The organism is Streptomyces capillispiralis, assembly GCF_007829875.1.
Lineage (GTDB): Bacteria > Actinomycetota > Actinomycetes > Streptomycetales > Streptomycetaceae > Streptomyces > Streptomyces capillispiralis.
On sequence record NZ_VIWV01000001.1, the window covers coordinates 5,506,952 to 5,562,384 of the forward strand.

The following is a 55,433-nucleotide window of genomic DNA, read 5'->3' on the forward strand; positions in this document are numbered from 1 at the left end:
CGCCTGGCCCTGCGGGACTACCGCGAGCTGGCCGAACGGCTGCTACGCGTCTGACCCGTCCGCCGCCGCCCGGCGCTCCCGCCACCGCCGTACCACGTCCTCGACGTCGTAGGGCTTCATTCCCAGCGGGGGGCCGGGCGGCGGCTTGAACATCATGTCGCGGATCTTCGCGTTGACCTCGGTGAGGATCTTCCGCACGATCCGCTCCGAGGGGGCCGCGTACGCGGCCTCCAGCGCGTCCTCCGCCTCCTTGCGCAGGGCCAGCGTCGGCGGCAGCACCGAGAAGCCCTCGCGGGCCATCTTCCGCTTGACCCACCACAGTTCGTCGTACGCGGTCTCCACCTCGCGCGGCAGCGGTTTGCCCGCTCCCGGCAGCCGTTCGAACTCGCCGCGCGCGTCGGCGTCGCGGATCTGCTTGTCGACCCAGCTTTCGAAGTCGACCCCCGGTGGCTTTCGCTCGGTCATGAGGCCATTGTGCCGGACGCCACGGAGCCGGGCGTTTTATCATTCGGCGGCGGCGAGCAGATCCGGCCGCCGCACACGGCCGTTCCCGGCCGCCGCCGGTCCCGGGCCCGTCCGGCCCGCCAGGACGTCTCAGGAGGAGCGCACGTGCTCGAACTCACCATGGCCGCGGTGTCCGCGGCGGAAGCGGGCGCCACGGCCGGCATGCTCATGGCCGACGCGCCCGACGAGCCGGGCACCGTGCTCCGGGTGGGCCGGGACAAGACGGTGTGCCGGCTCTCCACGCCGGACGACTGGCTGTTCGTCTCCCGCGTCCACCTGGAGTTCCAGTGCGCGCAGGACGGGACCTGGCAGCTGACCTGGCTGCGCGGTTCCCTGCCCGAGCCGTCCTGCGAAGTCCGGCTGACCCTCGGGGAGTACGCCCACCCGGTCGCCTACGGCGGCACCGTCGCGCTGCCCCGCGGCGGCAGCGGTGAGGTCGTCGTCCAGGACCCCACCGCCCCGCGCAGCGTCAACGTGGGCTTCTACCACGAGGTGTGAGGCGTCCCGCCCCCGGTCACGCCAGCACGCGGGCCAGCGCGAAACCGTCGTACGCCTTGGCGCCGACCGTCTGGATCGCCGTGCCGCTCAGCCGGGGGTGGCTGCCGATCATGTCGAGGGCGGCGCGGGTGCCCACCACGTCCGGGTCGGTGTTGGCCGGGTCGGCGACCCGGCCGCCCCGGACGACGTTGTCGAGGACGATCAGGCTGCCCGTGCTGGTCAGCCGGAGCGCCCACTCCATGTAGTGCGGGTTGTTCACCTTGTCGGCGTCGATGAAGACCAGGTCGAACGGGGGCGGGTTCTCGTCGGCCAGCTGCGGCAGCGAGCCCAGTGCCGCGCCCACCCGCACCTCGACCTGCTGGTCGAGTCCCGCGCGGGCGATGTTGCGGACCGCGACCTCGGCGTGCCGGGGGTCGTACTCCAGGGAGATCAGCCGCCCGTCGGCCGGGAGGGCGCGGCCCAGCCAGATGGTGCTGTAGCCGCCGAGGGTGCCGATCTCCAGGATGTGCCGGGCCCCCTGCACCTGTGCGAGGAGTTGCAGCAGCTTGCCCTGCAGCGGTGAGACGGCGATGGCCGGGAGTCCGGCGGCGTCGCTGTCGCGCAGGGCGGCCGCCAGGGCGTCGTCCGGGGCGTCGGGCAGGAGGCGGTCGGTGAAGTAGGCGTCCACCTCGTGCCAGAGCTGCGGCTCGCTCATGCACCTGTACCTTCCGTACGGCTAGTTAGGCTCTCTAACCAGTTCCGCCAGCGAAGATACGCCGTGCGTTCGCTTTCCGTCAGGCCTTTTCCCGGTGTGTCCCGGCCTCCAGCGACGGTGCCGAACCCGGCAGCGGGCGGCCCGCCGACTCGGCCATGCGCCACACCGCGAACCCGCCGATCACGGCCGCCGCCATCATGTAGTAGGCGGGCATCATCATGTCGCCGGTCGCGCCGATCAGGGCCGTCACCACCAGCGGGGTGGTCCCGCCGAACAGGGACACCGAGACGTTGAAGCCGATCGACAGCGAGCCGTAGCGCACCCGGGTCGGGAACAGCGCGGGAAGCGCCGACGGCATGGCCGCGGTGAAGCAGACCAGCAGCAGGCCGAGCGCGCCCATGCCGGCGGCGACCGCGAGCAGCCCGCCGTCACGGATCAGCAGCAGCGCCGGCACGGACAGCACCAGGAACCCGGCGCAGCCGGCCGCGATCACCGGACGGCGGCCGACCCGGTCGGTCAGCGCACCGGCGAACGGCTGGACGATCATCATCAGGACCATCACGCCGAGCACGACGACCAGGCCGTGCGTGGCGTCGTAGCCCAGCTCGCTGGTCAGGTAGCTCGGCATGTACGACAGCAGCATGTAGTCGGTGACGTTGAAGACGAGGACCAGGCCCACGCACAGCAGCAGCGCGCGCCACTGGCCGGTCACCATCTCCCGCAGCGGCACCTTCGGGCGGCTGCTCTCCGCCTTCTCGAGCTCGGCGGCGAACGCCGGGGTCTCCTCCAGGCGCATCCGCAGGTAGAGGCCGATGATGCCCATCGGCCCGGCGATCAGGAACGGGATCCGCCAGCCCCACGACAACAGGTCGTCCGAGGACAGCAGGGCGGTCATCAGCGTGACCAGGCCCGCGCCGCCGATGTACCCGGCGAGCGTGCCGAACTCCAGCCAGCTGCCGAGGAAGCCGCGCCGCCGGTCGGGGGCGTACTCGGCGATGAAGGTGGAGGCGCCGGCGTACTCGCCGCCGGTGGAGAAGCCCTGCACCAGCCGGGCCGCGAGCAGCAGGACCGGGGCACCGACGCCGATCGCGGCGTACGAGGGGATCAGGCCGATGGCGAAGGTGCCCGCCGCCATCATGATCATCGTGAGGGCGAGGACCTTCTGCCGTCCCACCCGGTCGCCGAGCGGGCCGAAGACCATGCCGCCGAGCGGGCGGACCAGGAAGGCCGCGGCGAACGCGCCGAACGTGGACAGCAGCTGGGCGGTGGGGTTGCCCGAGGGGAAGAAGACCTTGCCCAGGGTGACCGCGATGTAGCTGTAGACACCGAAGTCGAACCATTCCATCGCGTTGCCCAGGGCGGCCGCCTTCACGGCACGCCGGACGAGCGCGGGGTCGGTGACGGTGGGGGAGACGGTGGACGGGTCGGGCGCCTGCGCGGAGCCGGTCCTCCGGGGGGAGGGGGAGCCGGCCGGATGAGGGGCGACGTGGGGAGTGGCGACTGGGGCAGTCGACAAAACTTCGCTCGCCTACCTTTCGACGGGGACAGGGACACGGGACCGCGCGGCGGCGCTGTCGGCGGACCGACGAAGCGACGATAGGCGCCGTTGGCCCCTCTACGGGCGGTACGCACTCAGCTGCACACGGCACATGAACGCGGTGTGTGCAGGCACGCAGCCCCGCCCCGCGGCCCGGTGGCCGTCCCCCCGCTGTGATGCTTCTCGCGTCCGTCGCGGGCAACCCCGACCCCCTCGGACTATCGTCATCCGGACAAAAGCGAGAGGGCCGTCAGGTGAAGCCGCGGTTGCCTGCGTCCCTCTCCGGGGGAGGTGCGAGCTCATAGGGTTCGCAGAGTGCACCCCCGCGTGCGCGGCGCGCGCGGGACACGACGGGGCGGGAGGCCGACGAGGCGTGGCGAATGCGGAGCACAGCGGACGACCGGCGGAGCCCTTCGGAGCGACGGCCGTCGGCGGCACCCGGGCGCGGCTGCGCGCGGCGCGCCTCGGACTGTGGATACTCGCCGCCGTCCTCGCCGTGCGCCAGCTCGCCGTCGTCCTCACCACCCCGCGCGGGGAGCGGCTGACCGACCTGGAGACCTGGGTGGGCCCCGAGGGCGTGCTGCACGTCAGCGGCTCCCTCTACGACTCCACCCGCTTCACCGGCACCCCCTTCGGCGGGCTCGTCCTCAAACCGCTCACCCGGTCGGCCGAACAGGCCCTCGGGTGGGGCTGGACCTTCGGCACCCTCTTACTCGTCGTCGCCCTCGGCGTGATCGCCGCCCGCGCCCTGCCGCAACCGGTCGGCCGGCGCACCGCGCTGCTCGCCGCGCCCGTCGCCATCAGTTTGCTCATGCTGTCCCTGCCGGTGCGCAACACCCTCTGGCTCGGCCAGACCAGCATCATCCCGGTCCTGCTCGTCCTGCTGGGCTGCTTCGTCGCCCACGGCCAGCGCACCAGCGGCACCCTGATCGGCGTCGCCGCCGCCCTCCAGCCGACCCTGCTGCTCTTCGCGCCGCTGCTGTGGTTCACCGGCCGCCGCCGGGCCGCCACCGCCACCGGCGTCACCTTCGCCGCGGCCACCGCGCTCGCCAGGGCCGCCATGCCCCGGGACTCCCACACCTACTGGGTGCACCACATGGCGGGCGTCGGCCTCGGCGGCCCCGCCGACGACCTCGCCAACCAGTCCCTGCACGGCGCCCTGCTCCGGCTCGGCCTCGAAGGCCCCCTGGAGATCGGCCTCTTCCTGCTGCTCGGCGCGGCGGTCGTCACCCTCGGCGTCCGGCGCGCCGTCCGCTACGCCCGCGACGGCCAGCTGCTGCTCGCGGTCGCCGTCACCGGCTGCACCGCCATAGCGGTGTCCCCGACCGCCTGGCAGCACCAGCTGCTGTGGGTGCTGCCGGCCGTCGTCGGCCGGGTCGGCAAACGCGCCTCCGACCGGCTGCTGTGGCCCGTCGCCGTCGTCCTGGCCATGACCCTGCCCGCCAAGATGATGCTGCCGAACATGGCGGCGCTGTACCCGCTGCGCGACAACGTCGTCCTCCTCGCCGCGCTGGCCGCCGCCACCGCCGTCCCCTTCCTGTCCCGCACCTCGCCGTACTTCAGCTCACCCGTCCCCGCCCAGTACGCCCCGCCGGTCCCCACCCGCTTCGCGTTCGTCCCGCTGCTGCCCTTCCTGCGCCGGGTGCTCACCCGCCCCAACCTGCTCCTGGAACTGCTGCTGATCCGCGTCACCTACGCCGCGTACGCCAAGGTCCGCCTCGCCGCGACCGGCGGCAGCAACTCGGCGGGCCGGGCCCGCGCCGAGGAACACGGCCACCAGATCCTCGACCTCGAACGCGTGTTCCACCTGGACATCGAGCACGCCGTCAATCACGCCGTGGTGAAGATCGGCTGGCTGCGCGAGTTCTTCGACTTCTACTACACGTCGTTCCACTTCATCGTCCCGCTGACCGTCCTCGGCCTGCTCTACTGGCGGCGCCCCGTCGACTACCGCTGGGCCCGCGCCGGCCTCGGCTTCGCCACCCTGCTCGCCCTGGTCGGCTTCTGGCTCTACCCGCTCGCCCCGCCCCGCCTGATGCCGGACCTCGGCATCATCGACACGGTCCACGGGGTGCAGGACTTCACCCAGCCGGACTACGGCACCCTGACCGCCCTCACCAACCAGTACGCGGCGATGCCGTCGCTGCACTTCGGCTGGTCCCTGTGGTGCGGCCTGGTCATCGCGGTCATCGCGCCGAAGACGTGGATGAAGGCGGTGGGCCTGCTCCACCCCCTCTTCACGGCCTCGGCGATCGTCGCCACCGGCAACCACTGGGTGCTGGACGCGGCCGGCGGCGCGCTCGTCGTCGGCGCCGGCTTCGCCCTGACGTACCTGCTCCAGGGCCCGCGCGCCCGTACGGCCGCGCCCGCCGCCGCACTCGGCAGCGAGCCGTCGGTGCCGGAGAAGGACCGCACTCCGAGCTGATCCGGTACCCGTCCGGCGCCGCGTGTGGAAGCCGGGACGGTGCAGCGGCGGACACCAGGGGTGGGGTAAACGCGTGAACACTTCACCGCCGACTGTTGCTCCACTGCTCAGTTGAGCGGCTTGTGGGCACTTCAGCCCCGACTGTTCACCGTTCTCAAAACACAACCTCTCTTCCTGTGCCGGTCGCCGAGACGCGGCCGCGCAACCGTCAACGCCGGTGAGCCGCGCCGCACTCGAACCACACGGTCTTCCCGCCACCGGGCTCGGGCTCCACACCCCAGGTGTCGCTCACCGCGTCGAGCAGTGCGAGCCCTCTTCCGTGCTCGGAGTCGAGCGCCAATCCGACCGGCACGCGCGGCAGTTCGTCGCAGCCGTCGGTCACCTCCACCCGCATCCCGCCCGGCAACCGCAGCAGCAGCACGACACAGCGCCGGTCCGGGACGTGGCGCACGACGTTGGCGAGCAATTCGGTCACGCCCAGTTCCACGGCGTCGGCCAACTCGGCCATCTCCCACTCGCGCAGGAGCGACCGCGCGATGCGCCGGACATGCCGTGCCGAGTGCTCACCGACGGTCAGGCGCAGCGTGTACTGGGCACCACGTGGGGCGAGAAGAGCCGGAGCAATGTTTTCGTTCACGGCACAAGGCTGACCTCCACTGACTACGCTCGGCTACAGCACGAATACAACCGGTTCCCCCGTGGACCGAGTTGCGCGAAAGGGGCTGCGCGTGACCCACATCAACGTCCTCGACCCGGGCGCGTCTCCGCTGGACTACTACGGCTTCGAGCTGCGCCGTCACCGGGAGGCCGCCGGCCTCACCCAGCGGCAACTCGGGGACATCGTCAACTACACGGGCTCCCTGGTCGGCCAGATCGAGACGGCGAGGAAACTGCCGACGGCCGAGTTCAGCGAGCGGGTGGACGCGGCGCTGGGGACGGGCGGACTGCTGTCCCGCCTCGTCACCCTGGTGATGCGCAGCCAACTCCCGTCCTGGTTCCAGCAGGTGGCCGAGCTGGAGTCACGAGCGGTGGAGATCTGTACGTTCCAGACGCACATGGTCCACGGTCTCCTCCAGACCCCGGCCTATGCGCGTGCGGTGCTCGGCGCCCTGGACGACACCGACCTCGACGACCGGACGGCGGTACGGCTGGCTCGGCAGCGGATCTTCGAGAAGGCGGAACCGCCGACCTCCTGGTCGATCCTCAGCGAAGCCGCGCTGTACCAGCGGATCGGCGGGGCCGAGGTCATGAAGGGGCAACTGGCCCACTTGTTGTCCTTCGCGGGCAACCCACGGGTCAACGTGCAGGTGCTGCCCTTTTCGGCCGGGGCTCATGCCGGGCTGACAGGCTCATTCAACCTCTACCGCTTCGCCGGCGACCCGGACATTGTCTACATGGAGGGCTATGGGAGCGGGCATCCGACCGCGAATCCGGAAACCGTCAGGAACTGTTCGCTCCGTTACGATCACCTCCAGGCAGCCGCCCTGCCTCTACGGGACTCGGCGGAGCTGATCCGACGTGTGATGGAGGAGCGCTATGGAGAGCACCGCGATTCCGGCCGGGATCCAGTGGCGTAAGTCCAGTTACAGCAGTGACCAGGGCGGCGACTGTGTGGAGGTGGCCGTGACCCCTCTGTGCATAGCCGTCCGCGACTCCAAGATCCCGACGGAGTCGATCGTCACGGCCCGCCCCGCCACCTTCGCCGCGTTCCTGAACTGGGCGGCGACCGCACGCCCCGAACTGCCCTGATGCACCACTTCTCCCGCTCCTGGACCGCCCTGCTCGCAGCCGTCGCGCACCTCTCCGACGAGGACTTCACGCGACCGTCCGGCTGCAAGGGCTGGCTCGTACGGGACCTGGTGTGCCACCTGGTGATCGATGCTCAGGACGTCCTGATCACCCTCGTCACCCCCGCCGACACCGAACCCACGGCGGACGCGACCACGTACTGGAACCTGGTCGAACCGCCGACCGGTGACGACCCGTTGGACGCGTTGATCCCACGGCTGGCCGCCGCGTACGGCGATCCGGGACTGCTCAGGTTCCACCTCGACGACGTCGGTTCCGCGGCGGGCCGGGCCGCCGGACTCGCCGACCCCGCCGCCCGCGTCAGCACTCAGGACAAAGTCCTGACCGTCGGCGACTACCTCTCCGCGTACGTCCTCGAATGGACCCTGCACCACCTGGACCTGATCGCCCACCTGCCGTCGGCTCCCGAGCCGCCCCCCGCCCCGCCCGCCGAAACCCTCGCGGCGGCCCGCGCGGCGCTGGAGAGGATCGCCGGAACCCCGTTCCCCGCCGCGCTCTCCGACACGGACGTCCTGCTGATCGGCACGGGTCGCCGCGCTCCGACCGACTCGGAGAGGTCCACGCTGGCCGGACTCGCCGACAGGCTTCCGTTCGTCCTCGGCTGAGGAGGGACCGGAGCGCCGGACAGCGCGCATGGCGAAGGCGGCGGCCCCGGGGATCAGGGGGCCGCCGCCTTCGGTACGGGTGGGCTGTCAGTACCAGCCGTTGGACTGCCAGAAGCTCCAGGCGTCGCAGGCGCTGCCGTAGCGGTCCTTCATGTAGTCCAGACCCCACTCGATCTGGGTGGCGGGGTTGGTCCTCCAGTCGGAGCCGGCCGAGGCCATCTTGGAGGCCGGCAGGGCCTGGACCAGGCCGTACGCGCCGCTGGAGGCGTTGGTGGCGGTGGGGTTCCAGCTGCTCTCGTGCTGGACGATCTTCGAGAAGCACTGGTACTCGGCCGAGTTGCCGATCATCTTCTTCGCGGTCGCCTGGGCCGAGGCGGTGCCCGTGGTCGCGGCCTGCGCGGGCGCGGCGGCGATCAGCGTGCCGCAGGTGGCGGCGGCCAGAGCGGCGCCGGCGAGGGCCTTCTTCGGGGTGGCGACGGTGCGGAGGACGGAAGCGGCGGACACAGGCGGCCTTTCGGTCGGAAGCAGGGAGGTCACGTATGCGTGCCGGACGCCACGGGAGTGCGGCGGGTGACATGCGACGGCGCCGCGGCCCGTGGGGGGCACGTCGGCGCCTGGCGACTGCTCCACAGAAACAAATCCCGGGATTGTCCGCAAAGGTCCCTTTTACTAAGCCGGGTCGCAGGGCCGGCCCCGTGCACGTGCAGCGGGCGGGGTACGGGGGGCGGGGGGCGCCCTGCGCCGAACCGCGCGGCTACGGCCCCGGTTCGTATGTGACGCGGGTCATGTGGGGTGCTTCACCCACTCGGTCACGGGGAGCGCGCGGGGCCTCACCGAGGGGTGTCCGCGAAGGTGACCGGCGCCTCGAAAGCCGCCCTCCGGGTGGCCCGGCGCAGGGCCTTGAGGAGCGGGGTGCCGAGGACGGCCGTCAGGACCACGGTGACCAGCGCGCGGCCCAGGTCCCAGCCGAGGGAGGTCGCCAGGCAGTAGGCGAGGAAGCGGGCCAGGTTGGTGGGGAGCGGGGCGTCGGGGGAGAAGGAGATGTTCGAGGCGAGGGCGGACATGAAGGGCCAGCCCGCCATGTTCATCACCGTGCCGTAGGCGAAGGCGGCCAGGAAGCCGTACGCCGCGAGCAGGCAGAGTTCCGCGCGGCCCCGCAGGCGGTCGGCGCCCGGCAGCAGCCCCGCGCCCATCGTGAACCAGCCCATCGCCAGCATCTGGAACGGAAGCCACGGCCCGACACCGCCCGTGAGCAGGGCGGACGCGAACATCGTCACCGAGCCGAGGACGAAGCCGAAGCCCGGCCCGAGGACCCGGCCGCTGAGGACCATGAGGAAGAACATGGGCTCCAGTCCGGCCGTGCCCGCGCCGATGGGGCGCAGTGCCGCGCCCGTGGCGGCGAGGACACCGAGCATCGCCACCGCCTTGGGGCCCAGACCGGACTCGGAGATCGTCGCCGCCACGACCGCGACCAGGAGGACGAGCAGTCCGGCGAAGAGCCACGGCGCGTCCTGGGCGTGGGCGTTCAGCGTGGAGGCGGGCGGGGCGAGGAAGGGCCAGCCGAAACCGGCCACGCCCACCGCGCTGACCAGGGCCAGGGCCAGCAGGGAGCGCGGGCCCAGGCGGATGGCGCGGGCCTGGCGTTCCGTGGGGCGCGCGGGGGTCATCGCAGTGCCTCGCGGACCTGGGAGACCGTGAGCCAGTGCTGCGGGGCGAGGATCTTCGCCACCTGCGGGGCGAAGGACGGGGACGCCACGACCACCTCGGCCGCCGGACCGTCCGCGATCACCTCGCCCTCGGCGAGCAGGACCACCCGGTGGGCGAGTTCCGCCGCCAGTTCCACGTCGTGCGTGGCCATGATGATCGCGTGTCCCTCGGCGGCCAGCCCGCGCAGGATCGTCACCAGGCGGGCCTTCGCCGCGTAGTCCAGGCCGCGGGTGGGCTCGTCCAGGAGCAGCAGGGGCGGGCGGGCGGTGAGGACGACGGCCAGGGCGAGGGTGAGGCGCTGGCCCTCGGAGAGGTCGCGGGGGTGGGTGTCGTCGGCGACCCGGGGGAGGAGGTCGGAGAGCAGGGCGCGGCAGGTGCCGGGGGGTGCGCCCGCGTCGTCGTCGGCGGCCGCGCACTCCGCCGCGACCGTGTCGGCGTAGAGGAGGTCGCGGGGTTCCTGCGGGACGAGGCCGACGCGGCGGACCAGGTCGCGGGGGCGGGTGCGGTGCGGGACGGCGTCGCCGGTGCGGACCGAGCCCGAGAACGGTTCGACGAGGCCCACGAGGGCGCTGAGCAGGGTGGACTTTCCGGCGCCGTTGCGGCCCATGAGGGCAATGGTCTCGCCCGCGGTGACGGTCAGGTCGACGTGGCGCAGGGCCTGGACGCGGTCGCGGCGGACGGCGAGGGAGCGGACGTCGGCCACGGGGACGGCGGCGGCGGTGTCCGGGCCGGTGCGCCGGAACAGGCGCCGGCCGCGGGCGGGCGCGGGCGGCGGGGGCGCGGTGTCGTCCCGCCGGGGGGCGCGGCCGGTCAGGCGGTCGCGCAGGGGGGCCGCCCGGCGGCGGGCGTCGCGCACCGTCAGGGGCAGGGGCGACCAGCCCGCCAGGCGGCCCAGGTCCACCACCGGGGGGACGACGGGCGACACCGCCATCACCTCCGCCGGGGCGCCGAGGAGGGGGCGTTCACCGGGGCCGGGCAGCAGCACCACCTGGTCGGCGTACTGGATGACGCGTTCCAGTCGGTGTTCGGCCATGAGGACCGTGGTGCCGAGGTCGTGGACGAGGCGCTGGAGGACGGCGAGGACCTCCTCGGCCGCAGCGGGGTCGAGGGCGGACGTCGGTTCGTCGAGGACCAGGACGTGGGGGTGCGGGGTGAGGACCGAGCCGATGGCGACGCGCTGCTGCTGGCCGCCGGAGAGGGTGGACAGGGGGCGGTCGCGCAGACCGGAGAGGCCGAGGAGGTCGAGGGTCTCCTCGACCCGGCGGCGCATCACGGCCGGGGGCAGGCCCAGCGACTCCATGCCGTAGGCGAGTTCGTCCTCCACCGTGTCCGTCACGAAGTGGGAGAGCGGGTCCTGGCCCACCGTCCCGACCACGTCGGCGAGTTCACGCGGCTTGTGGGTGCGGGTGTCCCGTCCGGCGACCGTGACCCGGCCGCGCAGGGTACCGCCGGTGAAGTGCGGGACCAGGCCGCTCACCGCGCCGAGCACCGTGGACTTGCCGACGCCGGACGGGCCGGCCAGGAGCACCAGTGCGCCCTCGGGGACCTCGAAGTCGACATCCCGGACGGTGGGTCCGGGCGTTCCGTCGTAGGTCACCGACACGTTCTCGAAGCGGATCACGACGGCTCCTTGCGGGTGTTCGCGGCATCGGGGGCGGAGGTCTCGGAGGCGGGGGGCTCGGGCGCGGGGGTGAGGAAGGCGGGGAGCAGGCCGAGCAGGACGGCCGCCGCCGGCCACAGCGGGAGGGCCGGTGCGACGAGCGGGACCACCCCCGGATGCAGGGCCGCCGGGTCGCGGGACGCGGCGAGGGCCAGCAGGGCGGCGACCGCCGCTCCGGAGGCGGACACCAGCCAGGCCCGGACGTCCCAGCGGTCGGGGCGGTACCGGGTGCGCAGGGTGCGACGGCCGCCCAGCCACAGACCCGCGAGGGCGGCGGCCACGCCGGCCAGGAGGACGGGGAGCCCGTAGGTGCCGCCCTCGGCGGTGAGCAGCCCGTACGTTCCGGCGCAGACGCCGAGCAGACCGCCGAGGGTGAGGGCGGCGGTGGTACGGCGGACGGCGGGCGGGACCTCGGCGGTACGGCCGTAACCGCGCGCGTCCATCGCGGCGGCGAGGGCGACCGAGCGCTCCAACGCGCCCTCCAGCACCGGGAGTCCCACGTGCAGCAGACCGCGTACGCCCTTGTCGGGGCGGCCGCGCAGACGGCGGGCGGAACGCAGGCGCCGCACGTCGGCGATCAGGTTCGGCGCGAAGGTCAGCGCCACGACGACGGCCACGCCCAGTTCGTACAGGGCGCCGGGAAGGGACTTGAGGAGGCGGGAGGGGCTGGCGAGGGCGTTCGCCGCGCCGACGCAGATGAGGAGCGTGGCGAGTTTCAGACCGTCGTAGAGGGCGAAGACGAGGGCCTCGGCGGTGACGTCGCCGCCGAGGCGGATGCCCTGGGCCCAGTGGGGGAGGGGGACTTCGGGGAGGGCGAGGAGGACGTGGGTGCCGGGGATGGGCGAGCCGAGGACGACGGCGAAGGCCAGGCGGATGAGGAGGACGGCGAGGGCGAGCTTGACGAAGGCGCCGTAGGAGCGGGACCAGGGAGTGTGGGGGCGGCGGGTCGCCACGACGTAGGCGGAGACGGTGATGAGGAGGGCGAGGAGGAGGGGGTTGGTGGTGCGGGTGGCCGCGGTGCCGAGGGCGAGGGACCAGAGCCACCAGGCGCCCGGGTGGAGGGAGGCGGCGCGGGGCCGCCGGGGGCCGCCGCGCCCACCCGTGCCGCCCTGGAGGGACGCCCGCTCGCCGTTGCGTGCGTCAGGCACGGCGGCGGGTTTGCCAGAAGGCCGCTGCGCCGAGGAGGGCCACCACCGCGATTCCGGCCGCGAGGCCCAGGGAGGGACCCGAGCCGGATTCCTCCCGCTCGTCGGCGGGGGACGGGGCCGGCTCCGTCGGTATCCGCTCGATCTGCTCGCCGCAGCCCTTCCCCGGGTAGCCCGTGATGGCGCACAGCAGGGCGTTGGTGTCGTAGCGGAGGGGCGCGGCGACCGAGGCCAGGGCCTCGGACGTGGTCGCGTCCGGGGGGACCTGCGCGCAGGCCGTGCGGCGGGACGGCGGGGTCTCGCCGGGCGGGGCGTCCGCCGGGGTGCCGAAGTCGATGACCAGGGCCACGCGCTTGCTGCCCTCCCGCGCCGGGGTCCTGGCGCAGACGGTGGCGAAGTCGGCGGTGCCGCGGGGCTTCGCCGCGTCGGCGGAGTCCTCGCTGACGGCGAAGCGGAAGCCCTGGACGTCGCCGTCGGCGGGGCGGACCAGCGAGGGGCCCTGGGTGGCGTACGTCCAGGTTGCGCCGTCCCGTTCCCAGAACGACCAGTAGCGGTAGCCGGCGGCCTGCGCCTGGCCGGCGCCCGCCGACAGGAGCAGGAGCCCGGCCAGGAACAGCGGGGCCGCCCGGCGGATCACGGCTGCTGCCGCTTCGTACGTCCGCTGATCAGGAACCCGATGCCGATACCGGCGACCAGGCAGACGCCGACGAACCACCAGACACCGAAGCCGGAGCCGGATTCGTCCTTCTTCTCGTCCTTCGTCTCGTCCGGCTTCGGCTCCGCGGACTGCTCGGCGGCGGCCGGGCCCATCGCGCCGAGCTGCTTCACGAGGTCCGTGCCGCCGAAGGCGCGCGGGTCGGCGCCGGTCGCGTGGGCGGCGAAGATCAGCTGGGCGTAGGCGGCCGGGCCGCTCTGCGCGGCCCAGTCGGCGGCGTTCTTCTCCAGCCAGGCGACGGACTTCTCCGCCTGCCCGGTGGCGCCCTGTGCGGCGAGCGCGACGACCGCGTCGGCGGTGTTGCCGTAGTCGGGCTGGTCCTCGGCGCCGGGGAGGGCGGAGACGAGGTGGGCGTCCTCGGCGAGGGCGTCGGCGAGGTAGGCGGCACCGTTGGCGGCGGCCTGCTCGGGGCCGTCGGCCTTCTCGCAGGCGGCGTCCTCGGCCCCGCCCTTGCCGGGTTCGACGGCCAGGCCCGCGCCGAGCGCGCCGAGCACGCCCGCCGCCGTCGCGTCCGCGTTGGCGGCCAGTTCGCCCTTCTTACCGGGCTGGAAGGCGAAGGCGCCCGCGCCGTCCCCCTCGCAGGGCAGCGCCAGCTTCAGCAGGGCGTCGTAGGGGGACCTGCCGTCCTTCTTCACCTCGGCCGGCTTCTCCCCGGCGGCGGCGAGCGCGCCGATGACGAGGGAGGTGGAGTTGGTGTCGCCGGCGCCGCCCGCCGTGTAGCCCCAGCTGCCGTCCTCGTTCTGCACGGACTTCAGCCAGTCGACGGCCTTCTCGGTCACGTCGTCGTGGCCGCCGAGCGCGGCGAGGGCCTGGACGGCGGCGGCCGTCTGGTTGGTGTCGGCCATCGTTTTGGCGCCGCACGGCGTGGAGGTGTCGGCGCGGTACGGGGCGAAGGAGCCGTCGGCGCACTGCTGCCCGGCCAGCCAGTCGACGGTGGCCCGCGGCGGCTCGACGCCCACCGTGTGCTGCGCGAGCAGGGCGAGCGACTGGCGCCAGACGCCGTCGTACTGCGGGTCGCCGTCGCCGTACAGGGCGGAGGGCAGCGCCGGGGACGGCGCGGGGGACGGGGAGGTGTCGGCGGCGGCCGGAGTGGCGGCGCCGATCACGACGGCGGCGGCCAGGACCGCGGCGCTGCGGAGGACGTTCATGATCGGCGGGTGCCTTCCCTGCGACAGGGCCGGGCAGCGCGGGACACCCCGGCGGCTCGGCTCCGTATGCCTCGACGGTGCCGTGCACCGGCGGAGCGCCGGGCACGTGAGCCGGTCACGACCGTGCGGGGCAGTCCGGCTCACCGTCGGGCGGACGGTTCACGGTTGCGGGTCAGCGCCGGAATTGCACCGGCTTCCCCCCGTACGGGTGTGATGACGACCCCGACACTCTACCCGCCCGTAGGAAAGGGGTCAGGGGGGCCTCGGACCCGGACTTCACGGTCATGACGGTGCCGCTGCCGTCCCAGGGTGGGCGATCCGGGCGTGCCGCTCGCCCGCCACGGTGCCGCCGTCGCCGCGAACCACCCGGGTGAAGAGGGGCAACCGTTCGCGCGGGGTGGGTTCGGTGTCGCCGCGGACAGTCCGGCAGTCCGTGCGGGAGGGGTCGTACCGGAAGGCCGTCGAGGGTTTCGTCAGCGGGGGCGGGGTGCCTCGGGGGCCGTCAGGTCCATCAGACGGCACACCGTCTCGATGTCGGTCCTGACCTGGGCGATGGAGGCGCGGCCCGAAAGCCAGGTGATCAGGGCCGAGTGCCAGGTGTGCTCGATGACGCGGACCGCGGAGAGCTGGTCCGGCGTGGGATCGGTGAGCCCCATGGCGTCCAGGATGATCATCGTGGTCTGGCGGGAGACCTGGTCGACCTCCGGACTCACGCTGCGGTCCGCGAACGTCAGCGCCCGCACCATCGCGTCGGCCAGCTGCGGCTCGCGCTGGAGCGCGCGGAAGGCCCGCAGCAGGGTCTCCGCCACCCGCTCGGCCGCGGTCTCACCGGCCGGCGGCTTCTTCCGCAGCGTCCCGTGCATGTGCTCCAGCTGGTCCTGCATCGTGGCGACCAGCAGATGGATCTTGGACGGGAAGTAGCGGTACAGCGTGCCGAGCGCCACCTGGGAGGACTCCGCCACCTCGCGCATCTGCACCGCGTCGAAGCCGCCCCGGCAGGCCAGCTGGGCGCACGCGTGGAGGATGCGGCGCCGGCGCGCCTCCTGCCGCTCGGTGAGCGGGGAGGCCTGGGAGGCCGGAGAGGCCTGCGAGGTGCGCGTGGTGCCGGCGCCGGCCGCCTTGGTCGCCTGACCCCTGTGGGCTTCCGCGGGCATGGGTCCCGTCCGTGACAATCGGTGAGGGTGGATGATCAGACAGCATGGCACGCCGTCCGTCGTGGCGTGAATCACCTGATCCACTGCTCACACCGCGGCTACCTGCCGGTAGATTCGGATCCTCCGAACGATCAACTCTGAAACTTGTTCTAGATTGGCGTCCCGTCGTAATCTCGCGGGACAGCGCAGGCAGAAGGGGGCCCAGAGTGACCGCTGAGGCCAGTCAGGCCGGGCCCTCGGAGGGTCCCGCATCCGACGGCTTGCGACCGCTCCGCATCGCACTCCTCACCTATAAGGGAAACCCGTTCTGCGGCGGACAGGGCGTCTACGTACGCCACCTCTCCCGCGAGCTCGCCCGCCTAGGGCACCGCGTCGAGGTCATCGGCGCCCAGCCCTACCCCGTCCTCGACGAGGGCCACGACGGGCTGCGCCTCACCGAACTGCCCAGCCTCGACCTCTACCGCCAGCCGGACCCCTTCCGCACCCCGAAGCGCGACGAGTACCGCGACTGGGTCGACGCGCTGGAGGTCGGCACGATGTGGACGGGCGGCTTCCCGGAACCGCTGACGTTCTCCCTGCGCGCCCGCCGCCATCTGCGCGCCCGCCGCGGCGACTTCGACGTCGTCCACGACAACCAGACCCTCGGCTACGGCCTCCTCGGCGACCTCGGCGCCCCCCTGGTGACCACCATCCACCACCCCATCACCGTCGACCGGCGGCTGGAGCTGGAGGCCGCCGGGACCTGGCAGCGGCGGTACTCGGTGCGCCGCTGGTACGCCTTCACCCGCATGCAGAAGCGGGTGGCGCGCCGCCTGCCGTCCGTGCTCACCGTCTCCGGCAGCTCCCGCCAGGAGATCGTCGACGACCTCGGCGTACGGCAGGACCGCATCCACGTCGTCCCCATCGGCGCCGACACCGACCTGTTCTCCCCCGACCCGTCGGTGCCGGTCGTACCGGGCCGGATCGTGACCACGTCCAGCGCGGACGTGCCGCTGAAGGGCCTGGTCTTCCTCGTCGAGGCACTGGCGAAGGTACGGGCCGAACACCCCGGGGCGCACCTCGTCGTCGTCGGCAAGCGGCCCTCCGAGGGACCCGTCGCGCAGGCCGTCGAGCGGTACGGACTCGGGGACGCCGTCGAGTTCGTCAAGGGCATCTCCGATGCCGAACTCGTCGACCTCGTACGGTCGGCCCAGGTCGCGTGCGTACCGTCGCTGTACGAGGGCTTCTCCCTCCCCGCCGCCGAGGCCATGGCCACCGGCACCCCGCTGGTCGCCACGACCGGCGGGGCCATCCCCGAGGTGGCCGGCCGCGACGGGGAGACCTGTCTGGCCGTACCGCCCGGCGACGCGGGGGCGCTGGCCGCCGGACTGAGCCGGCTGCTGGGCGACCCGGAACTGCGCGCACGGCTCGGCGCGGCCGGACGCGAGCGGGTGCTGCGGCACTTCACCTGGGCTCGCGCGGCACAGGGCACGGTGGCCCGCTACCGCGAGGCGATCGCCCGCGCGGGCACCGCGGACACCCGCCCCGCGGCACCGGCCGCCACCCTCGCCACGCCCCCGGGCCGCACCGCGGCCCCCGCCGACCGGGACACCGCCCCCGCGGGCGCCGTGTCCCTCCCCGCAGCCGAATCCTCCGACCGCGAAAGCAGGGCCACGTGCTGACCGTCGACTTCTCCCGGTTCCCGCTCGCCCCGGGCGACCGCGTGCTGGACCTCGGCTGCGGGGCCGGCCGGCACGCCTTCGAGTGCTACCGGCGCGGCGCGCGGGTCGTGGCACTCGACCGGAACGGCGAGGAGATCCGCGAGGTCGCCAAGTGGTTCGCCGCGATGAAGGAGGCCGGGGAGGCACCGGCCGGGGCGACGGCCACCGCAATGGAGGGCGACGCGCTCGCCCTGCCCTTCCCCGACGAGTCCTTCGACGTCGTCATCATCTCCGAGGTGATGGAGCACATCCCCGACGACAAGGGCGTCCTCGCCGAGATGGTGCGCGTGCTCAGGCCCGGCGGCCGGATCGCGATCACCGTGCCGCGCTACGGCCCGGAGAAGGTGTGCTGGACGCTGTCCGACGCCTACCACGAGGTCGAGGGCGGCCACATCCGCATCTACCGGGCGGACGAACTGCTGACGAGGATCCGCGAGGCCGGTCTGCGCCCCTACGGCAGCCACCACGCGCACGCCCTGCACTCCCCGTACTGGTGGCTCAAGTGCGCGTTCGGCGTCGACAACGACAAGGCCCTGCCGGTGCGCGCGTACCACAAGCTGCTGGTCTGGGACATCATGAAGAAGCCGCTGGCCACCCGGGTCGCGGAGCGGGCGCTGAACCCGCTGATCGGCAAGAGCTTCGTGGCGTACGCGACCAAGCCCCATCTGCCCCGCGCCGGGACGGAGGCGGACGCCGCGTGACGACCCCCCGGACCCCTCGGACGGAACACCTCGTCCTGCCCGGGGTGCTCACCGCCGGGCAGGCCGCCGAGACCGTCGCCGGTGTCCTCGCCGCGCAGCGGGAGGACGGGGCGATCCCGTGGTTCCGGGGGCACCACCTCGACCCGTGGGACCACGTCGAGGCCGCGATGGCGCTGGACACGGCCGGTGAGCACGAGGCCGCCGAGCGGGCCTACCTCTGGCTGGCCCGGCACCAGTTGGACGACGGCTCCTGGTACGCGGCCTACGCCGACGGCGACCCGCTCGACGTCACCGACCGGGGCCGGGAGACCAACTTCGTCGCCTACGTCGCGGTCGGGGTGTGGCACCACTACCTCTCCACCGGCGACGACACCTTCCTGGACCGCATGTGGCCGTGCGTCTACGCGGCGGTGGAGTTCGTACTGCGGTTGCAGCAGCCCGGCGGACAGATCGGCTGGCGGCGCGACGACGACGGCACGCCCACCGCGGACGCGCTGCTCACCGGCTCCTCGTCCGTCCACCACGCGCTGCGCTGCGCGCTCGCCGTCGCCGAGCAGCGCGAAGAGCCCCAACCCGACTGGGAGTTGGCGGCGGGAGCGCTGCGGCACGCGATACGGCACCACCCCGAGCGGTTCCTCGACAAGGACCGCTACTCGATGGACTGGTACTACCCGGTGCTCGGTGGCGCGCTGACCGGCGCCGAGGCCAAGGCGCGCATCGAGGAGGGCTGGGACCGCTTCGTCGTGCCCGGACTCGGGGTGCGCTGCGTGGTGCCCAACCCGTGGGTCACCGGCGGCGAGTCGGCCGAACTCGCCCTGGCCCTGTGGGTGATGGGCGAGTCCGATCGCGCGCTGGAGGTGCTCCAGTCGATCCAGCACCTGCGCGATCCGCGGACCGGCCTGTACTGGACGGGCTACGTCTTCGACGACGACGCCATCTGGCCCCGGGAGCTGACCACCTGGACGGCCGGCTCCCTGCTGCTGGCGGTCGCCGCCCTCGGCGGCCACGAGGCCACCTGCGCGGTCTTCGGCGGCGAACGCCTGCCCAGGGGCCTGGACCCGGACTGCTGCGCGCCCGCCTGAGCCGACGCGACCCGGGCCGGTCCGAGTCGGCCCGGGCCGGCCCCGGTCAGGCCGGCTCAGTGCCGGCGCAGGCGGCCCGCGATGGCATGGCCGACGAACAGGTAGACGACCGCCGCGAGTCCGTAGCCGGCGACCACCCGGGCCCACGCCTCGTCGAAGGTGAACAGGTCACGCGACCAACCGGCCAGCCAGTTGGCGGCGTCATGGACGAACTGCACCAGGTCATTGGCCCGGTTGGCGTCCAACAGGTACATCAGAATCCACAGTCCGAGGATGACGGCCATGATGTCCGCGATCACCGCGACGACCGTCCCCGCGGAATTGGAACCAGTGCGATATCGAGGGGACATGCCTTCCGGATGGCCCCGAAAGCCCGTTTGAAACCCGGCCCGTACGACAACGGCCCCCCGCCCGGAAGGGCGAGGGGCCGCGACGAGGAGGGGCCGGGGGCTCAGCCGCGCTGGATGCCCGAGGTGTCCTGGAGGACACCGCGACGGCCGTCCTGCGTCTGGGCGACGAGCGCCGGGCCGCGCTGCTCGACCGCCAGGTACCAGGTACCCGGGGCCAGTTCGGCGATCGGCGTGGGCGAGCCGTCCTCCGGGAACAGCGGCCGGGGCACCGGCACCGCGAACCAGAACGGCGAGAAGTCACCGGCGGGCGCCGGGGCGGGCTGCCCCTGCTGCGGCTGGCCCGGGTAGGGCTGCACCGGCTGACCGGGCTGACCGGGCTGGCCCGGCTGCGGCTGGCCGCCGAAGGACGCCTGCTGCGCGCCCGGGTAGCCGTAACCGCCGGGCGGCTGCGCGCCGTAGGGCTGCGGGGCGGCGGGACGGGCGGCCGGGAGGAGGGCGCCCTTGAGGGCGGGCACCAGGGGGGTGGCGACAGCGGCGGCGGCCATGACGAGCGTGGCGACGAGGGCCAGGATCAGACCGGTACCGGCGTCCGGGCCGTCCGAGGAACCGCCGCCGATGTTGTCGACGCCGCCGGCGACGTCGAAGATGTTGCCCAGCGCGCTCCAGGCGGCGAACACGGTGAACGCGATGCCGAACTGGCCGAGGTCGAGCCCCGCGACCTTCGGCGGCTGCGGCAGGCCCCGGGCGACGACGACGAGCGCGGCGCCGATGATGCCCGCCAGCACGACCCCGAGCACGACCGGACCGCTGCCCCACAGGCTGGGCAGGTCGTAACTGTCGGGTGCGCCGTCGACGGAGTAGAGGTCGAGGAACGACGCGATGAACAGCAATACCGCTGCTCCGATCACCACGCCGTCGCCTCGAGTGAGGGAGCGGATATTCACTTCAGGTCCTTCGTAGGTCGTCTCGTCGTCGGAAGAGGCGTCGCTGTCACCGTGTCGCCCGAAGGCCCGGGTTGAAGCGCGGGGGTGGCCCCTCATCGTACGGACGACACTATCGTCCGTACGATCGGGCTGTCCGCCTGGATCAGCGCGCCGATCACTGCCCGCGCAGGAAACTCACGATTCCCTCGGAAATTCCTTGCGCCGCTTTCTGCCGCCAGGCACCGCTGGTCAGCAGTGCCGCGTCCTTGCTATCGCGCATGTTGCCGCACTCGATGAACACCTTGGGAACCGTTGACAGATTGAGACCGCCCAGGTCCTCACGTGTGACGAGACCGGTACCGTCGCCGACGTAGTTGGACGGTGCGCTGCCGGTGACGCGCACGAAATGGCCCGCGACGCGCTCGCCGAGTTCGCGGGAGGGCTCGACGATGGCCCGGGTGTCGGCGGCGCCGGCCCGCACGCTGCCCGGCAGGATGACGTGGAAGCCGCGGTTGCCGGCGCCCGAGCCGTCCGCGTGGATCGACACCACGGCGTCGGCCCCCGCCTTGTTGCCGATCCGGGCCCGCTCGTCCACGCACGGCCCGAACGGCCGGTCGGCATCCTGCGTCAACGTCACGGTGGCGCCCTGCTCTTCGAGGAGCGTGCGCATCCGGTGGGCGACGTCGAGGGTGAACGCCGCCTCGGCGTACCCGTCGTTGGTGGCGGTGCCGGTGGTGTCGCACTCCTTGCGGTTCGTCCCGATGTCCACCTGGCGGTTGATCTCGGCGGTGTGCCGGACATTGCCCGGGTTGTGCCCCGGGTCGATGACGACGACCTTGCCCTTGAGCGGCCCGGACGCGGCCGGCCGCGAGGCCGAGGGGGAGGCGCTCGACGGGGAGGCGCCCGGCTTCCCGCCGTCGGGGCCGGCGGTCGGGGAGGCGCCGGGGGAGGACGGCGCCCGCGACGTGGCGGACACGGATGCCGACGGGGACGCCGACGGGCCTCCCGCCGTCCCCTTGGCGTCCTCGGAGCCGCCGACGGCGGCGTACACCGCCCATCCGAGCAGCGCTCCCGGCACGAGCGCCGCGAGCGCCACGGTCAGGGGTCCACGCCGGGACCGTCGGGGCTGGGGCGGTTCGAAGCCGGGTCCTGTGTACGACACGTCGGCCACCCTAGCGGGGGCTCAGACGCCCGCGCCCGTCCGGCGCAGTACGCGCAGCGAGCCGGTGGCGGACACCTCGGTGAACGCGCCGGACGCGAGGGCCCGGAGGTGGACGCGGTGGGGGGCCTGGCCGGTGAACTCGTCCACCGGGTCGGGGAAGACGTCGTGGATGACGAGCAGGCCGCCGTCGGCGACGTGCGGGGCCCAGCCCTCGTAGTCGGCCGTGGCGTGCTCGTCGGTGTGGCCGCCGTCGATGAAGACGAGCGACAGCGGCGCGTTCCACAGGGCGGCGATCTGCGGGGAGCGGCCGACCAGCGCCACCACGTGGTCCTCCAGGCCCGCCCGGTGCAGGGTGCGGCGGAAGGTGGGCAGGGTGTCCATCAGGCCCAGCTCGGGGTCGACGGTCTCCGGGTCGTGGTAGTCCCAGCCGGGCTGCTGCTCCTCGCTGCCGCGGTGGTGGTCCACGGTGAGCGCGGTGACGCCGGCCGTGCGGGCCGCGTCCGCCAGCAGGATCGTGGAGCGGCCGCAGTAGGTGCCGACCTCCAGCAGCGGCAGCCCCAGCCGGGCGGCCTCGGCGGCCGCCGCGTACAGGGCCAGGCCCTCGTCCGCGGGCATGAAGCCCTTCGCCGCCTCGAACGCGGCCAGGATCCCGGGCTCGGGCGTCGTCGGCATGGGGCTTGCCCCTTCCGGGGTCGTCCGTGTGTGCACGGGCCCATGCTGCCGTACCCCCGCCGGCCCGGGCCGGCGGGGGTGCCGCCGGGTGACGGGGGTCAGGCGGAGACCGTCTCGCCCGGCAGGGACAGGTCCAGCTCGACCGGGCGCTCGTCCCCCGCGTGGGTCGCCGGGGCGGCGAGCGGGGCGTGTCCGGCGGCGCGGGCGGCGATGACGTACGGGCCCGGCGCGGGGACGGTGAGCGCGTAGCCGCCGTCGTCGGCGGAGACGGTGGCGCCCGCCCGGCGGCCGCTGCGGTCGATCAGGGTCACCCGGGCGCGGGCGACCGGGGCGCCGGCCGCGTCCAGGACCCGGCCGCGGAAGCCGCGCAGGGCCGCCTCGGCACGCTCCAGGTTCGCGTCCTCCTCGCTGCTCGCCCGCAGCCGCGTCGTCTCCGACGGGCGTCCGCCGGGCAGGAACAGGGCCAGGACCAGGCCCACGGCCACCGCCGCCGTCGCGATCAGGAAGGAGATACGGAAGCCGTGCAGGGTGGGGATCTCCACGCCGCCCACCGTGTCCGCGGTGTTGGCCAGCACCATGCCGATGACGGCGCTCGACACCGAGGTGCCGACGGAGCGCATCAGGGTGTTCAGGCCGTTCGCCGCGCCCGTCTCGGAGGCCGGGACCGCGCCGATGATCAGGGCGGGCAGGGAGGAGTAGGCGAGGCCGATGCCCGCGCCGAGGACCACCGAGGTGACGACCGTCTGCCAGGCGGCGTCCATCAGGCCGAGGCCGCCGCCGTAGCCGGCGGCGATGATCAGCAGGCCGAGGATCAGGGTGCTCTTGGGGCCGTACCGGGCGGAGAGGCGGGCGTACAGGGGGGCCGTGAACATCATCGTCAGGCCCAGCGGGGCCACGCACAGGCCCGCGACGACCATCGACTGGCCGAGCCCGTGACCGGTGGCGGCGGGCAGCTGGAGCAGCTGCGGCAGGACCAGGGAGACGACGAAGAAGGAGACACCGACCATGATCGACGCGAGGTTGGTGAGCAGGACCTCGCGGCGGGCGGTGGTGCGCAGGTCGACCAGCGGCGCGGAGACGCGCAGCTCCATCAGGCCCCACAGCAGCAGGACCAGGGCGGCCGCGCCGAACAGGGTCAGGGTGGTCGCGGAGGTCCAGCCCCAGTCGCTGCCCTTGGATACGGGGAGCAGGAACAGCACCAGCCCGGCGGACAGGCCCAGCGCGCCCGGCAGGTCGAAGCCGCCGCCGGCGCGGGCGGGGGACTCCGGCACGACGAGCAGGGTGAGCGCGATCGCCAGGACGCCGAGGCCGGCGGCGCCGAAGTAGAGGGCGTGCCAGTCGGAGTGCTGGGCGACCAGCGCGGCGGCGGGCAGCGCGAGACCGCCGCCGACGCCTATGGAGGAGCTCATCAGGGCCATCGCGGAGCCGAGCCGCTCGGGGGGCAGCATGTCGCGCATCAGGCCGATGCCCAGCGGGATCGCGCCCATGGCGAAGCCCTGGAGCGTACGGCCGGTGATCATCAGCAGCAGATCACTGGTGAAGGCGCTGATCAGCGCGCCGACCACCATCACCGCGAGGCTGGTGACCAGCATGCGGCGCTTGCCGTACAGGTCGCCGAGGCGGCCCATGATGGGGGTGGCCACCGCGCCGGACAGCAGGGTCGAGGTCAGGACCCAGGTGGCGTCGGCGGGGGCCGTGTCCAGCAGCCGGGGCAGGTCCTTGATGACCGGGACCAGCAGGGTCTGCATCACCGCGACAACGATGCCCGCGAAGGCGAGCACCGGGACCACGGCCCCGCCCGCTCTGCCGGAAGGACGGTCGGTCGTCGTACGCGTCATGAAGGGTGCCTCCAGGGGCCGGCCGGTTCAGCAGGGATACGTGCAGACCGAACCCCGTACACCCAGGCAACTATTCCGATGCTTCGAGTCACTAACGAATTCTTGACCGTCCCTTGGAGATCTCCGGTCCCTCCGCGCGTGCGGCGTCGGCGGTCCGCCCGCCCCCGGCCGGGCCGGTGGGGCGGGCGGACCCTCGCCTTCTGTGTCGGAGGGGTCACATGCGGGTGCTGCCGCTGTGGTCGCGGTGCTGGTCGCGCTTGTTCCTGCGCGGGATGAGCCCGGCCAGCCCCAGCAGGCCGAGCAGGCCCCACAGCCCGCCGTTGCCGCCGTCGTCGTCGTCCTCCTCCTGCGCCTGGACGACCGTGACGGCGGTCGGCTGGGCCGTGATCTGTTCGGCATTCTGGGCGAGGGCCGCGCCGGCGGGGGCGACGGCGAGAAGGATGCCGATGGCGACGGTGCCTACGAGTTTGCGCATGGCTGTCTCCCTGGTCTCACGCGGTATCAGCAGTCGCTTTCACACCGTCCGTAGTGCCCCGTTGCTCCCGTGTCAGACTTGAATGCGCAAAAAGCCCGGAGTTTCTTGATTGCCGCTTCAACGGCTCCAGGGTTCGTCGCTTCAACGGTTCCGGGTTCGCCGCTTCAACGGTTCCGGGTTCGCCGCTCGACGGTGACCTCCGGCCGCTCCCCCGGTCCGGCACCGGGGAAATGGCGGTGCGGGACGCGCGGACCGGCTGGGAACATGGCACGCATGCTCGAAGCCACCGGCACCACCCGCATGTCCGGCCGTTCCGCGCCTCCCGTGTGGCTGGTGGTGGCACTCGCCTGCGCCGGTCAGTTCCTCGTCGTGCTCGACATCTCCGTGGTGAACGTCGCACTGCCGTCCATGCGCACCGGCCTGGGACTCGACGAGCAGGGCCTGCAGTGGGTGGTGAACGCGTACGCCATCGCCTTCGCCGGCTTCATGCTGCTCGGCGGACGCGCGGGCGACCTCTACGGGCGCAAGCGCATGTTCCTCGTCGGCCTCGGCCTGTTCACCCTGGCCTCGCTGGCCGGCGGGCTCGCCCAGGAGGGCTGGCAGCTGCTGCTGGCGCGGGCGGTGCAGGGACTCGGGGCGGCCGTGCTGGCCCCCTCCACGCTCACCATCGTCACCTCCGCCGTGCCGGAGGGCGCGGCCCGCGCCCGCGCCATCGCGACCTGGACGGCGGTCGGCGCGGGCGGCGGCGCGGCCGGCGGGTTCGTCGGCGGGGTGCTGGTGGACCTGCTGTCCTGGCGGTGGGTGCTGCTGATCAACGTGCCCGTGGGGGCGCTCGTGCTGGCCGGAGCCGCCCGGTGGCTGGTGGAGAGCCGGGCCGGGGACGGGCGGCGGCTCGACCTGCCGGGCGCGGTGCTGGTCACCGCCGGCCTGGCGACCCTGGCGTACGGCATCTCGCAGACCGAGGCCGAGGGCTGGACGGCCGCCGCCACCCTGGTGCCGCTGAGCGCCGGACTCCTCCTCATCGCCCTGTTCCTCCTCGTCGAGGCACGGACCAGGTCCCCGCTGATGCCGCTCGGACTGCTGCGGCTGCGCTCGGTGGCGTCGGCGAACGTGGCGATGTTCCTCAGCGGCTCCGCCATGTTCTGCATGTGGTTCTTCATGACCCTGTACGCGCAGAACGTGCTCGGCTACACCCCGCTGGAGGCGGGTCTGGCCCTGGTGCCCAGTTCGCTCGCCGTGATCCTCGGCTCCAAGGCAGCGCCCCGGCTGATGCGGACGGCCGGTCCGCGTACCGTCGCCGTGCTCGGCACGCTGATCGCGACGGCCGGCTTCGGCTGGCAGTCGACGATGACCGCCGACGGCGCGTACCTGACCGCGATCATGTTCCCCGGCATCCTGATGATGCTGGGCGCGGGCCTCGCCGGGACCCCGCTCGCCGCACTGGCCACGTCCGGCGCCGCACCGCAGGAGGCCGGTCTGGTCTCCGGGCTCGTCAACACCTCCCGCACGATGGGCGGTTCGCTGGGACTCGCGGTCATGTCGACCATCGCGGCGGCCCACACGGCGGGCGCCGCCCGCACCCCCCGCACGCTGACCGAGGGGTACGCGGTGGTCTTCGGCACGGGCGCGGCGGTACTGGCCGCGGGCGCGGTGCTGATGTGGGTGTGGCTGCCGCGGGAGACGGCCGACGCGCACTGAAGGGGCCCACCGAGCGGGGCCGTTCAGCGTGCCCGTCCGGTGGTCGGGGCGTCGGACAGCGGCCGCGCGGGCGGTGGACGGCCGGGGGCGTCGGCCGGTGCGGGCCGGTGTCGGCCGGGGTCGACCTGTGCCGGCCTGCGCCGACCGGGGCCGGTGGTGCGGCGGTGGCCGCCTGACGGGACGGCCCGGCTGACAACCGCCAGGTGCGCGGGCTATACCGGACGTGCCGCACGCACCCGCACCCGCATTCGCACCCGCACCCGCCCCCGGTGATCAGGAGCCCCATGCCCATCGACGCAGCCGAGGCGCTCGCCGCCCCGCCCCGGACCGGCGAAATCTCCTGGACCGCCCGGGACGTCCTGCTCTACCACCTCGGCATCGGCGCGGGCCGGCCCGCCACCGACCCCGGCGAACTGCGCTACACCCTGGAGTCCCGGCTGCACGTCCTGCCGAGCTTCGCCACCGTCGCGGGCGGCGGGCCGCCCGGAGTGATCGACGCGCTGTCCATGCCCGGCGTCGACGTCGACCTGGCCCGCGTCCTGCACGGCGGGCAGTCGCTCACCGCGCACCGCCCGCTGCCCGTCGAGGGCACCGCCACCACCACCGCCCGCATCACCGCCGTGTACGACAAGGGCGAGGCGGCCGTCCTCGTCCTGCGCAGGGAGGCCGCCGACACCGACGGTCCGCTGTGGACCGACGAGGCGCTGGTCCACGTACGCGGCGCCGGCGGCTGGGGCGGCGAACGGGGCCCGTCCGCGCGGCGCGAGACGCCCGCCGGGACGCCGGACCGGACCGTGGAGCGGACCGTCCGGGAGGAGCAGGCCCTGCTCTACCGCCTCACCGGCGACCGCAACCCCCTGCACGCCGACCCCGAGTTCGCCGCGCGCGCCGGTTTCGCACGGCCCGTCCTGCACGGGCTGTGCACCTACGGCATCGCGCTCAAGGCGGTCGTCGACACCCTGCTCGACGGGGACGTCACCCGCGTCCGCTCCCACGCCACCCGGTTCGTGGGGGTCGTGTACCCGGGCGAGACCCTGCGGATCCGGATGTGGCGCGGGGACGGCGAGGTGCGGGTCGTGGTGGGCGCCGTGGAGCGCGGGGACGTGACCGTGCTGGCCGGCACCACCGTGCGGCACGGCTGACCCGCGCGCGGCGCACGCGGGGCGCCTCGGACGACGAAAGGCCCCGCCCGTCGTGCGACGGGCGGGGCCGGGTGCCGAGCGGTGCCTGACGGTGCGTCAGGCGGCCGACTCCGCGTGTTCGTTCTCCTGGGCCGGCCTGCGGTGGCGGCCACGCGGGGACGTTTCGGCGTCCTGCGTGGAGACCGGCCCGCGGTGCCTGCCGTGTCCGGCGGCGTCCTGCCCGCTCTCGGCGGACTGCGGCACGTGCGTGCTGACGTCGTTCATCAGAAGGAATTCACCCCGTAAACATGATCTTTCCTACAGCCGGGCGAGTCTAACCGGCCCACCACGGGCCGGATCCAGACGGCCACGCCAACCGCCACTAGTTCGTTACAAGCCGTCCCAGAGGCGCCTGTTGCAGGGGCACGGGACGAGGGGCGGCAGGGGAGTCGGCGGCGTCGGGCTTGCCGGTACCGGCGGGCGGCGGCTGCTCCCCGTGGCCCACCGGACCGGCCTGGGCGGGGAGTTCGCCGCCGGCCGGGGACCGCGGGTCCGGGAGGTCCGCCGCCGGCCGGACGTCCAGCCCCGCCCGGCGGCGCTCCTGCCCCGGCGCCCGCAGCCCGGCCACCCCGCACGGCACCGCCCGGGTGGCGTACGGCAGCCGCAGCACCCCGTCCGCCGTCCACAGCCCGGACCCCGTCAACCAGCCCTCCGGGGCCGGGAAGTGGTGCACCCGGCGGTGCGCCGGCCGCCACACCCCGACCCAGCTGCCCAGCGCCCCGTCGATGCGCAGCGCCACCGCGCAGCCCTCCGGGGTCAGCATCTGGCCCGGCTGGATCGCGAACGGCGTGACCGCGCAGTCCGCCAGCCGCAGGCACTCCGGGAAACGCACCGGCAGCGTGCTGCCCAGCACCCCCCAGCCCAGCCGGTCCCGCCCGGGCGAGGGCGCGTCCGAGCGGATCAGCAGCAGCCCGCTGTCCGGGTCGGCGAGCAGGACCCGGTCGTCGCTCTCCGCGGCGATCTGGAGCAGCGGGGACATCTCGCCGCCGCGCTCCAGGTCCACCACGACCGCCTTGGTGCGCCCGCCGGTCTCCCGGTCCAGGGCCAGTATCCGCCCCGCGCGGTCCAGCCACACCCCGCCCGAACAGCGGCCCGGCACCTCCGCGAGATGCTCGGGCCCGAACCCGCCGCCCGCCACCAGCCACACCGCCGTCGAGCGCCGGCCCACGGCCAGGGCGTACGCCCGCTCCCCGCCCGGGGCGGGCGGCAGCAGCCGCAGCCGGGTGTCCTCGTCCGGGCACTCGACCGTGCCCAGCGGCAGCTCACCGGTGCCGGGGCCGGTCGGGTACAGCAGGGAGAAGGCGTGCCGTCCGTTCACCAGCCGGTGGATGAGGACCCGCCCGTCGCTCAGGGGCTGCACCTCCGTGCCGGGCTCCTCGGGCTGGTTGCCGGGCAGCGGCACCGCGTACGGTTCGGGGCCGTCCAGGGTCCAGCGCTCCGGGAAGAGGGAGTCGCCGGCGAGGGCGAGACGGGCGGCGTAGCAACCGTCCGCGGTGATGGTGCAGCCCGCCCGTCCCGCTCCGTCCTGGTGTTCCGCCGCAGGTTCGATGGCACAGACCGTCATCGTTCGGTCACCTCCGGTGACGAACGGTAGTTTTCGCGCGCTCGGGCGGCGGACCGGTGGGCCCGCACTTCACACGTAAGGGTGCTCCAGGAACGATTCGCCTGAGGAGCGGGAGGGGTCTGTGCTCCAGGAGGCCGGTACTCCCGCACGAAACAGCCAGGTAGCCTTGCAGGCGTGCCCCGTCTGTCTGAAGTCATCGCCGCGCTGGAGAACCTGTGGCCCGCCGAGCGGGCCGAGTCCTGGGACGCGGTCGGCACGGTCGTGGGCGAGCCCGACCAGGAGGTCACGCGGGTCCTGTTCGCCGTCGACCCGGTCCAGGAGATCGTGGACGAGGCGGTGAGGCTCGGCGCCGACCTGCTCGTCACCCACCACCCGCTCTACCTGCGCGGCACGACCACGATCGCGGCCTCCACCTTCAAGGGCCGCGTGGTGCACACCCTCATCAAGAACGACATCGCGCTGCACGTCGCCCACACCAACGCCGACACCGCCGACCCGGGCGTCTCCGACGCCCTCGCCGGCGCCCTCGGCCTCCGGGTCGTACGGCCCCTCGTCCCGGACCCCGCCGATGCCGAGGGCCGCCGGGGGCTGGGCCGCGTGTGCGAGCTCGACCACCCGCTGACCGTCCGCGACCTCGCCGCCCGCGCCGCCGAGCGCCTCCCCGCCACCGCGCAGGGCATCCGCGTCGCCGGCGACCCCGACGCGCTCGTGCGCACGGTCGCCGTCAGCGGCGGCTCCGGCGACAGCCTCTTCGACCACGTGCGGGCCGCGGGCGTCGACGCCTTCCTCACCGCGGACCTGCGCCACCACCCCGTGTCGGAGGCCCGCGCCCACAGTCCCCTCGCGCTGCTCGACGCGGCGCACTGGGCCACCGAGTGGCCCTGGTGCGAGCTGGCCGCAGCCCAGCTCGACGAGATCTCCGACCGCCACGGATGGGGACTTCGGGTCCACGTCTCGGCCACGGTCACCGACCCCTGGACCGCCCACGCGGCATCCACCGTCACCACTTCATCTGGAGCCCCCAACTGAACGCCGCGCCCGCCGACCAGATCCGCCTCCTCGACGTCCAGGACCTCGACGTCCGTCTCCAGCAGCTCGCGCACCGGCGCAGGTCGCTGCCCGAGCACGCCGAGATCGAGTCGCTGAACCGGGACCTCACCCAGCTGCGCGACCTGCTCGTCGCCGCGCAGACCGAGGAGAGCGACTGCGCCCGCGAGCAGACCAAGGCCGAGCAGGACGTGGACCAGGTGCGCCAGCGCGCCGCCCGCGACCAGAAGCGCCTCGACTCCGGTGCCGTCTCCTCGCCCAAGGACCTGGAGAACCTCCAGCGCGAGCTCACCTCCCTCGCCAAGCGGCAGGGCGACCTCGAGGACGTCGTCCTGGAGGTCATGGAGCGCCGTGAGTCCGCGCAGGAGCGGGTCGCCGAACTGACCGAGCGGGTCGGCTCCGTGCAGGGGAAGATCGACGACGCCACCGCCCGCCGGGACGCGGCCGTCGAGGAGATCGACGGCGAGGTGTCCTCGGTGACGAAGGAGCGCGAGGTCGTGGCCGCCTCCGTCCCCGAGGCGCTGCTCGGCCTGTACGACAAGCTGCGCGCGCAGCAGGGCGGCATCGGCGCGGCGAAGCTGTACGCCCGCACCTGCCAGGGCTGCCGCCAGGAGCTGGCCATCACCGAGCTGAACGAGATCCGCTCCGCCGCCCCCGACACGGTGGTGCGCTGCGAGAACTGCCGCCGCATCCTGGTGCGTACGTCCGAGTCGGGGCTGTAGGGGTTCCTGCGATGCGGGAGTTCATCGTCGAGGCGGACGGCGGGTCGCGGGGCAACCCGGGGCCCGCGGGCTACGGGGCCGTGGTGAGCGACGCGGCGACGGGGGAGACCCTGGCGGAGGCGGCCGAGTACCTCGGCGTCGCCACCAACAACGTCGCCGAGTACCGGGGCCTGCTGGCCGGCCTGCGCGCCGCGCACGCGCTGGACCCGGAGGCCGCGGTCCACGTCCGGATGGACTCCAAGCTGGTCGTCGAGCAGATGACGGGCCGCTGGAAGATCAAGCACCCGGCGATGAAGCCGCTGGCCGCGGAGGCGGCCCGCGTCTTCCCCGCGACGCGGGTGACGTACGAGTGGATCCCGCGCGAGCGGAACAAGCACGCCGACCGCCTGGCCAACGAGGCGATGGACGCGGGCAAGCGGGGCGAGGCGTGGTCCGCCTCGACGTCCCGGGCCGAGCTGGACACCCCGAAGCCGACCGAGCCTCCGGGCCCGCCCGGCGACGCGACCGCGGGCGCGGCCCGCGCCCGCGCGGCACTGGCGTCCGCGTCCGCCTCCGGGGGTGACCCCGAGTCCCCGCCCGCTGCGGCTGCCGCCGATGCCGCCGATGCCGCCAATGCCGCCAATGCCGCCGGGGCTTCCGGTGTTGGCAGCGCGGATGTGCGCGCGGCGCGTGCGGTGGGGGCCGCCGACGCGGGGCGTTCGGGTGCTGTCGCCGGGGCCTCCGGTACTGCTGCCGGGGCTTCCCGTGCCGACGCCGCGGAGGCCGACGCCGATGTGCGGGCCGCGCGGGCGGTGGCCGGGGGCGGGGTGGGGCGTGAGGCCGCCGACACCCCGGCCGCGGGGGCCGTGGCCGCGCCCCGTGCCGGGTGGGGGCCCGCCGATCTGGGCCCGCCGGCCACCTTCGTGCTGCTGCGGCACGGTGAGACCCCGCTGACCCCGCAGAAGCGTTTCTCGGGCAGTGGAGGCAGTGACCCCTCCCTCTCCGACATCGGCCGGGAGCAGGCCGCCAGGGTCGCCGCCGCCCTCGCCCGGCGCGGCACCGTGCAGGCGATCGTCGCCTCACCGCTCGCCCGCACCCGCGAGACCGCCGGCATCGTCGCCGCCCGTCTCGGGCTCGAGGTGGGCGTGGAGGACGGGCTCCGCGAGACCGACTTCGGCGCCTGGGAGGGCCTCACCTTCGGCGAGGTCCGCGACCGCCACCCCGACGACCTGAACGCCTGGCTGGCCTCCCCGGACGCCGAACCCACCGGCGGCGGCGAGAGCTTCGAGGCCACCGCGGCCCGGGTCGCCGCGACCCGGGACAAGCTGATCGCCGCGTACGCCGGCCGCACGGTCCTGCTGGTCACCCATGTGACCCCGATCAAGACCTTCGTCCGGCTCGCCCTGGGCGCCCCGTCCGAGGCGCTGTTCCGCATGGAACTCTCGGCGGCCTCGCTGTCCGCGGTGGCGTACTACGCCGACGGCAACGCCAGCGTCCGCCTGTTCAACGACACCTCGCACCTGCGCTGAGCCCCGCCGCCGCACGCGCCAGCCGCTCGACCCGGTCCCAGTCCCGGGCGGCCACCGCGTCCGCCGGGAGCATCCAACTGCCGCCCACACAGCCCACGTTGGGCAGGGCGAGATAGTCCGGAGCGGAGTCGGGACCGATGCCCCCGGTCGGGCAGAAACGGGCCTGCGGGAGCGGGCCGGCCAGCGACTTCAGATAGGCGGTCCCGCCCGCCGCCTGCGCCGGGAAGAACTTCATCTCCCGCACCCCGCGCTCAAGGAGTGCCACCACTTCAGAAGCGGTGGACACCCCCGGCAGGAACGGCACCCCGGATCCGCGCATGGCGTCCAGCAGGACGTCCGTCCACCCCGGGCTGACCAGGAACCGCGCCCCGGCGTCCACCGCCTCGCCCACCTGCCCGGGGGTGATCACCGTCCCGGCCCCGACCACGGCCCCGGCCACCTCACCGGCGACCGCGCGGATCGCGTCCAGCGCGGCGGGCGTGCGCAGGGTCACCTCGATCGCGGGCAGCCCCCCGGCCACCAGCGCACGCGCCAGCGGTACCGCGTCGGCGGCGTCCTCGACGACGACGACGGGCACGACCGGAGCGAGGTCGAGGACCGAGAAGGCGGAGGAGGGGGACGAGGGCAGGGGAGAACTCATGGCGTCATCCTGCCCGCACCGGTGCGCGCTCCGCAAAGGCCGTTGCGCACGTTGCAACGAAGGGCGCTGAAGGGCGCTGAAGGGCGCTGCGGGGCGATGAAGGGCAGTGGCGGGCAGCGACGGGTCAGTGCACCTCGTCCACCAGCACGTCCAGCGCCCACGCCGTCCCGGCCCGCGAGGGCGCCGCCGCCTCCACCACGTACCCGAGGTCCCGCAGCGCCTCCACCAGCTCCGCCGGGTCCTTCGGCGCGGGCCCGGCCGTCAGCAGACTCCGTACGATCCGGCCCTTGGTCGCCTTGTTGAAGTGGCTGACCACCTTCCGGGTGGGCGCGTGCAGCACCCGTACGGTCGCCGTCCGTCCGGCCGGCTCGCCCTTCGGCTTCCAGGCCGCCGCGTACGCCGCCGACCGCAGGTCCAGGACCAGCCCGCCGCCCGCCACCTCGGGCAGCACCTCGGCCATCGGCGCCCGCCAGTGACCGCCCAGCGCCCCCAGCCCCGGCAGCCGCACCCCCATCGAGCAGCGGTAGGAGGGAATCCGGTCGGTCACCCGGACCGCGCCCCACAACCCGGAGAAGACCAGCAGGGACGTCGCGGCCCGCCGCTTCGCCGCCGCGTCGAGGGAGGCCAGGTCCAGGGCGTCGTACAGGACCCCGGTGTAGATCTCCCCGGCGGGCCGCGCCCCGGCCGTCCGCAGCCCGGCGTTCTTGGCGACCTCGCCCCGCAGCCCCTCGCTCAGCCCGAGCACCTCGCGCGCCTTGTCCTCGTCACCGGTGCACAGGTCCACCAGCTCGGTCAGGACGGCCTCCCGCGCCGCGGCCAGCCCCGGCAGCGACAGCGACTCGGGCTTCAGCGGGGCACCGCGGCCGGAAGCGGCCTTTCCCTCGGACGGCGGCAGCAGGACAAGCACACGTACTCCTTCGGTCGAACCCGCCAGTCAGCGTACGGCGTGCGCCAGGCCGTCCAGCTCGGCGGCGTAGAGCAGGGCCGGATCGAAGCCCATGCCCGTGAAGTGGCCCGCGAGCTCCAGGGACAGCACGCCGTGCAGACGGGTCCAGAAGGACAGCGCGCGGTGCAGGGCGGCCGGGTCCGCGGGGTGGCCGTCCGCCCACGCGCGGTGCCCGGCGAGGTGGTCGTCGAGACCGGAGCCGTCCGCAGGGCCGTCCACGAGCCGGGCGGCGTCGAGGAGCATCGCCATGATCTCGCGCGCGACCGTGGTGACGTCGTCGGGGGCGTGGTAGCCGGGCACGGGGGTGCCGTAGACGAGGAAGTAGCGCTGGGGGTCGGCGAGGGCCCAGGAGCGCAGTGCGGCCCCGAGCGCGGCCAGGTCCGTGCCGCCGGACGCGGTGGTCGCGCGCAGGGCGTCGGCGAGACCGCGGTAGGCGTCCCGGATCAGCTCGGTGATCAGGTCGTCGCGGCCGGCGAAGTACCGGTAGAGCGCGGGACCGCTCATGCCCAGCTGCTTGGCGATGGCGTTCAGCGACAGCCCGGGCGCCCCCGACGAGGCGATCTGCTCCCAGGCGCGCTCCTTGATCTCCGCGCGCACCTGGCTCCGGTACCGCTCACGGGGCGTCCGCCCCTCCTTGCCCGCCACCACCTGCCGTGCCCCTTCCGCCGTCACCGCCCGGGACGTGCGGTGAGACGGTATCACCGAAGGGAAGGGCTACAGCGGGACCGGCCGTGCCAGGGCCCGGACCAGCCCGTCCGCGTCGTCCGCGTGGAAACGGACCACGCGGACCTCACGGCGCCGCCCGAAGAAGGTGACGTGGGCGACCGGCTCGGCGAGTTCCACCGTGACCGTCGTCCGCGAGCCGACGGCGACGTCGAGCTCGCCGTCGGCCCTCTCGTGCGTCATCCGCAGCTCGCGCCGGACCGAGGCGATCCGCTCCAGCGGTATGCGTACATCGACGCGGACGGCCTGGCGCACCCGCAGCACACCCCCACCCAGCACATGCGGACGCACGACGGACGCGGCGTGCAGCGCCACGACGAACACCACGGTGTACACGTCCAGGACCAGCACCACCGCGTGCAGGACCGGCCAGTCCGCCAGCAGCACCGACAGCGCCACCGTCTCCACCGCGCACACGAACGCGAACCCGAACATCATGGCCGCCTGCCCGCCCGCGTACCCGAACGCCCGCCCGCCGCCGGTACCGTGCGTACGCCGCGCCAGCCACAGTCCGAGGCTCGCCATCAGCAGCAGCTCGTGCCGCGCCGGCGCCCACGCCACCCGTACGCCCCTCACGGCCGGCCCTCCGCGACGATCCGCAGCATCCGGCGGACCGCCTCCGCCTGGGCCGGCGCGAAGTCGGCGTAGAAGGCGCGCAGGAAACTCCCGCCCGCCGCGTCCGGGGTGAGTTCGGCCGGGACCAGCTCGGCCGGCACGCACGCGGCCAGCGCCCGCGCGGCCTCCTCGACCCGCGGGTCGTCCGTCCCGGCGTCGGCGAGCGAGTCGAGCAGCCGGTACAGCCCCAGCACCCGCTCCGCGCCGCCCGGCGCGCCGACGACACCGCTGAGCAGCGCCGTCATCCGCTCCCGCTCCCGCGGGGGCGCGGCGGTCTCGATGAGCGCCAGGATCTCGCGGTCCCTGGCGGCCATGGGGGAGTCGGTGACCTCCCCCATCTCCCGGAACAGCGCGGCCAGTCCGGGCGACACCGGCCCCCCGGCCACCAGCCCGCCCTCCGACTCCAGCAACGTCCGCAGCCGCGCCCGCCGGTCCCGGATCGCGGCCTCCTGCCGCGCCAGGTCCTCGTCCAGCTCCGTCAGCACCTCGGCGAGGTCCTTGCCGGCGTCGTCCGCCAGCACGTCCCGCACTTCGGCGAGCCCCAGCCCCAGCTCGGTCAGCCGCCTGACCCGGGCCAGGACCACGGCGTGCCGCAGCGTGTAGTCCCGGTAGCCGTTGGCCCGCCGCTCCGGCTCCGGCAACAGGCCCAGATGGTGGTAGTGCCGTACCGCCCGCGTGGTGACACCGACGGCGGCGGCGAGTTCTCCGATCCGCATGCCCCCAGTAGAAACGTTGACGCCGCGACAGGGTCAAGCCACGCTGTGGCCGGGGGCGAGGACATGGGCGGGCGGGAACAGGCACGGTGGGCCAGGGCGCGGCTGGGGCGCTGCGGTCCCCCCGTCGACCTGCTCACGGCCCGCTTCGCCCGGCACGAGTACGCCCCGCACGCGCACGCCGAGTACACGGTCGGCGTCACCGTCGGCGGCCTGGAGACCATCGCCTACCGCGGCGGACGCATCGTCTCCGGACCCGGCTCGATCGTCGTCCTCGAACCCGGCGAGATGCACACCGGCGGCCCCGCCGCCCCCGAGGGCTACGCCTACCGGGCCCTCTACGCCGCCCCCGCCCTCCTCACCGACGGCACCGACGGCCGCCGCCCGCCGCACTTCCGCGAACCCGTCCTCGACGACCCCGAACTGGCCGCCGCCCTGCGCCGCGCCCACACCGACCTCAGCGCCCACCCCGACCCGCTGGAGGCCGAGTCCCGTCTGCCCTGGCTGCTCACCGCGCTCACCCGCCGCCACTCCACCGCCCGCGCGGGCGACGACACCCTCCCCGGCGCCGGCCACATCGCCCGCACCGTCCGCGACCGCCTCGCCGACGAACTCCTCGCCCCGCCCTCCCTCGCCGCCCTCGCCGCCGACCTCGGCCTCTCCCGCTACCAGCTCCTGCGCGCCTTCCGTACGACGATGGGGGTGCCCCCGTACGCCTGGCTCGCCCAGTACCGGGTGACCAGGGCCCGCACCCTGCTGGAAGCCGGACTGCGCCCCGCCGAGGTGGCCGGACTCGTCGGCTTCGCCGACCAGGCGCACCTGACCCGCTGGTTCCGGCGGGTCCTCGGGGTGACCCCGGCGGCGTACCGCAACAGCGTGCGCAACAGCGTTCAAGACAGCGCCCCCTGACCCGGCCGACACTCCCCGCATGACTGCACGCGGCTGGCTCCTGTTCTCCCTGATGGGAGTGGTCTGGGGCATCCCCTATCTGATGATCAAGGTGGCGGTGGACGAGGTGTCCCCGTCCGTGGTGGTGTTCACGCGGTGCGCGCTGGGCGCCGCGCTCCTGCTGCCGTTCGCCCTCCGCCGGGGCGGCCTCGCCCGCACCGTCCGGGCGCACTGGAAGCCCATGCTGGCCTTCGCGGTCATCGAGATCATCGGCCCCTGGTGGACCCTCACCGACGCCGAACGCCACCTGTCCAGCTCCACCGCGGGCCTGCTCATCGCGGGCGTGCCCATCGTCGCCGTCCTCCTGGCCCGCTTCTTCGGCGCCGAGGAACGGATCGGCGCCCGCCGGGCGACCGGACTCGCCCTCGGCCTCGGGGGTGTCGCCGTCCTCACGGTGCCGCACCTCACCGGCGGCGACACCCGCTCGCTGGCCGAGGTGCTGGTGACGGTCGTCGGCTACGCCACCGCGCCGCTGATCGCCGCCCGCCACCTGAAGGACGTCCCGACCCTCCAGCTCATCACCCCCTGCCTCACCCTCGCGGCCGTCGTCTACGCCCCCGCCGCCTTCCTGACCCGGCCCGACGCCCTGCCCCCGGGCGAGGTCCTGGCCGCCCTCGCCGGCCTCGGCGTGGTCTGCACCGCGATCGCGTTCGTGGCCTTCCTGGAACTGATCAAGGAGGTCGGCCCGACCCGGGCCGGTGTCATCACCTACGTCAACCCCGCGGTCGCCGTCGCCGCGGGCGCGCTCCTCCTGGGCGAGGACCTGACCCTCGGCATCGGCGTCGCCTTCACCCTGATCCTGGCGGGCTCGGTGCTGGCCACGGCCGCCGCCGGTCCCGGGCGGGAGAGCCGCCGGGTACCATGGTCGGCACGGCAGACGAGCCGGGCGGGCGGCCGCGTGGAGTCCCTCACGGGACTCCCCGAGGAACGTCCGGGCTCCACAGGGCAGGGTGATGGCTAACGGCCACCCGGGGTGACCCGCGGGACAGTGCCACAGAAAGCAGACCGCCGGGGATCTCGGTCCTCGGTAAGGGTGAAACGGTGGTGTAAGAGACCACCAGTGCCCAGGGCGACCTGGGCAGCTAGGTAAACCCCACCCGGAGCAAGGTCAAGAGGAGCGCCGTGAAAAGCGCTCTGCGCGGACGTTCGAGGGCTGCCCGCCCGAGTCCGCGGGTAGACCGCACGAGGCCGGCGGCAACGCCGGCCCTAGATGGATGGCCGTCACCCGGGGCTCCGCGAGGAACCCCGGGAACAGAACCCGGCGTACAGCCCGACTCGTCTGCCGCTACCTGCGGCTTTGCCTCGGAAAGGGCCTCTGACCTGCGCCGGAGGCCCTTTCCGACCTTTCAGGGGCTTGCCGCGTTACGCGGTGGAAAGTCCCTCGGAAGTCCCTCAGACAGCGCTGAAAGTCCCTGAAAAGTCCCTGGAGCGGAGTGGAGCGGAGGGGCGGGCGAGGCCTCTGAGCTGGCTCGATCGATGGGACACGACGCTGTGCATCTGCCCCCGCGGATTGCAACTGCCGTAACCGCAGCAGGGTGGTCTGAGGCGAGGTGCGGAGGGGTACGGTCTACGCGACGTGCGTTTCCGGTGTTCGCGTGCCTCAACAGGAGCAGACCCGTATCACAACACGTCGAAGCGTCAAGGCGTCTTGCCGGGCGTGCCTACGGACAGACTGTCCTCCCACAGCCCTTGTCGGGTGGAAGGCTTCTTTGTCACTGAGGCCACTACCAGGTGAGGTTGTCGTCATGGCGCGTCGCAGTCCCGAACGTCCGACGTACGGATTCACGGTTGCGGCTGCTGTCGACGCTGTCCCGGCCGCACGCCGCCAAGTTGTTTCGCTAGCCCGGGATCTGGGGCTTCCGCTGTCGGACCAGACACTGGAGACCGTTGAGTTGCTGGCTGGCGAGGTGATCGCCAATGCTGTCCTTTATACAGACGCTCCGTGCGACGTCTCCGTGACGCGGGCCGATGAACGGCTTCGCGTCGAAGTCACGGACGCGGATGCATCGTTGCCAAGAAGTGTTGAGGCAGGGCCGAACGACGAGAACGGTCGGGGCCTCCTGCTCGTGAGCGCCTTGGCGGCCGACTGGGGGATGCAACCGGAACCCTCGGGCAAGACGACATGGTTCGAGATCACGTCGGAGCCTTGGGCCGAGGGCACGGGCGATTGCCGTGCGGATGAACCGCCTTCACCCCTCGCGGGTGACGGTGCCGTCCGACGAACCGAGTGTGACGCTCGTAGGGCCTTGTCGGCCGACTCGCGCTCGTCGTTCGGCGCAGCAACTGCTGGGAAGCGACATCAGGCTGCCTGAGGCTGTGATCCAAAGCGGCCGTCCCCGGCGGCCTCGAGACGGAACGGCTTGTGGCCGAACTGCACGCGGATTGAGGGATTGTCCGGTCGTAGAGGAGTCGTTGGAAGTCAGCTGGCCGTTCCCGGCGAGGTCGTAGTCGTCGCCAACAGGGAGACCTCGTGTGTGCTGCCGCCCGAGGCCGAGACGCCCGCACAACGGATGGACACGTACAGTCACGATCCAGTCCGTGTAACCTGCTGGGTGCCCGGTGCCGTGTTCCGCCTGGGACAACTGGGTTCGCAACGATCATCTTCGGCTTGGAGGACGGGTGGCAGTGCAGCGGATCACGACCCGCAATGCCCGTTTCCAGCAGCTGCAGACGCTGCTCAACAACCGCACCAAGCGAGGGCGTGCCAAGGAGTTCCTCGTTCAGGGTGTGCGGCCGATCACGATGGCCGTGGAGCACGGCTGGACCGTTCGGTCCCTGCTCTATGACGCCAGCCGCCCGCTCTCCCGATGGGCCGAGGATCTACTGCGCGGGGTCGGCGCCGAGCGCGTCGCGATGGCACCGCAGTTGCTTGCCGAGCTGAGCGAGAAGGCCGACGGCGCTGCGGAAGTCCTGGCAGTGGTCGAGATGGCGCCGGACAGCCTTTCGCGGATCAAGGTTCGCGACGACTTCCTCGGCCTGGTCTTCGACCGGCCGACGCAGCCCGGCAACATCGGAAGCATCGTGCGGTCGGCCGACGCCTTCGGCGCAAGCGGGCTTATCGTGACGGGGCACGCGGCGGACCCGTACGACCCCAAGTCGGTACGTGCCTCCACGGGATCGTTCTTCGCCGTGCCCGTGGTGCGGAGCCAGTCGCACCACGAGGTCATGGAGTGGCTGGAGAAGGAACGCGCTCAGGGGCGGCCGGTTGCCGTTGTCGGCACGGACGAGGACGGCGATGCCGAGGTCTCGGAATTCGATCTGACCCAGCCGGTTCTACTGCTCATCGGCAATGAGACCGCCGGCCTCAGCTCGGCCTGGCGAGAGCTCTGTGACCACGTGATCAGCATTCCGATGACGGGCTCGGCCAGCTCCCTGAACGCGTCGAACGCCGCTTCCGTCGTTCTCTACGAAGCGCGCCGTCAGCGTCTGGCGAAGCAGCGCAAGGCGTGACCTTCCGAGGTCACGTCCAGACCTCGCCGCTGACCGCTCTCTTGTAGACCGCCAGGTACTGGCGGGCGATGGTGTGGTGGCCCCATCGGTCCACCGCTGTTTCGCGCACGACCTTGGCCGTGGGAAGCGACGCCAGCACCCCCTTCGCGTCGCCGGGTGTGATCTCCTGTCCGATCGGCAGCACCGTACCGACGCCGGGGACGATCTCCGGCAGGCATCCGTTGTCCGTGGCGACCACCGGGGTACCGCTGGCGGCGGCCTCCGAGACCACGGTGGCGCCGGGCTCGATCCATCGTCCGCCGAACGGTCCTCCCCACGGCTGGGACAGCACGAGCTGCGCTCGGGCGCGTGTGATCAGTCGGGTACGGGCGCTGCCTCCGACCTCGCCCACATAACGGACGGTGTGCGGGAAGTCGGCCAGCAGCGCGTCCAGGTAGTCCTTCTCCCAGGCAGGTCCGGCGACCGTCAGCGGCACGCCGGCGGCGTGCGCGAACGCCGCCGCCTCGCGCACGCCCTTGTGCGCGGAGACCCGGCCCAGGAAGAGGAGATAGTCGTCCTTCACCTCCTGGAACTGACAGCGCGCGGGGTTGACCGGTAGCCGGATCACCGGGGCGGAGACTGACCCCGCGGCAGCGCGTTGCGCGCGGGAGAGGTAGATGCCGTTGGTCTGGAGCTCCGGCACGCTGTTGAGGTGGTGTGTGCTCACCGTGGGTCTGTGGTTGTTGGCCGGCAGTGCGGCGGTGTTCGAGTGGTCGTGGACGATGTCCGGGCCGAAGGCTTCGATGGCGGCGTGGATCTCGGCCTTCTCCACTGCGTCGGACACCGTGACGCCGTCCTGGACCGGGCTTCCTGGAGCTCCGAGGAGGAGGATCTCGCACCCGGCCTCCAGCAGTCCGTCTATGAGCGTGGCGACGACCCACTGGATGCCGCCGTAGCCCTGGGGCGGCACGGTGATCCACTGGCGGGGGTCGGCGCCGTACCGGTACGGCGGGATGACCATGGCTACCTTCATCGGTCGCTCCTGGGCTCGGCGTCGGCGTCGCTGGCCCGGCTCCGTGTGATGGCCTCCCGGCACACTCCGAGAATCACGCTGGCGGTGTAGAGCAGGGCGAGGGCGGCCCGCACCGCACGCGCGCCGTCTCCCGAGCGGTTGCGGTTCCATTCCTTGGTGATGCCTCGCCGCGCGTCGTTACGCCGTGCTTCGCTGCGGCCCTGCCAGAAGGCGCGGCGCAGCAGGTAGGACAGGGTCAGCCGGTGGGCGGGGATCAGGTGTTGCACCTCGGCGTCGTGCAGGATCGTCGCGGTGGCACCGCGCGCGGTCATCTCCCGTACGAAGGTGGTGTCCTCGGCGGAGATGAGGGAGCCGCCGATCCGGCCGAGGCGCTCGTCGAAGCCGACTCCCAGTAAGCGGGCGTGCTCGACATCGATGGCGAAACTGCCGCCCCAGATCGACGCCGGCCGGGCCGGCGCGTGCGAGCCGAGGTAATGCAGTTGTCCGGAGGTGAGGAACCACGGGCGTCGGCGCCCTTGAAGGTGAGCGGTGATCCTCGTCCCGGTGACGTGTGCGCCGGCGGTCAGGGCTTCGCGTATCCGGGTCAGTGCCACGGCGGTGGGGACGATGTCGTCGTCGAGGAAGACGACGTGCTGCGTCGTGGCCTCCTTCAGGGCCTTGTTGCGGCTGTGGGAGAGGCCCTGGTTCCCCTCGTTGCAGATGACGCGGATGCGGGACGGAGGCGGCGAGGCGTCTGTGGACAGCGTGGGCAGGTGCTGGGCGGGCATGTCCGCTATGACCAGGAGGCGGTCCCTGGGGCCCATGGCCGCGGCCGTGCGGGTGACAGCCGCCGACAGGCTGTCGGAGCGGTTGCTGCAGATGACGATGGTGAGAGGTAAGTCGGCGCCGAGGATCATGGGCGCACCTCCTGGCGGGGGCGTGGGCTGCGCTTTTGGTGGCTGATGGTCCGCAGCACATCGGCCAGGTTTTCGAGGGCGGCGATGGCCCAGTGCCTCGTGCTTCCCTCGGTTGTGTGGACGCGTTGGATCTTCAGCTCCCGGTATGCGGTCACGATCTCGGGAGCGACCTCAGCAGGCGCGCTCCATCCGCTGTCGACGTGGACGATCACTGCCGAGCAGCCGAGAGCGAGTGCCGGAGCGGCGTCGTGGTCGGGCCGGTCGCCGACGACCGTGGTGTGTTCGGGCTTCCAGCTCAGCCGGTCCATGGCCCACTTGAAGAGGCGGGGGTCGGGTTTGGCGTAGCCGACGAGGGAGTCGAGCGCGACGAGTTGGACTTGCTGCTCGATTCCGAGGGTGCGCAGGGCGGCGAGGCATTCCGGGGGCTGGTTGGCGACGATGCACACCTCGTACTCCTCGGCGAGGTGCCTGAGGGCGTCGACGGCTCCGGGGACGGGCTGGACCAGCGAGGTCCAGCGCTCGCGGACGCCCTGCCAGCTCTTCGTGCCGTTGGGCGGGAACAGGCTGGGCGGGGGTGATCCGGGCGCGCGGCCCTGGTAGAAGCCGCGCATGGCCTGGAGGAAGGCGTCCATGGGGAAGGCGGGATCGTCCGCGCGCGTGAGCTCCCAGACGCCCTGGAGCCAGGCGAGGTCGAAGGGCTCGTCGTAGTAGAGGACGCCGCCGACGTCGACGGCCAGGGTGCGGCGCGTCATGACGTGGCCGCTCGTCCGGCGGCCCAGGTGAACCACTCGGGCTGGTCCGCGGTGTCGTTCTCGATGCTGAGGGAGGTCACGGGTTCCACGGGGCCGTGTTCACGGGCCCAGGCCGCGGTGCGTCGCAGACCTTCGGCGAGCGGGGTGTCGGCCCAGTCGCCGAGCGTCTTACGGGCGAGGCTGTTGTCGGTGTACGCGGCGTGGACCTCGTCGCGGGCCGCCAGGTGCTTGATGGGGTGGTCGGGGACGCCCATGGCGGTGCGCACGGCGTGCGCCATGTCCAGCACGGTGCTCGTGTGCGAGGAGCCGACGTTGAAGACCTGGCCCCAGGCGGCCGGCTGGTCGGCGGCGGCGAGGAAGGTGCCGACGATGTCCGGGGCGTAGGTGAAGGCGCGGATCTGGCTGCCGTCTCCGTACACGCTGACCGGCTCGCCGCGCATGATCTGGTTGAGGAAGATGGCGACGGCGTTGCGGTACGGGTCGCCCATGTTCTGCCGCTCGCCGTAGACGTTGTGCATGCGCAGGGCGAAGTACGGCAGACCCTGAAGCTGCATGGTGACCGCGAGTTCGCGCTCCACTGCGAGTTTCGCGTTGCCGTAGCTGTCGGCGGGGACGGGCCGCTCGTCCTCGCGCATGGGGACGTGTCCGTGGCCGTACACGGCGACCGACGAGGCGAAGCCGAAGAACCTGACCTTGGCGGCCAGCGAGGCGTTGATCAGGTTGATGCTGCCGAGCAGGTTGACGGAGTAGTTGTGGTGCTTGACGGCGTGGCTGATGCCTTCGGCGGCGAAGGCGGCGAGGTGGTAGACACCGTCGAAGCGGTACGAGGCGAAGAGTTCGGCGACCGTGGCCTGGTCGGCGACCGAGCCGACGACGAGGGTCGCGCCGTTGGGCACGTTCTCGGTCTTGCCGCCGTCGAGGTTGTCTAGGACGACGACGTCGTCGCCGCGCTCGATCAAGGACGCGGCAAGGTGGGACCCGATGAAGCCGGCGCCGCCGGTCACCAGATGTGTGGGCATGGCGTGTCTCCCTTTGGCGTGAGTGGGGACCCGCCGCGGCTCTGGACTGGGCCGCAGCGGGTCGTGCGCGGTGCGGTGCGGTGCGGGCAGGCGGACCGCCTGTGCGACTGGTGGTTCAGGCTCCGAGGAGCTTGTTGATCTGAGCGAAGTCGCTGCGGGCGCGGTCCGTGATCAGCGGGAGCCGCTGACGCAGGGTGGTGCGGAGCGCGGTCGCGTCGGTGTCGTTGACGATCTGGTCGATGACCGTGGTGTCCTGGGCGAAAGCGCGGACGTCCGCGTGGATGCCGGCAACGTCGACTGTGTGACCGTAGGTTTCGGCGAGCACTCCGTTGAACTTGTGCGAGTGGCCGATCGCGATCGCCGGGGCGCCGCCGGACAGCGCGCCGATCGCGGCGTGCAGGCGCTCGGAGATGACGAGTTCGGCCTGTGACAGCACGCCCTTGTAGTCGGATGCCGTCAGCGCGCCGGGCAACGCCATGACCTCGGGCAGGCCGGCGGCTTCGGCGATACGGGCGGCGAGGATCCGGTCGTCGTTGTGCGGGCGGGAGTCGTGGCAGTGCGGGACGAGGACGACCGGCATCTTCCGGGTGCGGACGAGGGAGGTGGCGAGTCGCGTCAGTGCTGCCGCGTGCTGGGACTCCTCCAGTGTGCTGAAGCGGGTGATGCCCTGGCTGGGGGCGAGGCAGAGGTACGGGTCTTCGGGGGCGAGTCCCAGCGGTCTGAGCACGGACGCTATTCGCTCGCTGGCGGCTGTCGGCAGCAGGAAGGCGGGGTCGGAGGACAGCCGCACACGGTGTTCGGGAAGGCCGAGCTTGCCCACGAGGTAGTCGAGGGAGACGCTCTCCCGGACGGTGAGGAGATCGCACCGGGTGGCGACCGCGAGCCATGCCTCGGCATCGGCCGGGTCGTCGAAGGGGCCGACGGACTGGCCGATCATGACCGTCGGGATGTCCCGCTGCTGCGCCGCGGTGAGGGCTCGGAGGTACGGCGTGGAGACCCCGTAGTCCGAGGTGTGCAGGTCGCCCCCGGTGGCGATGACCAGATCGGTTTGAGCGAGGAGCTGTTCGCGGCGTTCGGCGAGTTCGGCGGGGCTCTCTTGGGGGCGCATCTGCTGCCAGGAGCGGGAGACGACGAACGGGTCGGCCACGCAACGCGCGCCGGTGGGGGCGAGGGATTCCGTGTCGAGCACCGGGGTTTGGGTGAGGACGGTGACGTTGTCGCCTTCCCTGGGGTCTTTGGTATTCAGCTGCTCGATGATGGAGCGGGCCAGGGCCTCGACGCCGCGGCTCTCACAGCTGGTGATGCCGGTGATCAGGACGTTGGACACAGCAGACCTCTCAGGGATCATCGGGTGAACCGGATGAGTTCCGCCAGAACCGCGCGGTAGTTGAAGCGTTCGTGTACTCGGCGCTGGATGGTCGCCAGCCGCTCGCGGTACCGGATCGACTCACGGACCATCCGGGCGAGGCTGTCGGCCGGATCGTCGTCGAGCAGGAAGAGCCCCACGTCGTCGCCATAGAGCGCGGACAGATAGCCCAGGTCCGGCCAGAGCGCGGGGATGCTGCCCGAGGCCAGGGTCTCGAACATGCGGGGGGTCAGCAGCTCCATCCGCGCGAGCAGCGGACGGGCCAGCACCGGCGTGATCGCCGCCTGGGACATGGTGGAGACCACGTGCCCGAACGGAACGGGTGGAGCCACCTCGACACCGTGATCCCGCATCCAGCCGGACACGCTGGTGGTGGCGGTCAGGTGGTCGGGGTGCGGAGCGCCGGTCCACCAGCGTCCGCACACGCGGATGCGTTGGATCGGCGGCTGGGCGGCGGCTGCGGCCCGGATGAGGCTGGTCATCTCGTTCCAGCGCCACCAGTTCGCGCCGACGTACTGCAGCTCGTACGGCAGTGTCTGCGAGTGCGGGAGGTCGCTGGCGAGCCGGTGGATGTCTGGCATTCCGAAGTAGCTGAAGAACTCGGCCCCGTCGGGAAGTTCATTCAGGCGCGGCTGCAGGATCAGATCGCTGAGGTCGGCATACAGCTTGTGCCAGGACTCGATGGTGTCCGCACCCGCGTTGTCGTCCGCGCCGGCGGTGACGTACGGGCCCCAGTGACCGTCGGGATCCACGATGATGCGCCGCTGCCGCGGCACGGCCTCGCAGAGTTCACGCTGCTGGGTCGAGAGGAACTGCCTGCTCTCGAAGACGAGGACCAGGTGGGTGGCCCAGCTGATGTCGTCCACGAGCGGCAGGTGACCGTTCACCGTGCCGTCCAGGCGCGACAGTTGGCTTGAGACGCCGACCTCGCATCCGGATGCCGAGGCGACCCGGGCGTACTCGGCGATCATGTGGCTGGAGCCCGCGTTCCAGTGGAAGACGCCAGCGAACAGAATCCGGGGTGTGGTCATCGCGCACCCCTTGCCTGCGGTTGAGCGGGGCTGCCCGTCGGCGAGCCGAGCCGGCGGTGGGCACGTCGCCGGGCCCGGATCAGAGGTGCGCGGCGCACGAGCCAGCACACGGCTTTCGCGGTTTCCCAGGTCCCGCGCCACCAGGTGGTCACTCCGCCCACGCCACGTCCACGCAGATCGTCCCTCAGCCACCGGGACGCCAGTCGCAGCATGGGCTGCGGGCGCCAGTCGATGTCGGTGAGGAGGTAGTAGTAGCGGTTGCGGCGCATCTGGACGCGCCGATAGCTGCTGCCGGCCGTTCCTCCACCGCCGAAGTGCTGTATGCCGATATCGAGCAGGAGCGCGACGCGCCATCCGGCCCAGCGGACGCGGCGGCACAGATCGGTCTCCTCGTAGTACGTGTGGAAGACCTCGTCGAGGAGTCCGACGGTGCGCAGCAGCGCGGCACGTACGAAGAAGGCGGAGCCTTGGACGTACGCGTGCTCCAGGGTGTTCGGGGCCCGGCCTTCGGGCGGGCTGGCCGGCGAGGGGTGGTTCGGCCAGTCGCCGGCGAAGGCGTGCTGCTCGCCCCAGCGCAGAGCGGACTTCGACCAGTCGTTGTACGCGCCCAGAGCGGTGCTGCCCGACTCCTCGTACTCGTACTGCATGGGGCCGACCACGCCGTAGTCGGTCCAGGTCTCCATGAACTCGGCCAGGTCGCGCACCAGCGACTTCGGGGTTTGGGTGTCCGGATTGACGAGGAAGACGTAGTCGACGCCCTCGGCGAGGGCCGCGCGCATCCCGATGTTGTTGGCGCGGGCGAAGCCGACGTTGCTCTCGTTCTGGATGACCCGCACCTCGGGAAAACGGTCCTTGACGAAGGCCGTGCTGCCGTCGTGGGAGTCGTTGTCGACGTACCAGACCGTCAGGTCGATCCTGGGGACGTCGCTGTCCAGGAGCGTAGCGAAGCAAGGCTCCAGCCAGCGGGACTCGTTGGTGCCCACGGTGATGGTGGCCACCCGCACCCTGGGACTCTCGCCAGTGGGGTCGGGGACGGTCACGGCAGCTCCAGCTCAGCGGGGGCGAACTCGACGACGATGCTGCGCCGGATCCTCGGAGAGGTGTTGCGGCGTGAGGCGTGGGCGATGCGCACGTCGTGTACGGCGACGTCACCGGCCGAGAGCGGGAGGGCGCGGGCCGGGCCCCGCGCCCGGAGCGCCTCGGCCTCTTCCGCGTCGGGCGTCAGGTGGGAGCCCGGGACGAACTCGAGGCATCCGTTGCCCACGTCGGAGTAGTCGAGGAAGACGCTGAGGTTGCACACGGTGTGCGGAGGGACATTGGTCCGGTCGCGATGCCAGGGTACGGGGGCGGCCACTCCCGGCAGTTTGACGATCATTGCGCAGGCGGTGGCGCGTACGGGCCCGCCGAGGATCGCGACGGCCATCGGGTGCAGCGGGCCGTCGTCGGCGTAGAGGCGTGTCGCCGCCGGGGATCCCTGGTTCTCCAGGTTGTGGATGCGATAGAGAACGGGTGCGTCCGTGCCTGCGGGTGTGAAGTGCCAGTAGTCCTCCGAGCGGAACCCGTCCTGGGTGAAGCGCCGGATCAGGGCATCAGCCTCCGTGCGGAGGGCTTCGAGGGACTCTCCCGCGATCTTCCGGGATAAGACCGCGTAGCCGTCCGCACGGAAGTCCTGCAGAAACCCGTCGCCGAGCTGCTGCCTGTGCGACACGGCCTCGGCGGACTCCGTCTCTCGTGGTGCGTGTCGCGTCATCGTTCCCTCACTGCGGTGTCGTTGAGCTGCGCGGCGAACCAGTCGATGGTGGTGCTCAGGCCCTTGCGGGGATCGGTCTCCGGCTTCCAGCCGAACTGCTCCCAGGCGAGGGCGATGTCCGGTCTGCGGCGCTCCGGGTCGTCGACCGGGCGGTCGACGAACTCGACGGGTGCGGCGGAGCCAGTCAGTTCACGCACCAGGTGTGCGAGTTCCAAGACCGTGGTCTCGGCGGGATTGCCTAGGTTGACGGGGCCGGGGTGGCTGCCTGCGGCGACGGCGAGGATGCCCCTGACCGTGTCGCCGACGTAGCACAGGGACCGCGTCTGCGAGCCATCGCCAGTGACGGTCAGTGGCTCGCCCGCCAACGCCTGGCGGATGAAGTTCGGTACCGCTCGCCCGTCCTCCGCGCGCATCCGCGGCCCGAACGTGTTGAAGATCCGCACGATCGCGGTGTCGACACCGTGCTCGGCGCGGTAGGCGGTGGTCGCCGCCTCCGCGAACCTCTTCGCCTCGTCGTACACGCTGCGAGGCCCCACCGGGTTGACGTTGCCCCAGTAGGACTCCCGCTGAGGGTGCTCCAGCGGGTCGCCGTACACCTCGGAGGTGGAGGCGAGTACGAAGCGGGCCTTCTTCTCTCTGGCCAACTCCAGGGCGCTGAAGGTTCCCAGGGAACCGGCCCGAAGCGTCTGGACCGGCAGACGCAGGTAGTCCTGCGGGGAGGCCGGCGAGGCGAGATGGAGTACGAGATCGACTTCCCCGGGTATCGGGATCGCGTCGGTGACGTCGTGGACCATCAACTCGAACCGGTCGTCCAGCTGTCGGTGCACGACGTTGTCCTCCGTGCCCGTAAGGAAGTTGTCCACGCACACCACGTCGACACCGCTGTCGAGCAGCAGGTCGCACAGGTGTGAACCGACGAATCCACAGCCGCCGGTGACGACCACGCGGCGGAAGGGGGCCCGGTTCGAGTCCGGGCCGTGCCTCCGTAAAGAGGTACTCATAACGCCTCATTCCTCACAATGTGAACGAAAGTTGGCATGGCTGTGCCACACAGCAGATGTAGCGAGAAGTGCGACGAGCTCAGCGGCGTTCGGCAGGGCCGACATGCAGCCGCAGTGCCCGGTGAGCGCGACCAGGAGCAGGCTTCGGTCGGATTTCGCCGTTGTCCCTCAGCGGGGTTCGGCGACAGCCTGGTCAATCAATTCGACGACGACATCGTCATCGGCCTACCAGGCTTCACCCCGTCGCGCCGGAGTCCCCTGTGGCTCTATCGGCGTCGGCGACGAGTTCGGTCTGTGACCAGGCCGTCGTCCTTGACGACATCCGGGCCCGACCAGCCGTTGAAGCAGCGGTGTACGATGCAGCGTGCCACGCCGGCAGCGACCGGTTCGGCCGCCAGAGAGCACCGGAGCCGAGGCGTCCTTGTGGACTGCCTGGTGTTGAGCGTCAAGGTCATCATCTGGCCCTTGCCAGACGTGGTCCCTTGCCTACGCACGGCTTCACCTCCATGGGGGAGCCACCGCGAGATGCGGAGCACGCGCGGTTGGCCCGCACTCCACAATGACGGTGAACAGCCCTCCTGCTTATGAGTGTTTATGAGCGTGCTGTCGTCGCCCCGTCCGGCAGGCGTTCGCGCATGCGGACCGCGCTCCTGGCCCCCGGGGCGAGGTTCCTCATGTACGTGATGGCCTCCGCGGAGCGGCCGGTGCAGGTGAACCCGGACTTGATCAGCACCCGCCCGGAAGCGTGGTTGTCGGGGTGGTGCTTGGCGTCAACGGAGGCCAGGCCGAGCGTTGTGGAGGCGAAGTCGAGCACGAGCGCCACCGCCGTGGTGGCGTACCCGTGACCCCATGCGTCGTCTCGAAGGATGTAGCTGAGCGCCGCCGAGGTACGGGCGGGGCGTAGCTTGATCACGCCGACCAGGTCGTCAGCGTGATCGATGCCGAAGCAGTACAGCATCCGCGGCGTCGCACGACTTTCGGCGATGCGATCGGTCACCCAAGAGGCGGCGTTCTCAGCGGTCAGGGGCGCTCGCGGCAGGTACCTCACGGAAGCGGCGCTGTAGATGCGGCGGACCGCGGGTGCGTCGGTCAGGGCCACCTCGCGGAGCGAGATCACGGCTCAACCTTGAGCAGGAGCTCCGCCAGCTCACCGGCCGTGGGCCTGTCCTCGGGTACGGCAGCGAGCGCGGGCCGGAGGGCGTCCTGCAGCTCGGGCCACACGGCCGGTGCGAACGGCAGACGGCCAGTGGCGATCGCGTCTCGAACCCCGTCCGGGCCCGCGGCCTTCCGGTCGATACCCGCGGCCTTGTAGTCGAGCGGCCAGCCTCCCGAGGCGCACGTCCACAGGACACCAGCGAGGGCGTACGTGTCGCTGGAGCGCGTCGGCGTCACCGGACCGTCTCCGCGTGCGACGGCGGCAGCAAGTTCCGGCGCCATGAGATGCACGATGCCACCGCTGAAGCCGCTGACCGGCTCCTCGCCCTCACGCCAGGACCAGGCGAAGTCGATCAGGCGGACGCCCGCCGGGGTGTGGATGCCGTGGGACGGCTGGAGGTCGGCGTGGATCCATCCAGAGGCGTGCAGGTCGGCGACTGACCGGCACAGATCAGCGCCACCTCGGAGTGCGGCTTCACGTCCGCCCGTGCCCTCGCGAGTGGGGGTGAAGACCGCCCAGGTGGAGGGGCCGGTGAACCAGGGCGTGACGAGCCACGAGCCGCCGTCGTACGAACCGGAGACCGCCTCGTATTCGGCAAGACCCATGGCCGCCAGGGTGGTTGCCTCTCGCAGCGTGGCGGCCACACCGTCGTCGTATCCGATTTTCACCGCGACCGTGCCCTCGGGGCCGACGGCCTTCCAGACCGCGGAGCCACGCCGGTTGGTCAGCTCCTTCAGGTCGACAGTGCCGCCGCAGGCGGCTTCCGCGGCTGCGAGGGCTTCGGGGGGACAGGGAGGGAACGCGACCATGCCTTTACCGCCTGCCAATCGTGTGAGATTCGCTCGAGAACATCGCTCCCATCGTCTACCGCGACCGAGAGGGCATCCGCGAGATCAGGGGTGTCCTTCAGGAACTGAGGGTCGCGGGCTCTCACGGCGGGGCGAACAGGGAGGAAGGAACACGGGGGAGGCGGGATCGGGCGGCTTGATCTGTCGAGCCGCTGCTCGCCTCCCTGGAACTTCCCGAACATGACACCGACAGGGCCGTACAGGTTCTTCAGTGCCCAGTGCGGCCACGCCATCAACTCACGGTGTTCGACTCCTTGGACGTCCCCCAGGATGACGACGTTCTCACAAACGAGAGCCCCTCTCGGGCGAGCCGCGAGTGGACGAACCCACTCCGCGGCCTGCACTCCCGCATGGAACAGACCAGCTTCCACGGACTCGGGATCGCTGCTTGCGATCTCGTACACCGTCCAAGCCGTCAGACCGTGTCGTAGGGAAGGAGCGAGGTAGGGGCAATGCGCGGACACACGGTCGATGTAGCCCGTGATGTCCACGGTCCGCGGAGCCGTGGTACGTGCCTCGACCAGGCGGAGCGCCCTGGCACGGGACCAGGACGCTCCGGTCAGAGGGCCGGTCGTCATCCGGCCGCGAGTGCCGAGATCTTCGGTGCGACGTCGCCGCCGTCGCCCGGGATGGGGCTGCAGTCCCACTCCGCCCACACCTCGCCGGTCTCGCGGTAGCGCGCCATGGCCCGCTCGTCGAGCACCCCGTCCGCGCCGGTGAACCACACCTCGGGCAGCGGGCCGAACATCTCCACGTAGGCGTCGACCCAGGAGATCCGGCCGTAGCCGGTGTTCTCCACGTGGTTGATCAGCCGGCCGGCGCTCTGCGCGCAGAACTCCGCGTACTCGGGCTTGTCCAGGAGCTGGTGCCACTCGGCGTCGATGGCGGCCGAGAACATCTCGGGCGCGACCTGGCCGGCGTCGAACTGCCGAACCGAGACCTGGAAGAACTTGCCCAGCTCGGTCCTCTCGGGGGTCTGGACAGCGGTCACGCTGAACTCCTCTCATCTGGCGGAAGCGGTTTTGGCACGAGTGTCGGGAATCCCTCGGGACTGACTCCCAAGGCCGGTTGGCACCCGCCGTGCAGTTGATCGCGGAGACTCGGCGGGCCCCGCGCGGCTGCACCGACCGGTCAGGTCGCGGGCCCTCGGATGGCCGGCATCTCGTGGTGGAGACCCTTCCAGTTCGCACACATCGTGAGCGGACAGGTTGTCCGCAGGTTTCCGGAGCGAGGAGAGTTGACGGATCAGCATGTTGTGCTACGGGCGGCGAACCAACTGCGCGGATTCGGAGTGCAGTTGAGGGGTCCGTTCAGGAACCCGAGGAAGGGCTTTCAAGGGACCGGCCACCTTGCTACCGAGCTTCCGCTGCCGTGTTTGGGTGATCGGCCGACGCGGCAAAGTAGTCCTGTGAAAAGTTCGGCAGCTGGGGGATACGCCTGATCACCTAGGGGTGAGACCGGGATGGCTCGCGGGGTGGAGAGGCACTGTTCGGTGTGCCGTGCGACGCTCAGCCGATTCAACGTAGGACCGCAGTGTGGGCCCTGCCAGAGGGGCGGTGCAGTACCCCGAGTCGGACGTGAGTTCTGGGCGGAACCCGCAGTCGTGGCAGCGATCCGTGTCTGGGATTTCGGTGTGGTCGTGCGGCTCTTCCGGCAACACACCGGCCTCTCACAGGCAGCGGTCGCCCGGCTCGTCAACATCGACCAAGCCGAAGTGAGCCGGCTGGAGCGCGGCCGGAAGAAGATCCGCGACCGTCGCCAGCTCGCACAGTGGGGCGAGGCACTTGGAGTGCCTGACGGCCTCCTGGGACCGTTACCCGACGTCGACCGGCCGTTGTCGATGGCGGACAGCTTGGGCAACCACCTGACGCTTCCTGACGGACACGGGCAGCTCCTGCTGCCCGCCGGGCGGAACCTGCCACCTACGGCGCTTCCCACGCTGACAGGGCCAGTCGCCTCCTTACAGGGCGACGCTCTGCTTCTCGCGTCGAGCGGGGAGGCCGAGGCATGGAGTCGGATGCCGCTCAGGGCCCTGCTCGCCGTGCACCACAGCGGAGACGGGACACAGCGGTACTTCGTCACGGACGCGCGCGGGGGCGCCCGTGACGAAGCCGGAAGCCCCTTCGCCATTCCCATGGCCTACGAGTTCGACGACTTCACCTTGGGGATCCTCTGGGCTGCGGCAGGGTTCGACTCCACCATCCTTGGCGACGACGCGGCGCTTTACGGAGAGCTGGACCTTCCATCACAGGACTTGTCAGGAGTAGGCCGTCAGTCGGTCACTCTCGACGGCCTCACCGACGGCTCCCAGATGCTCGTCGGCTCGCGGGCATGCGCCCGGTTCATCCTCGACCAGCGCGACCAGCTGGGCGGCGATCCGGTCTTCTGGACCCGCGAACAGCGAGGGGAGGAAGCCGCGACCTGGCTGCTCTTCGAGCACAAGCACCGCTACCTTGAGCTGATGGCTCCCGCGCGAGCACACGACGGCGTTGGACGAGCCTTCTGCGTTCCCCACCAAGAGGTCGCCGCCTCGCCCAAGTACGAGCGCGTGTTGCTGTTCCTCGCGATCGCGCTGATGGAGTCGTACGGCATCACGACCTGGGTGACCGACGAGGCGGACCTCCAGCAGACGGAGGGCTTCGCGCTAGTTCCTGGTCACCGGGCCGCCATAGCGACCTGGGTACGCGCTGAATCCGCGCCCCAGACCGCTCTGACTTCCGGGGCGCGTTCCCTGCGGGCCTTCGCGGGCATCACGGGCCACGCGCGAGCACATAGCGTCACCATGGGATCGACTAGCAGGGAGCGCCTGGCGGCGACTTCGGACTATCTCGGCCTTGACCGAGCTTGGTTGACTCACCGCTGCGGACAGCTTGCCGCTGTGGGAACCACCGGCCTCGCCAGGCCACGAAGCCGCCATCTCAGCCTCGATGCCTTGGACCGGGCCTGCGCTTACGTGGCGGCCGAGTTGCGGTCCGAGGCTGGTGCCCCTGTGGGAGCGACCCGATAGCCTGCACGGAAAGATCTCCGAGGACGAGATCCAACCAGGCTGCGCGGATCGGAAGTTGGGGCGATGGCAGGCGTGACACGAACGGTGGCTGTCTACTCTCTCGGCGGCACCATCGCCATGACCACCGACCCGGCGACCGGAGGAGTCGTGCCGGCTCTCTCCGCCCATGACCTTCTGGCGGCTGTCCCCGGCCTGGATGGTCACGGCATTGACCTGCGCGTGCACGACTTCCGCCGGGTGCCCGGTGCCTCGCTCACCTTCGACGACCTCACGGAGCTCGGCACCGAGATCGACAAGGTCCTCGACGGCGGCGACGTCGACGGGATCGTGATCACACAGGGCACCGACACCATTGAGGAGACGGCGTTCTTCCTCGACCTCCGCCACGGCCACAACCAGCCGGTCATCGTTACCGGTGCCATGCGCAACCCCACCATGGCCGGCCCTGACGGACCGGCCAACCTGTACGCGGCCGTTGTCGCGGCAGCCGACCCGCAACTGCGTGGAGCCGGGGTGCTGGTCGTCCTGAATGACGAGATCCACGCGGCACGGCATGTCCGTAAGTCCCACACCACCAGCCCTGCCGCCTTCGCGTCACCCGGCGCCGGACCCATTGGCCGGATCGCGGAGGACCGGGTACGGCTGGCTTCCCCGTTGCCTGATCGACTCGGTCCCCTGGCACCGGCTGTCCGTGACCCACGAGTGGGCCTTTACACGGTCAGCCTCGGCGACGACGGCACGCTGCTTGAAGCCTGGTCCGGCCAGTGCGACGGGCTCGTCGTCGCTGCCTTCGGCGTGGGACACGTCCCACAGCGACTCGTCGAGAGCCTCGAACGGCTCGCCGTACGTGTTCCCGTCGTCCTCGCCTCGCGCATCGGCAACGGCCCGGTCCTGACCAGAACATACGGTTTCCCCGGGTCGGAGAAGGACTTGATCAGCCGAGGGCTCATCCCGGCCGGCGACCTCGGCCCGTATCAGGCCCGCCTCCTGCTCCAGGCCTTGCTCGCCCAGGACGTGGCCCGCGAGAGCATCGCTGAGAAGTTCGCCGTTTTCGCGCGCTGATTCCGCACGTCAGCCACGCCCGAGAGGACCCGCATGCGTGCCCATGAACTGACCATCGGCCGGACGTTCGGCGTCACCTTCGACCACGGCGAGGACTTCTTCGACGCGCTCTCCACGTTCTGCCGTGACCAAGGAGTGCGGCAGGGCTACATTCCCTCGTTCATCGGTGCGTTCGCCGAAGCCGAGATCGTCGGCGCCTGCGAGAAACTCGAAGACCCGGACGCCCCGGTCTGGGCCAAGACGTATGTCACCAACGTCGAAGCCTTCGGCGCTG

The 55,433-nt window shown here is 72.2% G+C and carries 56 protein-coding genes, 1 other RNA gene, 1 pseudogene and 1 riboswitch (2 of these 59 running past the window's edge); of the genes and pseudogenes, 22 read left to right on the forward strand and 36 right to left on the reverse strand.

Annotated features, from left to right (window positions below):
• Nucleotides 1–54, forward strand: partial view of a hypothetical protein gene (locus FHX78_RS23955; protein ID WP_145869475.1) — the 3' portion only. It extends 708 nt beyond the left edge of the window; 54 of the gene's 762 nt are visible here — the last part of the coding sequence; the start codon falls outside the window, past its left edge; it ends in the stop codon at nt 52–54.
• Here FHX78_RS23955 and FHX78_RS23960 read toward each other — a convergent pair.
• Nucleotides 43–465, reverse strand: a complete 423-nt coding sequence (locus FHX78_RS23960; protein ID WP_145869476.1) for a DnaJ family domain-containing protein — start codon at nt 463–465, stop codon at nt 43–45. The genes FHX78_RS23955 and FHX78_RS23960 overlap by 12 nt on opposite strands.
• A 144-nt stretch (nt 466–609) precedes the next feature.
• Between FHX78_RS23960 and FHX78_RS23965 the strand changes: the two genes are divergently transcribed.
• Nucleotides 610–1,002 carry an FHA domain-containing protein gene (locus tag FHX78_RS23965; RefSeq protein WP_145869477.1) on the forward strand — a complete coding sequence of 131 codons (393 nt, stop codon included), beginning with the start codon at nt 610–612 and terminating at the stop codon, nt 1,000–1,002.
• Between the two features lie 16 nt (nt 1,003–1,018).
• On the opposite strand, the gene FHX78_RS23970 is transcribed toward FHX78_RS23965, so the two are convergent.
• Together FHX78_RS23970 and proP are read right to left on the reverse strand one after the other, a co-directional pair.
• Nucleotides 1,019–1,696 carry an O-methyltransferase gene (locus FHX78_RS23970; RefSeq protein ID WP_145869478.1) on the reverse strand — a complete coding sequence of 226 codons (678 nt, stop codon included), beginning with the start codon at nt 1,694–1,696 and terminating at the stop codon, nt 1,019–1,021.
• 79 nt (nt 1,697–1,775) lie between these two features.
• A complete protein-coding gene (gene proP / locus FHX78_RS23975) occupies nt 1,776–3,212 on the reverse strand; it encodes a glycine betaine/L-proline transporter ProP (protein ID WP_145869479.1) in 1,437 nt (478 codons plus the stop codon).
• A 394-nt stretch (nt 3,213–3,606) separates the two neighbouring features.
• Here proP and FHX78_RS23980 point away from each other — a divergent pair, with 394 nt between their 5' ends.
• The gene (locus FHX78_RS23980; RefSeq protein WP_145869480.1) at nt 3,607–5,658 is read left to right on the forward strand and encodes a bifunctional glycosyltransferase 87/phosphatase PAP2 family protein; all 2,052 of its coding nucleotides are present in this window, start codon (nt 3,607–3,609) and stop codon (nt 5,656–5,658) included.
• A gap of 208 nt (nt 5,659–5,866) precedes the next feature.
• On the opposite strand, the gene FHX78_RS23985 is transcribed toward FHX78_RS23980, so the two are convergent.
• Complete coding sequence (locus FHX78_RS23985) at nt 5,867–6,295, reverse strand: ATP-binding protein (RefSeq protein ID WP_145869481.1); 429 nt, start codon at nt 6,293–6,295, stop codon at nt 5,867–5,869.
• 91 nt (nt 6,296–6,386) lie between these two features.
• Between FHX78_RS23985 and FHX78_RS23990 the strand changes: the two genes are divergently transcribed.
• Genes FHX78_RS23990 through FHX78_RS24000 form a run of 3 tightly spaced genes read left to right on the forward strand, consistent with a single transcriptional unit; the run spans nt 6,387 to nt 8,072 of the window.
• Nucleotides 6,387–7,235, forward strand: coding sequence for a helix-turn-helix domain-containing protein (locus tag FHX78_RS23990; protein ID WP_145869482.1), 849 nt, complete (start codon nt 6,387–6,389; stop codon nt 7,233–7,235).
• Nucleotides 7,236–7,275: 40 nt separating this feature from the next.
• Nucleotides 7,276–7,407, forward strand: coding sequence for a DUF397 domain-containing protein (locus FHX78_RS38070; protein WP_341874752.1), 132 nt, complete (start codon nt 7,276–7,278; stop codon nt 7,405–7,407).
• Nucleotides 7,407–8,072, forward strand: coding sequence for a maleylpyruvate isomerase N-terminal domain-containing protein (locus FHX78_RS24000; RefSeq protein ID WP_145869484.1), 666 nt, complete (start codon nt 7,407–7,409; stop codon nt 8,070–8,072). The genes FHX78_RS38070 and FHX78_RS24000 overlap by 1 nt, the downstream gene beginning before the upstream one ends.
• Nucleotides 8,073–8,159: 87 nt before the next feature.
• On the opposite strand, the gene FHX78_RS24005 is transcribed toward FHX78_RS24000, so the two are convergent.
• The 7 genes from FHX78_RS24005 to FHX78_RS24035 form a co-directional block, all read right to left on the reverse strand.
• The gene (locus FHX78_RS24005; RefSeq protein ID WP_145869485.1) at nt 8,160–8,576 is read right to left on the reverse strand and encodes an aggregation-promoting factor C-terminal-like domain-containing protein; all 417 of its coding nucleotides are present in this window, start codon (nt 8,574–8,576) and stop codon (nt 8,160–8,162) included.
• A 326-nt stretch (nt 8,577–8,902) separates the two neighbouring features.
• Complete coding sequence (locus tag FHX78_RS24010; RefSeq protein WP_145869486.1) at nt 8,903–9,739, reverse strand: ECF transporter S component; 837 nt, start codon at nt 9,737–9,739, stop codon at nt 8,903–8,905.
• Nucleotides 9,736–11,400, reverse strand: coding sequence for an ABC transporter ATP-binding protein (locus tag FHX78_RS24015; protein WP_145869487.1), 1,665 nt, complete (start codon nt 11,398–11,400; stop codon nt 9,736–9,738). Before FHX78_RS24015 ends, FHX78_RS24010 begins: the two co-directional genes overlap by 4 nt.
• On the reverse strand, nt 11,397–12,587 hold the full coding sequence (locus tag FHX78_RS24020; protein ID WP_229924053.1) for an energy-coupling factor transporter transmembrane component T: 1,191 nt from the start codon (nt 12,585–12,587) through the stop codon (nt 11,397–11,399). The genes FHX78_RS24015 and FHX78_RS24020 overlap by 4 nt, the downstream gene beginning before the upstream one ends.
• Nucleotides 12,580–13,221: an SCO2322 family protein gene (locus tag FHX78_RS24025; RefSeq protein WP_145869488.1), complete on the reverse strand. Its 642-nt coding sequence runs from the start codon at nt 13,219–13,221 to the stop codon at nt 12,580–12,582. Before FHX78_RS24025 ends, FHX78_RS24020 begins: the two co-directional genes overlap by 8 nt.
• Nucleotides 13,218–14,447: an SCO2321 family membrane protein gene (locus FHX78_RS24030; RefSeq protein ID WP_145869489.1), complete on the reverse strand. Its 1,230-nt coding sequence runs from the start codon at nt 14,445–14,447 to the stop codon at nt 13,218–13,220. Before FHX78_RS24030 ends, FHX78_RS24025 begins: the two co-directional genes overlap by 4 nt.
• Before the next feature lie 135 nt (nt 14,448–14,582).
• A riboswitch (cobalamin riboswitch) is annotated at nt 14,583–14,697 on the reverse strand.
• 223 nt (nt 14,698–14,920) lie between these two features.
• Nucleotides 14,921–15,601, reverse strand: coding sequence for a TetR family transcriptional regulator (locus FHX78_RS24035; RefSeq protein WP_145869490.1), 681 nt, complete (start codon nt 15,599–15,601; stop codon nt 14,921–14,923).
• A 206-nt stretch (nt 15,602–15,807) separates the two neighbouring features.
• Between FHX78_RS24035 and FHX78_RS24040 the strand changes: the two genes are divergently transcribed.
• From FHX78_RS24040 to FHX78_RS24050, 3 genes are read left to right on the forward strand one after another with little or no spacing between them, the layout of a single operon-like run.
• Nucleotides 15,808–17,262, forward strand: a complete 1,455-nt coding sequence (locus FHX78_RS24040; RefSeq protein WP_145869491.1) for a glycosyltransferase family 4 protein — start codon at nt 15,808–15,810, stop codon at nt 17,260–17,262.
• Entirely contained in the window at nt 17,256–18,002 is a 747-nt protein-coding gene (locus tag FHX78_RS24045) for a class I SAM-dependent methyltransferase (RefSeq protein WP_145869492.1), read from the forward strand. Before FHX78_RS24040 ends, FHX78_RS24045 begins: the two co-directional genes overlap by 7 nt.
• The gene (locus tag FHX78_RS24050; RefSeq protein ID WP_145869493.1) at nt 17,999–19,084 is read left to right on the forward strand and encodes a prenyltransferase/squalene oxidase repeat-containing protein; all 1,086 of its coding nucleotides are present in this window, start codon (nt 17,999–18,001) and stop codon (nt 19,082–19,084) included. The genes FHX78_RS24045 and FHX78_RS24050 overlap by 4 nt, the downstream gene beginning before the upstream one ends.
• Before the next feature lie 56 nt (nt 19,085–19,140).
• Here FHX78_RS24050 and FHX78_RS24055 read toward each other — a convergent pair whose 3' ends face one another.
• From FHX78_RS24055 to FHX78_RS37165, 6 genes are all read right to left on the reverse strand, one after another.
• Nucleotides 19,141–19,434, reverse strand: coding sequence for a hypothetical protein (locus FHX78_RS24055; RefSeq protein WP_145869494.1), 294 nt, complete (start codon nt 19,432–19,434; stop codon nt 19,141–19,143).
• Nucleotides 19,435–19,535: 101 nt separating this feature from the next.
• Nucleotides 19,536–20,378 (reverse strand): DUF5336 domain-containing protein, encoded by an 843-nt coding sequence (locus FHX78_RS24060; RefSeq protein ID WP_145869495.1) that lies wholly within the window; start codon nt 20,376–20,378, stop codon nt 19,536–19,538.
• A 154-nt stretch (nt 20,379–20,532) separates the two neighbouring features.
• Nucleotides 20,533–21,519, reverse strand: coding sequence for an N-acetylmuramoyl-L-alanine amidase (locus FHX78_RS24065; RefSeq protein WP_145869496.1), 987 nt, complete (start codon nt 21,517–21,519; stop codon nt 20,533–20,535).
• 21 nt (nt 21,520–21,540) lie between these two features.
• The gene (locus FHX78_RS24070) at nt 21,541–22,191 is read right to left on the reverse strand and encodes a class I SAM-dependent methyltransferase (RefSeq protein ID WP_145869497.1); all 651 of its coding nucleotides are present in this window, start codon (nt 22,189–22,191) and stop codon (nt 21,541–21,543) included.
• A 98-nt stretch (nt 22,192–22,289) separates the two neighbouring features.
• A complete protein-coding gene (locus FHX78_RS24075; RefSeq protein ID WP_145869498.1) occupies nt 22,290–24,029 on the reverse strand; it encodes an MFS transporter in 1,740 nt (579 codons plus the stop codon).
• A gap of 214 nt (nt 24,030–24,243) precedes the next feature.
• Nucleotides 24,244–24,504, reverse strand: a complete 261-nt coding sequence (locus tag FHX78_RS37165; RefSeq protein WP_189908658.1) for a WGxxGxxG family protein — start codon at nt 24,502–24,504, stop codon at nt 24,244–24,246.
• Between the two features lie 273 nt (nt 24,505–24,777).
• Between FHX78_RS37165 and FHX78_RS24085 the strand changes: the two genes are divergently transcribed.
• Together FHX78_RS24085 and FHX78_RS24090 are read left to right on the forward strand one after the other, a co-directional pair.
• Nucleotides 24,778–26,202 carry an MFS transporter gene (locus FHX78_RS24085; RefSeq protein ID WP_167531835.1) on the forward strand — a complete coding sequence of 475 codons (1,425 nt, stop codon included), beginning with the start codon at nt 24,778–24,780 and terminating at the stop codon, nt 26,200–26,202.
• Between the two features lie 284 nt (nt 26,203–26,486).
• The gene (locus tag FHX78_RS24090) at nt 26,487–27,344 is read left to right on the forward strand and encodes a MaoC/PaaZ C-terminal domain-containing protein (RefSeq protein WP_145869500.1); all 858 of its coding nucleotides are present in this window, start codon (nt 26,487–26,489) and stop codon (nt 27,342–27,344) included.
• 96 nt (nt 27,345–27,440) lie between these two features.
• Here FHX78_RS24090 and FHX78_RS36885 read toward each other — a convergent pair whose 3' ends face one another.
• Together FHX78_RS36885 and FHX78_RS24095 are read right to left on the reverse strand one after the other, a co-directional pair.
• Nucleotides 27,441–27,608 (reverse strand): hypothetical protein, encoded by a 168-nt coding sequence (locus tag FHX78_RS36885; protein ID WP_167531836.1) that lies wholly within the window; start codon nt 27,606–27,608, stop codon nt 27,441–27,443.
• Between the two features lie 97 nt (nt 27,609–27,705).
• Entirely contained in the window at nt 27,706–28,947 is a 1,242-nt protein-coding gene (locus tag FHX78_RS24095; RefSeq protein ID WP_145869501.1) for a hypothetical protein, read from the reverse strand.
• Between the two features lie 174 nt (nt 28,948–29,121).
• Between FHX78_RS24095 and FHX78_RS24100 the strand changes: the two genes are divergently transcribed.
• From FHX78_RS24100 to FHX78_RS24110, 3 genes are read left to right on the forward strand one after another with little or no spacing between them, the layout of a single operon-like run.
• Nucleotides 29,122–29,976 (forward strand): Nif3-like dinuclear metal center hexameric protein, encoded by an 855-nt coding sequence (locus FHX78_RS24100; RefSeq protein ID WP_145869502.1) that lies wholly within the window; start codon nt 29,122–29,124, stop codon nt 29,974–29,976.
• On the forward strand, nt 29,973–30,716 hold the full coding sequence (locus tag FHX78_RS24105; RefSeq protein ID WP_189908661.1) for a zinc ribbon domain-containing protein: 744 nt from the start codon (nt 29,973–29,975) through the stop codon (nt 30,714–30,716). Before FHX78_RS24100 ends, FHX78_RS24105 begins: the two co-directional genes overlap by 4 nt.
• An 11-nt stretch (nt 30,717–30,727) precedes the next feature.
• A complete protein-coding gene (locus tag FHX78_RS24110) occupies nt 30,728–32,224 on the forward strand; it encodes a bifunctional RNase H/acid phosphatase (RefSeq protein ID WP_145869504.1) in 1,497 nt (498 codons plus the stop codon).
• On the opposite strand, the gene eda is transcribed toward FHX78_RS24110, so the two are convergent.
• The 5 genes from eda to FHX78_RS24135 form a co-directional block, all read right to left on the reverse strand.
• Nucleotides 32,199–32,864: a bifunctional 4-hydroxy-2-oxoglutarate aldolase/2-dehydro-3-deoxy-phosphogluconate aldolase gene (gene eda / locus FHX78_RS24115; protein ID WP_145869505.1), complete on the reverse strand. Its 666-nt coding sequence runs from the start codon at nt 32,862–32,864 to the stop codon at nt 32,199–32,201. The two genes, FHX78_RS24110 and eda, sit on opposite strands and share 26 nt — an antisense overlap.
• A 124-nt stretch (nt 32,865–32,988) precedes the next feature.
• Entirely contained in the window at nt 32,989–33,771 is a 783-nt protein-coding gene (gene yaaA, locus FHX78_RS24120) for a peroxide stress protein YaaA (RefSeq protein ID WP_145869506.1), read from the reverse strand.
• Nucleotides 33,772–33,798: 27 nt separating this feature from the next.
• Complete coding sequence (locus FHX78_RS24125) at nt 33,799–34,455, reverse strand: TetR/AcrR family transcriptional regulator (protein ID WP_145872129.1); 657 nt, start codon at nt 34,453–34,455, stop codon at nt 33,799–33,801.
• A gap of 69 nt (nt 34,456–34,524) precedes the next feature.
• Nucleotides 34,525–35,058: a hypothetical protein gene (locus FHX78_RS24130; RefSeq protein ID WP_145872130.1), complete on the reverse strand. Its 534-nt coding sequence runs from the start codon at nt 35,056–35,058 to the stop codon at nt 34,525–34,527.
• A 47-nt stretch (nt 35,059–35,105) separates the two neighbouring features.
• Complete coding sequence (locus tag FHX78_RS24135) at nt 35,106–35,864, reverse strand: MerR family transcriptional regulator (protein ID WP_145869507.1); 759 nt, start codon at nt 35,862–35,864, stop codon at nt 35,106–35,108.
• A gap of 63 nt (nt 35,865–35,927) precedes the next feature.
• Here FHX78_RS24135 and FHX78_RS24140 point away from each other — a divergent pair, with 63 nt between their 5' ends.
• The 5 genes and pseudogenes from FHX78_RS24140 (at nt 35,928) to FHX78_RS24165 (ending at nt 40,259) form a co-directional block, all read left to right on the forward strand.
• Entirely contained in the window at nt 35,928–36,770 is an 843-nt protein-coding gene (locus FHX78_RS24140) for an AraC family transcriptional regulator (RefSeq protein ID WP_145872131.1), read from the forward strand.
• Between the two features lie 82 nt (nt 36,771–36,852).
• Nucleotides 36,853–37,617 (forward strand): annotated as a pseudogene (locus tag FHX78_RS38200) (DMT family transporter); the annotation flags it as partial.
• A gap of 70 nt (nt 37,618–37,687) precedes the next feature.
• Nucleotides 37,688–38,091, forward strand: an RNA gene (gene rnpB, locus FHX78_RS24155) — RNase P RNA component class A.
• A gap of 463 nt (nt 38,092–38,554) precedes the next feature.
• The gene (locus FHX78_RS38205; protein ID WP_145869509.1) at nt 38,555–39,121 is read left to right on the forward strand and encodes an ATP-binding protein; all 567 of its coding nucleotides are present in this window, start codon (nt 38,555–38,557) and stop codon (nt 39,119–39,121) included.
• Nucleotides 39,122–39,428: 307 nt separating this feature from the next.
• Nucleotides 39,429–40,259 (forward strand): RNA methyltransferase, encoded by an 831-nt coding sequence (locus tag FHX78_RS24165; protein ID WP_145869510.1) that lies wholly within the window; start codon nt 39,429–39,431, stop codon nt 40,257–40,259.
• Nucleotides 40,260–40,269: 10 nt separating this feature from the next.
• Here the strand turns inward: FHX78_RS24165 and FHX78_RS24170 are convergent, their stop codons facing one another.
• The 12 genes from FHX78_RS24170 to FHX78_RS24230 all read right to left on the reverse strand — a co-directional run bounded on the left by FHX78_RS24170 (nt 40,270) and on the right by FHX78_RS24230 (nt 52,081).
• Nucleotides 40,270–41,271: a glycosyltransferase gene (locus FHX78_RS24170; protein WP_145869511.1), complete on the reverse strand. Its 1,002-nt coding sequence runs from the start codon at nt 41,269–41,271 to the stop codon at nt 40,270–40,272.
• A complete protein-coding gene (locus tag FHX78_RS24175; protein WP_145869512.1) occupies nt 41,268–42,167 on the reverse strand; it encodes a glycosyltransferase family 2 protein in 900 nt (299 codons plus the stop codon). Before FHX78_RS24175 ends, FHX78_RS24170 begins: the two co-directional genes overlap by 4 nt.
• Nucleotides 42,164–42,919 (reverse strand): HAD family hydrolase, encoded by a 756-nt coding sequence (locus tag FHX78_RS24180; protein ID WP_145869513.1) that lies wholly within the window; start codon nt 42,917–42,919, stop codon nt 42,164–42,166. The genes FHX78_RS24175 and FHX78_RS24180 overlap by 4 nt, the downstream gene beginning before the upstream one ends.
• Complete coding sequence (locus tag FHX78_RS24185; RefSeq protein ID WP_145869514.1) at nt 42,916–43,938, reverse strand: NAD-dependent epimerase/dehydratase family protein; 1,023 nt, start codon at nt 43,936–43,938, stop codon at nt 42,916–42,918. The genes FHX78_RS24180 and FHX78_RS24185 overlap by 4 nt, the downstream gene beginning before the upstream one ends.
• Nucleotides 43,939–44,053: 115 nt before the next feature.
• A complete protein-coding gene (locus tag FHX78_RS24190; protein WP_189908659.1) occupies nt 44,054–45,265 on the reverse strand; it encodes a polysaccharide pyruvyl transferase family protein in 1,212 nt (403 codons plus the stop codon).
• Between the two features lie 17 nt (nt 45,266–45,282).
• On the reverse strand, nt 45,283–46,335 hold the full coding sequence (locus tag FHX78_RS24195) for a glycosyltransferase (RefSeq protein WP_145869516.1): 1,053 nt from the start codon (nt 46,333–46,335) through the stop codon (nt 45,283–45,285).
• Nucleotides 46,332–47,333: a glycosyltransferase family 2 protein gene (locus FHX78_RS24200; RefSeq protein ID WP_229924054.1), complete on the reverse strand. Its 1,002-nt coding sequence runs from the start codon at nt 47,331–47,333 to the stop codon at nt 46,332–46,334. The genes FHX78_RS24195 and FHX78_RS24200 overlap by 4 nt, the downstream gene beginning before the upstream one ends.
• A 38-nt stretch (nt 47,334–47,371) precedes the next feature.
• Nucleotides 47,372–48,043: a phytanoyl-CoA dioxygenase family protein gene (locus tag FHX78_RS24205; protein WP_167531837.1), complete on the reverse strand. Its 672-nt coding sequence runs from the start codon at nt 48,041–48,043 to the stop codon at nt 47,372–47,374.
• 38 nt (nt 48,044–48,081) lie between these two features.
• Nucleotides 48,082–49,086, reverse strand: coding sequence for a UDP-glucuronic acid decarboxylase family protein (locus FHX78_RS24210; protein WP_145869518.1), 1,005 nt, complete (start codon nt 49,084–49,086; stop codon nt 48,082–48,084).
• A 592-nt stretch (nt 49,087–49,678) separates the two neighbouring features.
• Nucleotides 49,679–50,203 carry a GNAT family N-acetyltransferase gene (locus FHX78_RS24215; RefSeq protein WP_145869519.1) on the reverse strand — a complete coding sequence of 175 codons (525 nt, stop codon included), beginning with the start codon at nt 50,201–50,203 and terminating at the stop codon, nt 49,679–49,681.
• Nucleotides 50,200–51,051: a serine/threonine-protein kinase gene (locus FHX78_RS24220; protein ID WP_145869520.1), complete on the reverse strand. Its 852-nt coding sequence runs from the start codon at nt 51,049–51,051 to the stop codon at nt 50,200–50,202. The genes FHX78_RS24215 and FHX78_RS24220 overlap by 4 nt, the downstream gene beginning before the upstream one ends.
• A gap of 613 nt (nt 51,052–51,664) precedes the next feature.
• Nucleotides 51,665–52,081, reverse strand: a complete 417-nt coding sequence (locus tag FHX78_RS24230) for a hypothetical protein (protein ID WP_145869522.1) — start codon at nt 52,079–52,081, stop codon at nt 51,665–51,667.
• A gap of 612 nt (nt 52,082–52,693) precedes the next feature.
• Here FHX78_RS24230 and FHX78_RS24235 point away from each other — a divergent pair.
• From FHX78_RS24235 to FHX78_RS24245, 3 genes are all read left to right on the forward strand, one after another.
• Nucleotides 52,694–54,097, forward strand: a complete 1,404-nt coding sequence (locus FHX78_RS24235) for a helix-turn-helix domain-containing protein (RefSeq protein WP_167531838.1) — start codon at nt 52,694–52,696, stop codon at nt 54,095–54,097.
• Between the two features lie 63 nt (nt 54,098–54,160).
• Nucleotides 54,161–55,159, forward strand: a complete 999-nt coding sequence (locus tag FHX78_RS24240) for an asparaginase (protein ID WP_145869524.1) — start codon at nt 54,161–54,163, stop codon at nt 55,157–55,159.
• Between the two features lie 33 nt (nt 55,160–55,192).
• Nucleotides 55,193–55,433, forward strand: partial view of a PPC domain-containing DNA-binding protein gene (locus FHX78_RS24245; protein WP_145869525.1) — the 5' portion only. Its footprint extends 227 nt past the window's final position; 241 of the gene's 468 nt are visible here — the first part of the coding sequence; it begins with the start codon at nt 55,193–55,195; its stop codon lies beyond the right edge, outside the window.

Excerpts from the sequence above, each read along its gene's own strand:
- FHX78_RS24055 (WP_145869494.1), bottom strand. The coding sequence starts at position 19,434 with ATGTCCCCTCGATATCGCACTGGTTCCAATTCCGCGGGGACGGTCGTC.
- FHX78_RS23970 (WP_145869478.1), bottom strand. The coding sequence starts at position 1,696 with ATGAGCGAGCCGCAGCTCTGGCACGAGGTGGACGCCTACTTCACCGAC.
- FHX78_RS23960 (WP_145869476.1), bottom strand. The coding sequence starts at position 465 with ATGACCGAGCGAAAGCCACCGGGGGTCGACTTCGAAAGCTGGGTCGAC.
- FHX78_RS24085 (WP_167531835.1), top strand. The coding sequence starts at position 24,778 with ATGCTCGAAGCCACCGGCACCACCCGCATGTCCGGCCGTTCCGCGCCT.
- FHX78_RS24140 (WP_145872131.1), top strand. The coding sequence starts at position 35,928 with ATGGGCGGGCGGGAACAGGCACGGTGGGCCAGGGCGCGGCTGGGGCGC.
- FHX78_RS24170 (WP_145869511.1), bottom strand. The coding sequence starts at position 41,271 with ATGAAGGTAGCCATGGTCATCCCGCCGTACCGGTACGGCGCCGACCCC.
- FHX78_RS24130 (WP_145872130.1), bottom strand. The coding sequence starts at position 35,058 with ATGGCGAGCCTCGGACTGTGGCTGGCGCGGCGTACGCACGGTACCGGC.
- FHX78_RS24110 (WP_145869504.1), top strand. The coding sequence starts at position 30,728 with ATGCGGGAGTTCATCGTCGAGGCGGACGGCGGGTCGCGGGGCAACCCG.
- FHX78_RS24070 (WP_145869497.1), bottom strand. The coding sequence starts at position 22,191 with ATGCCGACGACGCCCGAGCCCGGGATCCTGGCCGCGTTCGAGGCGGCG.
- FHX78_RS24030 (WP_145869489.1), bottom strand. The coding sequence starts at position 14,447 with ATGAACGTCCTCCGCAGCGCCGCGGTCCTGGCCGCCGCCGTCGTGATC.
- FHX78_RS24010 (WP_145869486.1), bottom strand. The coding sequence starts at position 9,739 with ATGACCCCCGCGCGCCCCACGGAACGCCAGGCCCGCGCCATCCGCCTG.
- FHX78_RS38205 (WP_145869509.1), top strand. The coding sequence starts at position 38,555 with ATGGCGCGTCGCAGTCCCGAACGTCCGACGTACGGATTCACGGTTGCG.
- eda (WP_145869505.1), bottom strand. The coding sequence starts at position 32,864 with ATGAGTTCTCCCCTGCCCTCGTCCCCCTCCTCCGCCTTCTCGGTCCTC.
- FHX78_RS36885 (WP_167531836.1), bottom strand. The coding sequence starts at position 27,608 with ATGAACGACGTCAGCACGCACGTGCCGCAGTCCGCCGAGAGCGGGCAG.
- FHX78_RS24175 (WP_145869512.1), bottom strand. The coding sequence starts at position 42,167 with ATGATCCTCGGCGCCGACTTACCTCTCACCATCGTCATCTGCAGCAAC.
- FHX78_RS24240 (WP_145869524.1), top strand. The coding sequence starts at position 54,161 with ATGGCAGGCGTGACACGAACGGTGGCTGTCTACTCTCTCGGCGGCACC.
- FHX78_RS24195 (WP_145869516.1), bottom strand. The coding sequence starts at position 46,335 with ATGACCACACCCCGGATTCTGTTCGCTGGCGTCTTCCACTGGAACGCG.
- FHX78_RS24220 (WP_145869520.1), bottom strand. The coding sequence starts at position 51,051 with ATGGTCGCGTTCCCTCCCTGTCCCCCCGAAGCCCTCGCAGCCGCGGAA.
- FHX78_RS24075 (WP_145869498.1), bottom strand. The coding sequence starts at position 24,029 with ATGACGCGTACGACGACCGACCGTCCTTCCGGCAGAGCGGGCGGGGCC.
- FHX78_RS24035 (WP_145869490.1), bottom strand. The coding sequence starts at position 15,601 with ATGCCCGCGGAAGCCCACAGGGGTCAGGCGACCAAGGCGGCCGGCGCC.
- FHX78_RS24210 (WP_145869518.1), bottom strand. The coding sequence starts at position 49,086 with ATGAGTACCTCTTTACGGAGGCACGGCCCGGACTCGAACCGGGCCCCC.
- FHX78_RS37165 (WP_189908658.1), bottom strand. The coding sequence starts at position 24,504 with ATGCGCAAACTCGTAGGCACCGTCGCCATCGGCATCCTTCTCGCCGTC.
- FHX78_RS24000 (WP_145869484.1), top strand. The coding sequence starts at position 7,407 with ATGCACCACTTCTCCCGCTCCTGGACCGCCCTGCTCGCAGCCGTCGCG.
- FHX78_RS24095 (WP_145869501.1), bottom strand. The coding sequence starts at position 28,947 with ATGACGGTCTGTGCCATCGAACCTGCGGCGGAACACCAGGACGGAGCG.
- FHX78_RS24090 (WP_145869500.1), top strand. The coding sequence starts at position 26,487 with ATGCCCATCGACGCAGCCGAGGCGCTCGCCGCCCCGCCCCGGACCGGC.
- FHX78_RS24180 (WP_145869513.1), bottom strand. The coding sequence starts at position 42,919 with ATGACGCGCCGCACCCTGGCCGTCGACGTCGGCGGCGTCCTCTACTAC.
- FHX78_RS24135 (WP_145869507.1), bottom strand. The coding sequence starts at position 35,864 with ATGCGGATCGGAGAACTCGCCGCCGCCGTCGGTGTCACCACGCGGGCG.
- FHX78_RS24185 (WP_145869514.1), bottom strand. The coding sequence starts at position 43,938 with ATGCCCACACATCTGGTGACCGGCGGCGCCGGCTTCATCGGGTCCCAC.